The 57,197-nt window shown below is 67.2% G+C and carries 49 protein-coding genes, 5 tRNA genes and 2 pseudogenes (2 of these 56 cut by a window edge); 20 read left to right on the forward strand and 36 right to left on the reverse strand.

The genetic code is table 11. The features are described 5' to 3' along the window. Nucleotides 1-139 carry the 5' portion of a universal stress protein gene (locus tag IP93_RS07095; RefSeq protein ID WP_144813772.1) on the reverse strand. The gene continues 707 nt to the left of window position 1, outside the view, so only the first 139 of its 846 coding nucleotides appear in the window; its start codon is at nt 137-139; its stop codon lies beyond the left edge, outside the window. A gap of 140 nt (nt 140-279) precedes the next feature. Between IP93_RS07095 and IP93_RS07100 the strand changes: the two genes are divergently transcribed. After that, nucleotides 280-2,733, forward strand: a complete 2,454-nt coding sequence (locus IP93_RS07100; protein WP_144813775.1) for a DEAD/DEAH box helicase — start codon at nt 280-282, stop codon at nt 2,731-2,733. Nucleotides 2,734-3,140: 407 nt separating this feature from the next. Next, nucleotides 3,141-3,674: pseudogene (locus IP93_RS07105) on the forward strand (ribonuclease H-like domain-containing protein); the annotation flags it as partial. Between the two features lie 51 nt (nt 3,675-3,725). Here IP93_RS07105 and selD read toward each other — a convergent pair. From selD to fdnG, 8 genes are all read right to left on the reverse strand, one after another. After that, entirely contained in the window at nt 3,726-4,808 is a 1,083-nt protein-coding gene (gene selD, locus IP93_RS07110) for a selenide, water dikinase SelD (protein ID WP_144813778.1), read from the reverse strand. Between the two features lie 32 nt (nt 4,809-4,840). Continuing rightward, nucleotides 4,841-4,936, reverse strand: a tRNA-Sec gene (locus IP93_RS07115). 3 nt (nt 4,937-4,939) lie between these two features. After that, entirely contained in the window at nt 4,940-6,901 is a 1,962-nt protein-coding gene (gene selB, locus IP93_RS07120; protein WP_144813781.1) for a selenocysteine-specific translation elongation factor, read from the reverse strand. After that, nucleotides 6,898-8,253 carry an L-seryl-tRNA(Sec) selenium transferase gene (gene selA, locus IP93_RS07125; RefSeq protein WP_242006803.1) on the reverse strand — a complete coding sequence of 452 codons (1,356 nt, stop codon included), beginning with the start codon at nt 8,251-8,253 and terminating at the stop codon, nt 6,898-6,900. The genes selB and selA overlap by 4 nt, the downstream gene beginning before the upstream one ends. Nucleotides 8,254-8,330: 77 nt before the next feature. Continuing rightward, nucleotides 8,331-9,311: a formate dehydrogenase accessory protein FdhE gene (gene fdhE, locus IP93_RS07130; RefSeq protein WP_144813787.1), complete on the reverse strand. Its 981-nt coding sequence runs from the start codon at nt 9,309-9,311 to the stop codon at nt 8,331-8,333. 77 nt (nt 9,312-9,388) lie between these two features. Beyond that, entirely contained in the window at nt 9,389-10,036 is a 648-nt protein-coding gene (locus tag IP93_RS07135; protein ID WP_144813789.1) for a formate dehydrogenase subunit gamma, read from the reverse strand. Continuing rightward, nucleotides 10,033-10,950, reverse strand: coding sequence for a formate dehydrogenase subunit beta (fdxH, locus tag IP93_RS07140; RefSeq protein WP_144813792.1), 918 nt, complete (start codon nt 10,948-10,950; stop codon nt 10,033-10,035). The genes IP93_RS07135 and fdxH overlap by 4 nt, the downstream gene beginning before the upstream one ends. Nucleotides 10,951-10,960: 10 nt before the next feature. Beyond that, nucleotides 10,961-14,029: a formate dehydrogenase-N subunit alpha gene (gene fdnG / locus IP93_RS07145; protein ID WP_144813795.1), complete on the reverse strand. Its 3,069-nt coding sequence runs from the start codon at nt 14,027-14,029 to the stop codon at nt 10,961-10,963. Between the two features lie 185 nt (nt 14,030-14,214). On the opposite strand from fdnG, the pseudogene fdhD reads away from it, so the two are divergent. Beyond that, nucleotides 14,215-15,036 (forward strand): annotated as a pseudogene (gene fdhD, locus IP93_RS07150) (formate dehydrogenase accessory sulfurtransferase FdhD); the annotation flags it as partial. Here the strand turns inward: fdhD and IP93_RS16080 are convergent. Both IP93_RS16080 and IP93_RS07155 read right to left on the reverse strand, forming a co-directional pair. Further along, nucleotides 15,002-15,163 (reverse strand): YpsA SLOG family protein, encoded by a 162-nt coding sequence (locus IP93_RS16080; RefSeq protein WP_425480035.1) that lies wholly within the window; start codon nt 15,161-15,163, stop codon nt 15,002-15,004. The pseudogene fdhD and the gene IP93_RS16080 sit on opposite strands and share 35 nt — an antisense overlap. Nucleotides 15,164-15,225: 62 nt before the next feature. After that, on the reverse strand, nt 15,226-15,660 hold the full coding sequence (locus IP93_RS07155) for a hypothetical protein (RefSeq protein ID WP_144813800.1): 435 nt from the start codon (nt 15,658-15,660) through the stop codon (nt 15,226-15,228). Between the two features lie 391 nt (nt 15,661-16,051). Between IP93_RS07155 and IP93_RS07160 the strand changes: the two genes are divergently transcribed. Continuing rightward, the gene (locus tag IP93_RS07160; RefSeq protein ID WP_199747146.1) at nt 16,052-17,272 is read left to right on the forward strand and encodes a c-type cytochrome; all 1,221 of its coding nucleotides are present in this window, start codon (nt 16,052-16,054) and stop codon (nt 17,270-17,272) included. A gap of 7 nt (nt 17,273-17,279) precedes the next feature. Here the strand turns inward: IP93_RS07160 and IP93_RS07165 are convergent, their stop codons facing one another. From IP93_RS07165 to IP93_RS07190, 6 genes are all read right to left on the reverse strand, one after another. Further along, a complete protein-coding gene (locus IP93_RS07165) occupies nt 17,280-17,801 on the reverse strand; it encodes a DUF1993 domain-containing protein (protein ID WP_144813801.1) in 522 nt (173 codons plus the stop codon). Nucleotides 17,802-17,941: 140 nt separating this feature from the next. Continuing rightward, on the reverse strand, nt 17,942-18,133 hold the full coding sequence (locus IP93_RS07170) for a YegP family protein (RefSeq protein ID WP_144813804.1): 192 nt from the start codon (nt 18,131-18,133) through the stop codon (nt 17,942-17,944). Between the two features lie 74 nt (nt 18,134-18,207). Next, the gene (locus IP93_RS07175) at nt 18,208-18,780 is read right to left on the reverse strand and encodes an NADPH-dependent FMN reductase (protein ID WP_144813806.1); all 573 of its coding nucleotides are present in this window, start codon (nt 18,778-18,780) and stop codon (nt 18,208-18,210) included. A 106-nt stretch (nt 18,781-18,886) separates the two neighbouring features. Continuing rightward, nucleotides 18,887-19,447: a YceI family protein gene (locus IP93_RS07180; protein WP_144813808.1), complete on the reverse strand. Its 561-nt coding sequence runs from the start codon at nt 19,445-19,447 to the stop codon at nt 18,887-18,889. A 1-nt stretch (nt 19,448) separates the two neighbouring features. Continuing rightward, a complete protein-coding gene (locus tag IP93_RS07185) occupies nt 19,449-20,033 on the reverse strand; it encodes a cytochrome b (RefSeq protein ID WP_144813810.1) in 585 nt (194 codons plus the stop codon). A 13-nt stretch (nt 20,034-20,046) separates the two neighbouring features. Beyond that, complete coding sequence (locus tag IP93_RS07190; RefSeq protein WP_144813812.1) at nt 20,047-20,754, reverse strand: pirin family protein; 708 nt, start codon at nt 20,752-20,754, stop codon at nt 20,047-20,049. Nucleotides 20,755-20,901: 147 nt separating this feature from the next. Here IP93_RS07190 and IP93_RS07195 point away from each other — a divergent pair, with 147 nt between their 5' ends. Then, nucleotides 20,902-21,633 carry a glutathione S-transferase family protein gene (locus tag IP93_RS07195; RefSeq protein ID WP_242006791.1) on the forward strand — a complete coding sequence of 244 codons (732 nt, stop codon included), beginning with the start codon at nt 20,902-20,904 and terminating at the stop codon, nt 21,631-21,633. A 24-nt stretch (nt 21,634-21,657) separates the two neighbouring features. Here the strand turns inward: IP93_RS07195 and IP93_RS15615 are convergent, their stop codons facing one another. The 4 genes from IP93_RS15615 to IP93_RS07210 all read right to left on the reverse strand — a co-directional run bounded on the left by IP93_RS15615 (nt 21,658) and on the right by IP93_RS07210 (nt 24,451). Then, nucleotides 21,658-21,807, reverse strand: coding sequence for a hypothetical protein (locus IP93_RS15615; RefSeq protein WP_158636295.1), 150 nt, complete (start codon nt 21,805-21,807; stop codon nt 21,658-21,660). A 65-nt stretch (nt 21,808-21,872) separates the two neighbouring features. Further along, nucleotides 21,873-22,547, reverse strand: coding sequence for an alpha/beta hydrolase (locus IP93_RS07200; protein ID WP_242006792.1), 675 nt, complete (start codon nt 22,545-22,547; stop codon nt 21,873-21,875). 28 nt (nt 22,548-22,575) lie between these two features. Continuing rightward, on the reverse strand, nt 22,576-23,376 hold the full coding sequence (locus IP93_RS07205; protein ID WP_144813817.1) for a dioxygenase family protein: 801 nt from the start codon (nt 23,374-23,376) through the stop codon (nt 22,576-22,578). Nucleotides 23,377-23,509: 133 nt separating this feature from the next. Then, nucleotides 23,510-24,451: a TonB family protein gene (locus IP93_RS07210; protein ID WP_158636296.1), complete on the reverse strand. Its 942-nt coding sequence runs from the start codon at nt 24,449-24,451 to the stop codon at nt 23,510-23,512. Nucleotides 24,452-24,614: 163 nt separating this feature from the next. Here IP93_RS07210 and IP93_RS07215 point away from each other — a divergent pair, with 163 nt between their 5' ends. The 6 genes from IP93_RS07215 to IP93_RS07240 all read left to right on the forward strand — a co-directional run bounded on the left by IP93_RS07215 (nt 24,615) and on the right by IP93_RS07240 (nt 33,605). After that, nucleotides 24,615-25,640: a glycerophosphodiester phosphodiesterase gene (locus tag IP93_RS07215; RefSeq protein ID WP_144813822.1), complete on the forward strand. Its 1,026-nt coding sequence runs from the start codon at nt 24,615-24,617 to the stop codon at nt 25,638-25,640. A 191-nt stretch (nt 25,641-25,831) separates the two neighbouring features. Then, nucleotides 25,832-26,449: a transcriptional repressor LexA gene (gene lexA / locus IP93_RS07220; RefSeq protein WP_144813823.1), complete on the forward strand. Its 618-nt coding sequence runs from the start codon at nt 25,832-25,834 to the stop codon at nt 26,447-26,449. Between the two features lie 2 nt (nt 26,450-26,451). Beyond that, nucleotides 26,452-27,108, forward strand: a complete 657-nt coding sequence (imuA, locus tag IP93_RS07225) for a translesion DNA synthesis-associated protein ImuA (protein ID WP_144813826.1) — start codon at nt 26,452-26,454, stop codon at nt 27,106-27,108. 12 nt (nt 27,109-27,120) lie between these two features. Continuing rightward, on the forward strand, nt 27,121-28,626 hold the full coding sequence (locus IP93_RS07230) for a Y-family DNA polymerase (protein WP_144813827.1): 1,506 nt from the start codon (nt 27,121-27,123) through the stop codon (nt 28,624-28,626). A 59-nt stretch (nt 28,627-28,685) separates the two neighbouring features. Further along, nucleotides 28,686-30,221, forward strand: coding sequence for a class I SAM-dependent methyltransferase (locus IP93_RS07235; RefSeq protein ID WP_158636297.1), 1,536 nt, complete (start codon nt 28,686-28,688; stop codon nt 30,219-30,221). A gap of 51 nt (nt 30,222-30,272) precedes the next feature. Further along, entirely contained in the window at nt 30,273-33,605 is a 3,333-nt protein-coding gene (locus IP93_RS07240; protein ID WP_144813832.1) for an error-prone DNA polymerase, read from the forward strand. A 138-nt stretch (nt 33,606-33,743) separates the two neighbouring features. Here IP93_RS07240 and IP93_RS07245 read toward each other — a convergent pair whose 3' ends face one another. After that, nucleotides 33,744-34,184, reverse strand: coding sequence for an HU family DNA-binding protein (locus IP93_RS07245; protein WP_144813834.1), 441 nt, complete (start codon nt 34,182-34,184; stop codon nt 33,744-33,746). 194 nt (nt 34,185-34,378) lie between these two features. On the opposite strand from IP93_RS07245, the gene IP93_RS07250 reads away from it, so the two are divergent. The 6 genes from IP93_RS07250 to IP93_RS07275 all read left to right on the forward strand — a co-directional run bounded on the left by IP93_RS07250 (nt 34,379) and on the right by IP93_RS07275 (nt 42,525). Next, a complete protein-coding gene (locus tag IP93_RS07250; RefSeq protein ID WP_144813837.1) occupies nt 34,379-35,818 on the forward strand; it encodes a Wadjet anti-phage system protein JetA family protein in 1,440 nt (479 codons plus the stop codon). Then, nucleotides 35,815-36,561 (forward strand): DUF4194 domain-containing protein, encoded by a 747-nt coding sequence (locus IP93_RS07255; RefSeq protein ID WP_144813840.1) that lies wholly within the window; start codon nt 35,815-35,817, stop codon nt 36,559-36,561. Before IP93_RS07250 ends, IP93_RS07255 begins: the two co-directional genes overlap by 4 nt. Next, complete coding sequence (locus IP93_RS07260) at nt 36,548-39,976, forward strand: SbcC/MukB-like Walker B domain-containing protein (protein ID WP_144813841.1); 3,429 nt, start codon at nt 36,548-36,550, stop codon at nt 39,974-39,976. Before IP93_RS07255 ends, IP93_RS07260 begins: the two co-directional genes overlap by 14 nt. Further along, a complete protein-coding gene (locus IP93_RS07265; protein WP_144813844.1) occupies nt 39,973-41,187 on the forward strand; it encodes a Wadjet anti-phage system protein JetD domain-containing protein in 1,215 nt (404 codons plus the stop codon). Before IP93_RS07260 ends, IP93_RS07265 begins: the two co-directional genes overlap by 4 nt. Nucleotides 41,188-41,398: 211 nt before the next feature. After that, nucleotides 41,399-41,935: a porin family protein gene (locus IP93_RS07270; protein WP_144813847.1), complete on the forward strand. Its 537-nt coding sequence runs from the start codon at nt 41,399-41,401 to the stop codon at nt 41,933-41,935. A gap of 101 nt (nt 41,936-42,036) precedes the next feature. After that, nucleotides 42,037-42,525, forward strand: coding sequence for a porin family protein (locus IP93_RS07275; RefSeq protein ID WP_158636298.1), 489 nt, complete (start codon nt 42,037-42,039; stop codon nt 42,523-42,525). A 17-nt stretch (nt 42,526-42,542) separates the two neighbouring features. On the opposite strand, the gene IP93_RS07280 is transcribed toward IP93_RS07275, so the two are convergent. The 7 genes from IP93_RS07280 to ppsR form a co-directional block, all read right to left on the reverse strand. Then, complete coding sequence (locus IP93_RS07280; protein WP_242006793.1) at nt 42,543-42,818, reverse strand: hypothetical protein; 276 nt, start codon at nt 42,816-42,818, stop codon at nt 42,543-42,545. Between the two features lie 166 nt (nt 42,819-42,984). Next, nucleotides 42,985-43,060 (reverse strand) — tRNA-Glu (locus IP93_RS07285). 34 nt (nt 43,061-43,094) lie between these two features. Beyond that, nucleotides 43,095-43,170 (reverse strand) — tRNA-Ala (locus IP93_RS07290). Between the two features lie 126 nt (nt 43,171-43,296). Then, nucleotides 43,297-43,372: transfer RNA gene (locus tag IP93_RS07295), tRNA-Glu, on the reverse strand. A 45-nt stretch (nt 43,373-43,417) separates the two neighbouring features. Beyond that, nucleotides 43,418-43,493: transfer RNA gene (locus IP93_RS07300), tRNA-Ala, on the reverse strand. Nucleotides 43,494-43,539: 46 nt separating this feature from the next. Beyond that, complete coding sequence (locus tag IP93_RS07305) at nt 43,540-44,037, reverse strand: DUF1249 domain-containing protein (protein WP_144813851.1); 498 nt, start codon at nt 44,035-44,037, stop codon at nt 43,540-43,542. Nucleotides 44,038-44,146: 109 nt separating this feature from the next. After that, entirely contained in the window at nt 44,147-44,968 is an 822-nt protein-coding gene (ppsR, locus tag IP93_RS07310; protein ID WP_144813853.1) for a posphoenolpyruvate synthetase regulatory kinase/phosphorylase PpsR, read from the reverse strand. A 149-nt stretch (nt 44,969-45,117) separates the two neighbouring features. Between ppsR and ppsA the strand changes: the two genes are divergently transcribed. Beyond that, entirely contained in the window at nt 45,118-47,493 is a 2,376-nt protein-coding gene (gene ppsA, locus IP93_RS07315) for a phosphoenolpyruvate synthase (protein WP_144813856.1), read from the forward strand. A 4-nt stretch (nt 47,494-47,497) separates the two neighbouring features. Then, nucleotides 47,498-48,412, forward strand: coding sequence for a mechanosensitive ion channel family protein (locus IP93_RS07320; RefSeq protein ID WP_144813859.1), 915 nt, complete (start codon nt 47,498-47,500; stop codon nt 48,410-48,412). 140 nt (nt 48,413-48,552) lie between these two features. Here IP93_RS07320 and orn read toward each other — a convergent pair whose 3' ends face one another. Further along, nucleotides 48,553-49,119, reverse strand: coding sequence for an oligoribonuclease (gene orn / locus IP93_RS07325; RefSeq protein WP_277874015.1), 567 nt, complete (start codon nt 49,117-49,119; stop codon nt 48,553-48,555). Nucleotides 49,120-49,187: 68 nt separating this feature from the next. On the opposite strand from orn, the gene IP93_RS07330 reads away from it, so the two are divergent. Further along, a complete protein-coding gene (locus tag IP93_RS07330) occupies nt 49,188-49,643 on the forward strand; it encodes a DUF2721 domain-containing protein (RefSeq protein WP_242006794.1) in 456 nt (151 codons plus the stop codon). Here IP93_RS07330 and tadA read toward each other — a convergent pair. From tadA to moeB, 6 genes are all read right to left on the reverse strand, one after another. Beyond that, nucleotides 49,640-50,134 carry a tRNA adenosine(34) deaminase TadA gene (tadA, locus tag IP93_RS07335; protein ID WP_144813861.1) on the reverse strand — a complete coding sequence of 165 codons (495 nt, stop codon included), beginning with the start codon at nt 50,132-50,134 and terminating at the stop codon, nt 49,640-49,642. The two genes, IP93_RS07330 and tadA, sit on opposite strands and share 4 nt — an antisense overlap. A gap of 65 nt (nt 50,135-50,199) precedes the next feature. Continuing rightward, on the reverse strand, nt 50,200-51,765 hold the full coding sequence (locus IP93_RS07340) for a phospholipase D family protein (RefSeq protein WP_144813864.1): 1,566 nt from the start codon (nt 51,763-51,765) through the stop codon (nt 50,200-50,202). A 35-nt stretch (nt 51,766-51,800) separates the two neighbouring features. Continuing rightward, nucleotides 51,801-53,366, reverse strand: a complete 1,566-nt coding sequence (gene guaA / locus IP93_RS07345) for a glutamine-hydrolyzing GMP synthase (protein ID WP_144813866.1) — start codon at nt 53,364-53,366, stop codon at nt 51,801-51,803. A gap of 96 nt (nt 53,367-53,462) precedes the next feature. Further along, complete coding sequence (gene guaB / locus IP93_RS07350) at nt 53,463-54,920, reverse strand: IMP dehydrogenase (RefSeq protein WP_144813868.1); 1,458 nt, start codon at nt 54,918-54,920, stop codon at nt 53,463-53,465. A 410-nt stretch (nt 54,921-55,330) separates the two neighbouring features. After that, nucleotides 55,331-56,212, reverse strand: a complete 882-nt coding sequence (gene folD / locus IP93_RS07355; RefSeq protein ID WP_144813871.1) for a bifunctional methylenetetrahydrofolate dehydrogenase/methenyltetrahydrofolate cyclohydrolase FolD — start codon at nt 56,210-56,212, stop codon at nt 55,331-55,333. Between the two features lie 50 nt (nt 56,213-56,262). Then, a protein-coding gene (gene moeB / locus IP93_RS07360; protein ID WP_144813874.1) for a molybdopterin-synthase adenylyltransferase MoeB crosses the window boundary here: on the reverse strand, nt 56,263-57,197 show its 3' portion. Its footprint extends 193 nt past the window's final position; 935 of the gene's 1,128 nt are visible here — the last part of the coding sequence; its start codon lies beyond the right edge, outside the window — the gene reads right to left on this strand; it ends in the stop codon at nt 56,263-56,265.

Below are 57,197 nucleotides of genomic sequence, written 5' to 3' on the forward strand. Positions count from 1 at the left end.
CAGGCACGGGAACCGGCAGGTTGACCAGTTCCAGCAGCGCCAGGTGCGCGCCTTCGGCCGTCGCCAGTTCCAGCGCTGCGGCCACTGCATTGGCATCCCCTGCCGTTCCGGTCAGCGGGACTACGATGTCTTTGATCATGACGCGGGCTCCACGTGGGCGGATACTGCATTAGCGCGCCGCTGCGGGAACGGGGCGTTGATCCGGATCAATTCCCCCGCGATCTCATTGCGTGAGACGTGGCTGGCCTAAAAACGCGGCCAGTACATCGGACTATCCGCATGAATCGCACCGTTGCCCAGCCCGTATCCCCCGTCGCCGACGCATTCCCCACCGCGCCACGGCCGGAGGGTGCGCATGACGGCGGCCGCCTGGCCGCCCGGCTGGGCAGCAAATACGCCAGCCGTATTACCGGCACGCTGCGGGTGCCGGGCCGCGAGGGTGACTTCGCCCCGTTGCCCGCGGACCTGCCGCCCGCGCTGGCCGCCGCCCTGGCCAGCCGCGGGGTCGGCCGCCTGTACCGACACCAGGCGCAGGCGTGGGACGCCGTGCAGCGGGGACGGCACGTGGTCATCGCCACACCCACGGCCTCCGGCAAGAGCCTGTGCTACACGCTGCCCGTGGTCAGCGCGGCCATGCAGCGCCGGGCGAAGGCGCTGTACCTGTTCCCGACCAAGGCGCTGGCGCAGGACCAGGTGGCGGAGCTGATCGAGCTGTCGAACGCCGGTGACCTCGGGGTCAGGGCCGCCACGTTCGATGGCGACACGCCCGGCGACCAGCGCCAGGCCATCCGCCTGAGCGGCGACATCGTGGTCAGCAACCCGGACATGCTGCATCAAGGCATCCTGCCCCACCACACCAAGTGGGCGCAGTTCTTCGAGAACCTGCAGTACGTGGTGATCGACGAGATCCACAGCTACCGCGGCGTGTTCGGCTCGCACCTGGCCAACGTGCTGCGCCGGCTCAAGCGGGTGTGCGCGTTCTACGGGGTCAACCCGCAGTTCATCCTATGCTCGGCCACCATCGGCAACCCGCAGGCGCATGCCGAGGCACTGGTCGAAGAGGACGTCTTAGCCATCACCGAATCCGGCGCGCCCAGCGGCGACAAGCACGTGCTGCTGTGGAACCCGCCGGTGGTCAATCCCGACCTCGGCCTGCGCGCGTCCGCCCGCTCGCAGAGCAATCGCATCGCACGCATGGCCATCAAGGCGCGGTTGAAGACGCTGGTGTTTGCCCAGTCGCGCACCATGGTCGAGGTGCTGACCAAATACCTCAAGGATGTGTTCGACCACGACCCGCGCAAGCCGGCGCGCATCCGCGCCTACCGTGGCGGCTACCTGCCCACCGAACGCCGCGAGGCCGAGCGCGCCATGCGCGACGGCCGCGTGGACGGCATCGTGTCCACCTCCGCGCTGGAACTGGGGGTGGACATCGGCAGCCTGGATGTCGTGGTGCTCAACGGCTATCCCGGCAGCATCGCCGCCACGTGGCAGCGGTTCGGCCGCGCCGGCCGCCGCCAGCAGCCCTCGCTGGGGGTGCTGGTCGCCAGCTCCGATCCGCTGGACCAGTACATCGTGCGCAACCCCGACTTCTTCGGCGCGCACCCGCCCGAGCAGGCGCGCATCGCCGCGGACCAGCCGGTGATCCTGCTTGACCACATCCGTTGCGCCGCATTCGAACTGCCGTTCCTCAAGGGCGAACGCTTTGGCGGCCGCGATGGCGCCGTGGACCCGCAGGTCTACCTCGAACTGCTGGCCGAGGACGGCGTGATCCACGGCGAAGGCGACCGCTGGGAATGGATCGCCGACAGCTACCCGGCCAATGCGGTGAGCCTGCGCTCGGTGGCCGACGGCAATTTCGTGGTGGTGGACCGCACCGATGGACGCCAGACCATCATCGCCGAGGTGGATTACAGCTCCACGCCGCTGATGCTGTACGAAGGCGCCATCCACATGGTCCAGTCCACGCCCTACCAGGTGGAGCGGCTGGACTGGGACGGCCGCAAGGCCTATGTCACGCGCACCCACGTGGACTACTACACCGATGCCATCGACTACACCCGGTTGAAGGTGCTGGAGCGCTTTGAAGGCGGCAAGGCCGGCGAAGGCGGCAGCCACCACGGCGAAGTGCACGTGGTGCGGCGCGTGGCCGGCTACAAGAAGATCCGCTACTACACCCATGAGAACATCGGCTACGGACCGGTCAACCTGCCCGACCAGGAGATGCACACCACCGCGGTGTGGTGGCAGTTGCCGCAGGCCGTGCTGGAGTCCCGCTTCGCCACACGGCAGGACGCGCTGGACGGGTTCCTGGGGGCGGCGTACGCGCTGCACGTGGTGGCCAAGGTGGCGGTGATGGCCGACGGCGCCGACCTGCAGAAGGCGGTGGGCAGCGGTGATGGCGCATGGTTCGCCCATGGTGATGGCCGCGGCCGTGGCCAGTTGCGTGGGCAGGACGGCAGTCTCACCTCGCCTGATACGCACGACGCTTTCACCCCTACCGTGTACCTGTACGACAACTACCCTGGTGGCGTGGGCCTGAGCGAACCGCTGTGGCGACGACAGCGCGAACTGGTGCAGAAGGCCCGCGCGCTGGTGGCCGGCTGCGAATGCCGCGCCGGCTGTCCCGCCTGCGTCGGCCCGGTTCTGAATGCTGATGGCGGTCCCGCCACCACGCCCAAGCGGCTGGCCCTGGATGTGCTGCAGGCGCTGGATGCCGGCGTGGTGCCCGCATGAGCCTGAGCCTGGCCAAGCTGCAGCAACTGAAGCGTCAGACTGGCCAGCGGGACACGACTGCCGTCCGAATGGCGAACGTGCCAGCGTTGGCCGCGCACATGCATCCATCCACTGGAGCCATGCCCGCACCTTGCACGGGCACGCATGGAGCCACCGGGCCGATGTCCGCTCGCGACAACGGGATGCCAGGTGCCACCAGCCCCGATCCGCAAGCTTCGCTCGACCGATTGCGCCAGCTCCTGCGCGTGCGCACGCCTCGTCCGGTTCGTCCCCAGGCGCACTTGGACCGCGAGGTTCCCGGCACCGAAATCGCCCCGGGCGTGCGACTTGTCGAACGCATCCAGCGCTGCGGACAGACCCCCGACTGGCTGGATGGCACCTTCGACCGCAAGGACCTGCTGCGCAGTCGCGACCTGCTGTTCTTCGATACCGAGACCACGGGTCTTGCGGGCGGCACCGGTACCCGCGCCTTCATGATCGGCGCAGCCGACTGGGTCGACGATGGTCTGCGCGTGCGCCAGCTCTACCTGACCGCCATGGCGGGCGAAGCGGCGATGCTGGATGCCTTTGCCGGCTGGCTGAATCCCGCGACGATCCTGGTCAGCTACAACGGTAAGTGCTATGACGCGCCGCTGCTGGCGACCCGCTACAGGCTGGCACGCCGCACCAATCCGCTGGCCGCGCTGGCGCACGTGGACCTGCTGTTTCCCAGCCGCCGACGCTGGCGTGGCATATGGGAAAACTGCCGCCTTGCCACCATCGAACGCGAAGTACTGCGCGTGGTGCGTGAAGACGACCTGCCCGGTGCCGAAGCCCCCGCCGCCTGGCTGGAGTACCTGCGAGGTGGCAGTGCCAACAACCTGCGGCGCGTGGCCGCGCACAATCACCAGGACGTGGTGTCGTTGTCGCGACTGGTAGGGGTGCTGGCGCAAGCGGCTTGATCGGGCATCGCCGCAACCGGCTTGAACGAGCGCTGCCGCCGGGTTTGCAACTCAGCCCGCCAACACCTGGACATGTGGCGTCCCCGCAACCATGCGACCGATGGCGGTTGCGTCGGTGAACCCGCCTTCGCTGAACGCCAGCAGCACGTCCGGGGCCGCATCCGGCGAACACGCGACCAGCAGCCCGCCGCTGGTCTGGGGGTCGGTCAGCAGCGCGCGCCAATCCGCCGGCACGTCATCCGCCAACCCGACGTCCGCGCCATAGGAGTTCCAGTTGCGATTCGATGCCCCGGTCACGCAGCCGGCCTCGAACAGCGACCTTGCCTGCCGCAACAGCGGCACGCTATCGACGGAGACCTCCGCGGCATGGCCACTGGCCCGGCACAATTCCAGCAGATGGCCCAACAGGCCGAAACCGGTGACGTCGGTCATTGCGTGAACGGCCGGCAACTTGCCCAGGCGCTCGCCTACCCGGTTGAGCTGGGTGGTGGTTGCCAGCATTTCACGATAGCCGTCCGCGTCCAGCAGGCCCTTCTTCAGCGCGGAGGAATACACACCCACGCCGAGCGGCTTGCCCAGCACCAGCACGTCGCCTTCGCGCGCGCCGCCATTGCGCTTGAGGTGGGCCGGATCCAGCACGCCGATGGCCGCCAACCCATAGATGGGCTCCACCGAATCGATGCTGTGCCCGCCAGCCACCACGATGCCCGCGTCCGCGCAGGCCTGCTCCCCGCCGCGCAGGATCTCGCGGATGGTCTCCGTGGACAGCGTGTTGATCGGCATGCCAACCACCGCCAGCGCGAACAACGGCGCGGCGCCCATCGCGTAGAGATCGGACAGGGCGTTGGTCGCGGCGATGCGGCCGAAGTCGAACGGATCATCGACGATGGGCATGAAGAAGTCGGTCGTCGCCACCACCGCTTGCCGCTGATTGAGGCGATAGACCGCGGCATCGTCGCTGGTCTCGCGCCCCACCAGCAACTCGGCCGGCGCCGGCAGGCCGGAAATGCCGTGCAGCAACCCGGACAGCACGCCCGGCGCAATCTTGCAGCCACAACCGCCACCATGGGCGAGGGACGTGAGCCGGGGCTCGATGGCGCCGGTTTCGTCCGGCAACTTCGTCGTTGCATCCACGCGCGATGCCCTCCGTGAAACCCATGTTGAACTGGCGGAAGGCAGCAGGAGTCGAACCTACCAGGGAGCGATCGACGCCCCCTACTGGGTTTGAAGCCCAGCCGCATGCCCGGATGCGCATGCCTTCCACGTCACGACGATGCGGCGGTTACCGCGGACTCGTGTGCCGGCCCCGCGTTCCACCGCACGCCATCGCGGGGAAGGTGCGCTTCGCCAACGCGTCGAGTGTAGCCAACGCGATCGAAGAACTCCAAGATCTGGATGCTGCGTTTGCGCCCCAGTCCGATGGCGTCACGGAAGGCCGCGGCTTCGACGCCGCCGTTGCACCTGGCGAGCGTGTCGACAATGCCCGCGAGTTCCCCGATGCAATCGGGGTGGTAGTACAGATCGGGCACCACCTGGTAGACCTCGCCGCGTGCGGCGGCACGCTTGAGCACGGCGCGCATGCGATCCTCCGGCTCCCCTGCCTGCGCGGCGACCGTGCGCACCCATGGCGGGTCGAACCGTCCGTCCAGCAGCAGTGGCAGTACCTGCCGCAGCGTTTCGACCTGCCGCTCGGACAGCGCCTGGTCATGCCCGGGAAGTCGCCACCAGGTGCCATTGCGCTGAAGCCGCCCCTCGCCATGCAGCGATTGCAGCAGCGCCTGCCACGCCCCGGTGGCGATTTGGGGACACGTGAGCCGCCGCAGCCGTCCACTGTCGATCCCCGGTTCGTCGGGGTGGCGCTCGTGCCAGTCGTGGACGGCTTGCAGCGCCTGGTGCGCCAGTGACGCCCAATGGGCGATGAGGATCACGTGCCCGCCGTCGCGGCCCTCGACGTGCATCGCATCCGCGGGGAGCACGATCCGCTCCGACGGGAGCCGGCAATAACGTACCAGCGTGGACATCGCCAGGCCGAAGGGGGCCTGTTGCAGCAGGTTGCCCATGCCCTCGCCCGCTGCCAGCCGCTCCAGCGCGGCAAGCCACGCGAGCCGCGCGGGCGTGCGTCGCCGCCGGTGCGGTGCCTCGGGGTCCAGCACGATGCCGCCCCCCAGGGTAGCCGTCGCGGCCGCATTGCGCACGATGAAACGATCCCCGGTGGAGGCGCAGACCGGCGCATCGAACACCAGTTGTACCAAGATGCCCCGCCCATCATCGCGGGCGTCCAGCACGATGGCGTGCGCCAGCCTGTGCATCGTCCCCCAATGCACGTGCAGTGGCGTCCAGTCGCGCAGCGACGTGCCCGGCGCCAGCAGGCGAAGGCGCACATCCACGCGCAGGGTCGCAACAAAGGCCCTCGGGTCGGCGATCCAGTCACCGCGGGAGATCAGCTCGCACTCGATCCCGGACAGGTTGAGCGCGCAACGCTGGCCCGAGCCGGCGAGATCGGCCGCACGGTTCTGCGCATGGATGCTGCGTATCCGCACCGGCATGCCCCGCGGCATCAGTACCGGCCGATCACCGGCATCGGCACGGCCGCCGTAGACTGGACCGGTCACCGTGGTGCCGTGGCCCTGCAGGCTGAACACACGATCCACCGGCATGCGGAACAACTCGGCACGGGCGGGATGTCCTGCACCGCTTGCCAGCGTTGCCGCCGTCGCCCTCAGATGGGCCAGCAGCGCGGCAATGCCGGGATCGTCCGCCCGGGTGCTGTTGCAGATGAAAAGCGGCGCATCCCGCAGCACCGATTCGCCAAGCACCGCGCCGATCTGGCCACGCACGTCTTCCAACCGCGCGGCATCCACCCGATCGGCCTTGGTCACCGCGATCGCACCACGACCCACACCCAGCAGGTCGAGGATGGCCAGGTGCTCGCGCGTCTGCGGCATCACGCCGTCGTCCGCGGCAATGACCAGCAATGCGAAGTCGATGCCAGTCGCGCCGGCCACCATGGTGTGCACGAAGCGCTCATGCCCGGGCACGTCGACGAAACCCAGCATCCCTTCGGCGGTGTTGCCGTCGGTCGTGTCCCGCGCCACATAGGCATAACCCAACTCGATGGAGATGCCGCGCGCCTTCTCCTCCTTCAGCCGGTCGGTGTCCACACCGGTGAGCGCACGCACCAGGCGGGTCTTGCCATGGTCGATATGTCCCGCGGTACCGATGATCATGCCGACAGACCGGGCAACTGGGCCAGGAAAGCCGCTTCGTCCTCCGGATCAAGGCAGCGCAGGTCGAGCCACAACGCATCATCGGCCACGCAACCCACTACGGGCCTGGGCAGTTGACGCAAGCGTTTGGCCAAGCGATTCAGGCCACTGCGTTTCGCCATCGCCGACTGGATCCGGAACCCCGCGCTGGGCAATCGCGCCTCGGATTGCGCCCCGCTGCCCACCTGGCTGTCCAGGCGTGCCACGTCGACACGGTATTCGGGCGCGAAGGCCTGCTGCATCGGCTCCTGCAGGCGCTCCGCCTGCTCCCAGATCGTGTCGACGCCACGCGACAATACCCGCGCGGTGGGCAGTCGCTGGGTCAACAGTTCCGGTTCCCGATACAGCGCCAGCACGGCCTCCAAGGCAGCCAGCCCCATCTTGTCCATCCGCAGGGCACGCTTGAGCGGGTTGCGATTGATCCGCGCGATCAGGTCGGCGCGTCCCACCAGGATGCCGGCTTGCGGCCCGCCCAGCAGTTTGTCCCCACTGAAGGCGACCAGGTCCGCGCCCGCCGCCAATGCCTCCTGCACGGTCGGCTCATGCGGCAGTCCCCACGCACGCAGGTCGCAGAGGCTGCCGCTGCCAAGGTCCACGGCCAGCGGCACGTTCCGCTCGTGCGCCAACGCCGCCAGCGCCGCAGTCCCCACCTTCGCGGTGAAACCGGTGATGGTGTAGTTGCTTGGATGCACCTGCATCAGCAGTGCGGTACGCGGACCCATGGCATTGGTGTAATCCGCGGGATGGGTGCGATTGGTGGTGCCGACCTCCACCAGTTTCGCGCCTGCGTTGCGCATGACATCGGGAATGCGGAAGCTGCCGCCGATCTCGACCAGCTCACCGCGCGACACCACCACCTCGCGCCGGTTGGCCAGTGTGTTGAGTAGCAGCAATACCGCGGCTGCGTTGTTGTTGACCACCGTGGCCGATTCCGCGCCGGTCAACTCGCACACCAGCGACCGCACCCGCGCGTCGCGATCGCCGCGCCGCCCGCTGGCAACGTCGAACTCGAGATCGACGGGCGACGACATGGCCTGCACCACGGCATTGACCGCGACCTCCGGCAGCACCGCACGCCCCAGGTTGGTATGCAGCACGGTGCCCGTCAGGTTGAAGACGCGGCTGAGCCGCCTGCCCTCCTCCGCCTGCATCGCCTGCTCCACCGCAACTACCAGCGCGTCGCCCTGCACGGCCTGCGCCAGTGCCTCACGCGACAACGGGCTGACCTGGATCTGCTCGCGCAGCGCCTGCAGGTGCCCGCGCAGCAGCCGGGTTACCCGGCTGCGCCCATGCTGTTCCATCAACGCCGCCATGTGCGGCGTGCGCAGCAACTGGTCCAGCGAGGGCAGATCGCTGGCGGATACGAGTCCGGTTTCACGCAGCACCGGCTTCACTCCTGTTCCGGATGCCACAGCAGGGGGTTCTGGCTCGCACGCTCGTACCCCTGCTCGCCCAGCAGGATGTCCAGCGCCAATGTTCCCAGGTCATCGGCCAGCGGTTCCACCTCGGGGCCGAACTCCTCGTAGAGGATCTTCCGGTAGCCGTGGCAGTGCTCGCAGGTTTCGGCGCGCACTGGAGCCGCCTTGATCGCGTCAGCGGACGCGTCCAGCGCGGTCAGCGACTGGTAGGCGATGTCCTTGCCCGCCGTCCCGCAGCGGCTGCATTGCACCCGCACGTAGTGCCATTGGCATGCACACAGCCCGCAGGCCAGGTACCGGTAGGCGGCATGCGGCGCCTTGGCATGGACCATGCTCGACACGGGCTGGAAGCCGCACAGGGGACACAAGCCGGGCGCATCCGCCATGGGTGCAAGCGCCTCGATGCGGAAGGCAAGCCCCAGGGCCAGCCAATAGACCTGCAGCGCAGCCATGACCAGCGGCGCCGCCGCGACGTCCACCGGCGGCGCGCCGGGAACCTCGAGCAGCGCGTCCGCCTGCCCCTCCAGCCAGTCGTCCGGAGCCTCGATGACGCGGGCCAGCGTGGCGCCGACGGCGTCCGGAAATCCGGCGTGTCCCGCACAGCGCCTGCACAGCGAACGCAGCAGTACGCGCCAGTGCGCATCGCGCCGCACGCTGGCGGCGTGCAGCGGCGGCATTCCCGCGTCAGCGGCGGCCGCCGGCTGTTGCGCCAGCGCCGACTGCTGCAGCGCCTGCAGCTGCACTGCGGTCAATCCGTCCAGTTCAGCCTGCTGCGCGTCCACCACCAAGGCCAGCATGGCCAGGTAGCCGCCAATCGGATTGCCTTCGACCAGTGCGCGAAGTCGCTCGGCACGCGCCGGGAACAGCGTTCCCCGCTCGGGGAGAATGATGCGCGGAATGTCACGCTGCGCGAGCGTTTCGATCTCGCCAGGTTCTAGGGTGCGTTGCGCCATGGGGTCACGGACCGGGGGAACGAGCCCCTATCCTGACCCGTTGCCGTCCACGCCGTCCAGCGCGGCGGCGGCCCGACTCAATCCGGCGCGCGACGCCCGCTGATCACGTCGCGGAACCACTGGCGGTGGTGGCGATATGCCCAGCCGTAGGTCACCTTGCCTTCGGTCATCGCCCCGAGCGAGCCCTTGACCCAGAACGCCGCGTAGACATGCACGATGATGGCGCACGCCAGCAGCAGGCCGAACAGCGCATGCACCACCGAGGACAGGCGCAGCACGCCAATCGGGAAGAACGCGCTGAAGTATGCGCGCCAGATCACCAGACCGGACAACAGCAGCGCGAGCAGGAAGACGATCAGCGCCCAGAACAGCACCTTCTGCCCCGCATTGAAGCGCCCGGCCGGCGGCAGGTCCTCGTCGTCGTTGTCGAGCACTTTGCGGACGTTGCGCATCCACACCCGGTCATTGGCGACGAACAGGTTGTCGCGCCACATCCGCAATGCCAGCAACACGAACGCCACCACCATCAGCAGACCGATGAACGGGTGCAGGATGCGCGTCCAGGGGCCGCCCCCGAAGATGGCCGACAGCGGGAACAGCGCCGGGTGGAACAGGCTCATGCCGGACAGGACGGCCAGCACGAAACTGATCGCCACGATCCAGTGGTTGATGCGGGTCGACACGCGATAGCGCTCGATGGTGTGGGGGTGTTTGCCAGCACTCATGACCGTTTCTCCTCTGCGGTGCGGGCGGCCTCCTGCTCGGCCCGCGCTTCGTCATCCTCATCGGCCACGTTGCGGCCGCTGCGGATGTAGTGGAGGAAACCGATGAAGGCCGCGGCCAGCATCGCGCCCACGCCCAGCGGTTTGGCCACGCCTTTCCACAGCTTGACCGCCGGACTGATCACCGGGTCCTTCGGCAGCCCGCTGTACAGACCGGGGTTGTCCGCGTGGTGCAGCACGTACATCACATGCGTGCCGCCCACGCCCGCCGGGTCGTACAGGCCAGCGTTCTCGAAACCGCGGGACTTCAGGTCGGCGATGCGCAGATCGGCATGCTCGATCATGTCCTCCTTGCTGCCGAACTCGATCGCCCCGGTCGGACAGGTCTTCACGCACGCCGGCTGCTGGCCCACCGCAACGCGGTCCGAGCACAGCGTGCACTTGTAGGCCTTCTTGTCCTTCTTGGAGATCCTGGGGACGTTGAACGGGCAGCCGGTGATGCAGTAGCCGCAACCGATGCAGTTCTCCTCCTGGAAATCCACGATGCCGTTGGCGTACTGGATGATCGCGCCCGGGGACGGACACGCCTTCAGGCAGCCCGGGTCTTCGCAATGCATGCAGCCGTCCTTGCGGATCAGCCATTCCAGGTTGCCCTGCTCGTCCTCGTGCTCGCTGAAGCGCATCAGCGTCCACGACTGGTCGGTCAGGTCCGCCGGGTTGTCGTACACGCCGGTGCAGCTGCCGACCTCGTCGCGCAGGTCGTTCCACTCCATGCACGCGACCTGGCACGCCTTGCAGCCGATGCACTTGCTGACGTCGATCAGCTTGGCCACCTGGCCCGCATGTGCGCCACGCGCCTGTGGCGGCGGCGTGGTCGTCGCCGAGCGACGGATGATGTCCAGCGATTGCAGTGCCATCGTCCGCCTCCTATGCCTTCTCGACCTTGACCAGGAACGACTTGAATTCCGGCGTGTTGGTGTTGCCGTCGCCCACCGACGGCGTGAGCGTGTTGGCCAGGTAACCGGCCTTGGTCGCGCCGATGAAGCCCCAGTGGATCGGCACGCCGACCTGGTGCACGGTCTTGCCGTCGATGGTGAGCGCCTTGATGCGCTTGGTCACCACCGCCACCGCTTCGATATGGCCGCGCTTGGAACTCACGCGCACGCGGCCGCCGTTGGCCAGGCCCAGTTCCTCGGCCAGGGCCACGCCGATCTCCACGAACTGCTGCGGCTGGGTGACCGCGTTGATACGCGAATGCTTGGTCCAGTAGTGGAAGTGCTCGGTCAACCGATACGTGGTGGCCACGTGCGGGAACTCATCGGACTTGCCGAACTGCGCCCGGTCGTTCTTGAACACGCGCGCGGCCGGGTTGCTCAACGTGCCCGCCTGGTTGGGGCTGAGCGGGTTGCTGGCCAGCGGCGTCTCGAACGGCTCGTAATGCTCGGGGAACGGGCCTTCGGCCATACCCCCGCGGGCGAAGAAGCGTGCCACGCCTTCGGGGTTCATGATGAACGGCCCCATGCCGTCGGCCGGGTTCTCGTCGGCCTTGTAGTCGGGCACGTCCGCCCCACCCCAGGCCTTGCCGTTCCATCCGATCAGCTTGCGCTTGGGATCGAAGGGCTTGCCATCGGGGGCGCACGAGGCGCGGTTGTAGAGCACGCGACGGTTGGCCGGCCACGCCCAGGCCCAGTTGGGCGTGGTGCCGATGCCCGTCGGGTTGGCATTGTCGCGGCGCGCCATCAGGTTGCCGGTCGGCCCCCAGGCGCCGCAGAAGATCCAGCAGCCACTGGTGGTGCTGCCGTCGTCGCGCAGCTCACCGAAACCGGCCAACTGCTCGCCGGCCTTGCGCAGCACACGCGTGGGATCCTTCGGGTCGGGGAGGTCCGCCAGCGCCTTGCCGTTGTACTCCTTGGCCAGTTCCTCGGCCGTGGGTTCGTGCGGCCGGGCGTAGTCCCAGGCCAGGTTGACGATCGGGTCCGGATACACGCCGCCTTCGGCCTCGTACAGCGCCTTCATGCGCGCAAACAGCTCGGCCATGATCTCGATATCCGCGCGCGCCTCGCCCGGCGGGCTGGCACCCTTCCAGTGCCATTGCAGCCAACGCGAGGAGTTGACCAGTGCGCCCTCGTCCTCGGCGAAGCAGATCGTGGGCAGGCGGAACACCTCGGTCTGGATGCTGGCGCTGTCCACGTCGTGGTACGGGCCGTGGTTCTTCCAGAACTCGCTGGTCTCGGTGGCGAGCGGGTCCATGGTCACCATGAACTTGAGCTTGGAGAACGAACGGGTGACCTTACCCTTGTTGGGCGCCGCCGCCAGCGGATTGAAGCCCTGGCAGACGTAGCCGGTCATCTGCCCCTGGTCCATCAGCTCGTAGGCCTGGATCATGTCGTAGGGCTTGTCCAGCTTGGGCAGGTAGTCGTAGGCCCAGTTGTTCTCCGCCGTGGCCGCGTTGCCCCACCAGGCCTTCATCAGGCTGACGAAGAACTTGGGATAGTTCTGCCAGTAGCTGAGCTGGTTGGGCCGCAACGGTTGCTGCGTGCGCTTGGTGAGGTAGGCCTGCAGGTCCTGTTCGGTTTCGTTGGGCAGGGTCAGGTAGCCCGGCAGCAGGTCGGACATCAGGCCCAGGTCGGTCAGGCCCTGGATGTTGGAATGCCCGCGCAGCGCGTTCATGCCACCGCCGGCGATGCCGATGTTGCCCAGCAGCAGCTGCACCATCGCGCCGGTTCGGATCATCTGCGAACCGACCGAGTGCTGCGTCCAGCCCAGCGCGTACAGGATCGTCATCGCCCGGTCCGTGGTGGCCGTGGAGGCGATCAGGTCCCAGATCTGGCGGACCTTGTCCTTCGGCGTGCCGCACACGCGCTCGACCATGTCGATGGTGTAGCGCGCGTAGTGCTGCTTGAGCAGGTTGTAGACGCAACGCGGGTGCTGCAGCGTCGGGTCGGTCTGCACGTAGCCGTCGGCGCCACGCGCGTAGTCCCAGCTGGAGCGGTCGTACTTGCGCGCGTCCGCGTCATAGCCGGAATACAGCCCGTCCTTGAACGCGAACTCGTCCTTCACGATGAAGGACATGTCGGTGTAGTTGCGCACGTACTCGTGCTGGATCCGGTCGGACGTCAGCAGGTCGTTGATCAGGCCACCGAGGAACACGATGTCGGTGCCGGTGCGGATCGGCGCATACACGTCCGCCACGGACGCAGTGCGGTTGAAGCGCGGATCGACCACGATCAGCCGCGCCTTGTTGTGCGCCTTGGCCTCGGTTACCCACTTGAAGCCGCACGGATGCGCCTCAGCCGGGTTACCGCCCATCACCAGTACCAGGTCGGCATTCTTGATGTCGACCCAGTGATTCGTCATCGCACCTCGGCCAAACGTCGGGGCAAGACCTGCCACCGTCGGGCCGTGTCAGACACGCGCCTGGTTATCGAAGACGAGTAATCCGAAGGAGCGCATCACCTTGTGGGTGAGGTACGCCGTTTCATTGCTGGTTGCGGACGCCGCCAGCATGCCGGTGGTCAACCAGCGGTTGACGGTCTGCCCGGCGTTGTTCTTTGCGACGAAGTTGGCGTCGCGGTCGGCCTTCATCAGCTTGGCGATGCGCGTCATCGCATCGTCCCAGGTGATGCGCTGCCATTTGTCCGAGCCCGGCGCGCGGTACTCGGGGTACTTGAGCCGCGACTCGCTGTGGATCATGTCCACCAGGCCGGCGCCCTTGGGGCACAGGGTGCCGCGGTTGACCGGATGGTCCGGATCGCCTTCGATGTGGAAGATGTTCGGCTCGGCGTTCTTGGAACCATCGCCCATCGCGTACATCAGGATGCCGCAGGCCACCGAACAGTAGGTGCAGGTCTGCCGCACCTCGGTGGACCGGGCCAGCTTGTATTGCCGGACCTGTGCCAGCGCCTCGCCGGGAGCGAAGCCCATGACCGCCACGCTGGATCCCACCAGGCTGGCGCCGCTGACTTTCAGGAACTGGCGTCGACTCAACGTGGTCATGCCGCTCTCCTTGGAGATCGCCACGCAGCAAACCCGCCTGCATGGCATCGGGTACACGGTTGCAAGGGAGTCCGTCCACTGCGTGTCGGACGGTCACGCCAATGCCCGCAATTGGCCCGATATATACCACAACCACACGTAGGGAAAAGGGGTGGTTCCCCGCCCTGCTTCGCTATGATGCAGGCATGAGTCCGTCCCCGCCTGAAGAGTCCCCCGGATACGTCCGTCGCCGGCTCACCCGCTGGCGTGAAGGCGTGGTCGAGGTGTCCGACGACCACGTCGCCGACGAGCGACCGGTGGAACTGGTCTACAACGGCCAGTCCTTCGCGGTGATGATGGCGACCCCGCAGGACCTGGACGATTTCGCCCTGGGCTTTTCCCTCAGCGAAGGCCTGATCGTCGCCCCCTCCCAGCTGTTGGACGTGGAGATCCGCCCCCTGTTGGAGGGCATCCAGCTGGCGCTGCGCGTGCATGAAGACGCGCCTGGGGCCAAACTGGATGGCGCTGCCCAGCGCATCCTGCCGGGACGCAGTGGTTGTGGCCTGTGCGGTAGCCGGCAACTTGAGGACGTGGTGCGCCAGCCCGCCCCCGTGGAAGGCGATATCAGCGTGACGCCCTCTGACCTGGAGCGCGCGCTGCTGGCCTTGCAGCAGCGCCAGCCGATCAATGCGGTCACCGGCGCGGTGCACGCGGCGGCTTGGGGCCGGGCCGGCTGCGACGTGGTGCTGGTGCGTGAGGACGTGGGGCGCCACAACGCCCTGGACAAGCTGATCGGTGCCCTGCACCACGCCGGGATCGACCCCGCATCCGGCTTTGCGCTGATCACCAGCCGGGCCAGCTACGAGATGACGATCAAAGCGGCCAGCGCCGGGATCACGGTGCTGGCCGCAATCTCCGCGCCCACCGCGCTGGCGATCGAGCTGGCACGCAGCGCCGGCTTGACCCTGATCGGGTTTACCCGTGCGGGGAGCTTCAATGTCTATTGTTGCCCGGAACGGCTGAATGCCACCGCGTTCCCACTAGACGGCCCTCAGGGCACCAGCCACCGCACTCAAATCCCGCAGCCAACGCAGCATCAAGGGCTGCGCGGTCTGCTCCGGTTTGTCCGCCGCTAACTATCCGGAGAAGCCTCATAAGTGTCTAAAAGTTGCTGGATTAAGACCGCGCCGCGAAGCCGCACTGGCTTGGACGAATTGTTAGCCATCAAGCGGCGATACATTGCCATCCCGATCTACAAATAGCGGCACGACCTCGAGATACTTCCCCTCGCCGCGCGAGGGATCAAACGTCTCCACGAAGACGACGGTCGTATCGCCTTCGCAGCTGGCCTGCACCTGCTCAATATTACGCGCTTGAAGTGCCCGGGCTACTTGGGGAAGTTCATGAATGTACTTTCCATTCACCCAGATATGTAAGCGGGAGCTCGGTTCAGAAACAAAGTCTTTCGTGTACGTGATGTGCCCGCTAGTTCCCGATGGGCATGTAAAAGAATAGGTCAACTGAGAGTGAGCAGGCTGCCGATAGCCTGAAGCACCTGCAACCATTGGCAGCACGAGTACGGCTGCCAGAAGCGCGGCAGTAATGGTATCGAGCAGCCTTCCATCAATCCTGGAGCCGTGTACGGTCGCCATGGTTCCCCTCTTGCGCGCTGGCACGACATCATCGCCCTGCCCCACTCCAGCGTGGCGCATATCGGACTTGCTTAGCAACAACGGTCCGGATCGCCTCACTGAGACTTTTCCCCACCCAGTGGACAAGATTTGTCCGACGCCGGGCGAATGCGGCCGCTGCTGCCCTCAAATCCGGCGCAGCTGCTCTGGAGGTCGCTACAGCCGTTCCCAAATTCGTCGCTTGATCAATGCTCACTGCAGGCACCCCGCAACATTGCTGCAGCCATGTGACCGGCGGCGCTGGGAAAAAATCGCCCCCTGCCCCCGTCGGCCGGACTTTACACAGAAGGATGTTGCTCCAGCTTGCGCGGGGGGCCAGCGTGGGCCTACCCCACACACTCAGGAGTCCGCCATGAACCGGCACCACCGTGCACGCTGGCCTGCCATGCAGCGACCGGGCCTGTGGACCTCGTTGGGCCTTGCCGTGGCGGCGCTGGCCTATGTGGGCCTGCAAGCCGGCGGCGACGCCTTGGCCGCCGAATCGCACCATGCGAACAGTGCCGTGCCCACGCCGGCACAGTTGGCCGAGGGACAGCGGATCTTCCGCTTTGACACCTTTGGCGACGAGCAGAAGTGGACCGACCAGTTGCGCCTGCACCAGGTGGTGGAGGCGGCGGTGGATCCGCTCACCGCGCTGGCGGTGGGACTGAAGGTGGACGCCGATGCGCTGCCGCCGGGCATCCTCGGGTCGGTGGATCTCAGTGACCCGGCCACCACGGTGGCGCTGCTGCGCTTGAATGCGGTGGTCGGCCTGCAGGCCACGGTGGACGCGAACAACCACATCACCCGGCTGGGGGTGACCTGCGCGCTCTGTCACTCCACGGTGGACGACTCGGTCGCGCCCGGCATCGGCCGGCGGCTGGACGGCTGGGCCAACCGCGACCTGGACGTGGGCACCATCATTGCCCTCTCGCCAGAATTGACCGACGCGCAGCGGGCGGTGTTCCGCAGCTGGGGACCGGGCAAATACGATCCGCGCTACAACATCGACGGATTGAATACGCCACTGGCGCTGCCGCCGATCTACGGACTGGCCCACGTGACCAACGAGACCTACACCGCCGACGGCCCGATCTCCTACTGGAACGCCTACGTGGCAGTGACGCAGATGGGCGGCCAGGGCAACTTCGTCGACCCGCGCCTGGGCATCGCCGTCCACCACGATCCGGATCTGGTCACGCCCAAGCTGGCGCCATTGCTGGTGTACCAGAAGAGCCTGCAGGCGCCCAAGCCAGCGCCTGGCAGTTATGACGCAATGGCCGCCAACCGCGGCAGGACCGTGTTCGCGCGCAACTGCATGGGCTGCCACATGGGCGTAAGCGGCACCGACAACGACCGGGGCGTGCTGCATGCCCCGGGCGAGACCGGCATGGACGGCGCCTATGCGGCGCGCACCGTCACCGGTGCGTACCGCACCACCCCGCTACGCGGCCTGCAATACCATGCGCCGTACTTCCACGACGGCAGTGCCGCGACGCTGGCGGACGTGGTGCGCCATTACGACAGCGTGCGCGGGCTGGGGCTGGACGCGCGCCAGCAGGCCGACCTGACGGAGTTCCTGAAAACGCTGTGAGCGCGGCTCAGTGGCCGCCTTCCACCTGGATGTGGGGGGCGAGGAATGTCATGAAGTCGGCCTTGCCCACCGGCACGCCCAGCATGCGCAGGATCGCGTAGGTGGTGGTGAGGTGGAAGTACAGGTTGGGCAGCAGGTAGTCGCTGACGTACTGGCGTGCGGGCAGTTCGGCATGGCGGCCGGGGCCCAGGCCCACGCGTTTGACCTCGTCCAGCTTGCGGTCGTCGGCGCCGATGGCGGCGACCCGCTCGCGCGTCTGCTGGATGGCCGCGCGCGCCTGCGCCAGCGAGGCGATGTCGGGCTTGAGGTTGTCGATGGGCTCGCCGGCGCACCACAGCGCGAAACCACGCGGCTGGTTGCAGGCAAACGCCACCTGCCCGCCCAACGGGAACATGTCGGGGGCCAGCCGCTCCTGCAGCATGGCATCGGCATCGGGCAGGTGTTTCTGGCCGAGGGTCAGCAGGTGGTCCAACACGTCCAGTCGGGTCTGGAACACGCGCTGCAGTTCGGCAATTTCATGGTGGCTCATGGGCATCCTGGCGGGGGCGCTTCTGCGCGATACGGGCAGCTTAGCGGACAAAACAGAAACGCCGGCGGGTCGCCGGCGTTTCGTTGGTGCCGCGGTGGCCAAAGCCGGCCGCGGCAGGTGCGCGGCGTTGCCGCTCGGTTTCAGGCCTTGGCCGTGGTCTGGTCGTCGGTACTGGCTTCCGGCGCGTGGTTCTTCACCGAGGCGATGCCGTTCTCCGCGGAGGCGCGGGTCTTGTACATCTCGCTCTTGAGGATCGTCTGGCCATTGCTGGCCTGCAGCCGGAAATAGAACTCGCCGTTGGTCGCGGTCTTGAGCACGAACTTGCCTGCCATGGACAACTCCTGTGGTGGTTGTGGATCGAAGGTAATACGCGTGCGTGATGCAATCCGGGATGAGTGCCCTGCCCTTATCCCTTGCGCGGCAGCACGGTCAGCACGCGGCGCACGAACTGATGGAATTCCGCCATGTAGTTGCGCAGGAATTCCTCGGTGCCGGCATCGGTGATTTCACCATCGGGCGTGATCAGGCCGGGCTTGAACTGGATATAGGCCTCGGGGGCGTTCATCTGCGGCGAGTTGCAGAAGCTCAGCACGCTGCGCAGCTGCTGCTGGGCGACGGCGGTGCCAATGGCCCCGGGCGAGGTACCGATCACGCCAGAGGGTTTGTGCGCGAACGAGTTGGTGCCCCACGGGCGGCTGGCCCAGTCGATGGCGTTCTTCAGTCCGCCTGGAATGGAGCGGTTGTACTCGGGCGTCACGAACAGAACGGCGTCGGAGTCTTCGATGGCCTTCTTGAACGCCTTGCCTTCCGGCGGGTAGTCGGCGTCGTAGTCGTAGCTGTAGAGCGGCAGATCCTTGAAGGAGATCTCGTGGAACTCGAACTCCTTGGGCGACACGCGAATCAGCGCGTTTGCCAGTTGGCGGTTGATCGAGCCCTTGGCGAGGCTGCCGATGAGGTATCCAACCTTGTACTGCGACATGCGTGGCTCCTGGCGGGGTGGGAGCCAAAGTGTGTGCCGCCATGGGGTTATGCCCCCGTGAACAGGGGGCATGCTCATCCTGCCGCTTTTCGATCAGCGAGCCCGATCAGGGCTTGGGCGCAAACGTCACCCGGGTGGAGACCGCCACCTCGTTGGGGATCAGCTCGGTGTCGGCCCAGTCGCCGCCGCCCACGCCAAAGTCCAGGCGCTTGACGGTGGCCTTGCCGGCCAGGACAGGTTTGGCGCCCGGCGTCCAGGTGAAGGTCAGCGTGACCGGGCGGCTGACGCCGCGCAGGGTGAGTGTGCCATCGGCGGCGTACTTGTTGCCGCCCAGGCTGCGGAAGCCGTTGGCCGTGTAGCGCGCCTGGGCGAACTTGGCCACGCTGAAGAAGTCGCTGCTCTGCAGGGTGGTGTCGCGGTCGCTGTTCTTGGTGGTGGTGCCGGCCAGCGGGATCAGCACATCGAGCTTGGCGGCCTTGGGTGTCGCCGGGTCGAAGCTCAGCGTGCTGCGGAAGCCCGGGAACTGCCCCGTGAACACTTCACCCTGGTACTGGCTGGCAAAGCTCAGCGCGCCCGAGGCCTGCACATAGTCGGCGGCGTTGGCGGGTGCAGCGACCAGCAGCGCGGCGGCGATCGGCAGGGACAACAGGATCGGCTTGAAGGTCATCTCAGTACTCCGGTTCGGTCTGGGCAAGGGTGGCGCGGCTCGGCACGGCGGGCAACATCCGCTTCAGGGTGTCGTCGCGCTGCGCGACGTGGTGGAAGATCGCGGCACCGGCGTGCAGGGCGACCAGCGCGACCAGCAGCCAGAAGCCGTACACGTGGATGGCCGCCGCAAGGTCCGCGAGGCCGGCATCGCGCCCGGCCAGCGCTGGTACGTTGAACTGCTCGAACCACTGCAGCGGGTAGCCCGATGCCGAGTTGAACAGCCAGCCACTGAACGGCAATGCAAACATCAACGCGTACAGTGCGACGTGGGTCAGCGAGGCGATGCGGGCCTGCCAGGTGGGCGTGCCCGCCACCGGCGCAGGGACACCGGCGTATACGCGCCACGCCAGGCGCAGCGTGACCAGCGCCAGCAGGGTCAGTCCCAACGATTTGTGCAGGGCGTAGGTGCTGATCTTGGCCGGGGTGTTGGGCATGTCGCCCATGCCCAGGCCCAGCCATGCAATCCACACCAGCAACAGCAGGATGGTCCAGTGCAGCAGCTGGCTGACGGCGCCCCAGCGGGTGGCGGTGTTTTTCAGGTTCATGCGTGGACCTCCGTCACTGCAGGCGCGGCAGGTCGAACACCAGCAGTTCCGCACCGGTGCCCTGCTCCACGTCCACGTGGGTCTCGTCCGCATACAGCAGTGCATCCCCGGCGGACAACGCGTGGCCGTTGACCACGGCCTTGCCGCGGGCCACGTGGACATAGGCCAGGCGGCCCGGCGCCAATGCCAGCTTGGCGCTTTCGCCCGCGTCGAACAGGCCGGCATACATGCGCGCGTCCTGGTGGATGGTCACGGAGCCATCGGTGCCGTCGGGGCTGGCCACCAGGCGCAGGCGGCCGCGCTTCTCGGCGTCGGGGTAGGCCTTCTGCTCGTAGCTGGGCGTGACGCCACGCACCGAGGGGATGATCCAGATCTGCAGGAAGTGGGTGGTGCCCTGCTGGTCGTGGTTGTACTCCGAATGGGTGATGCCGGTGCCCGCGCTCATGCGCTGCACTTCGCCCGGCACGATGGCGGCACCGTTGCCCATGGAGTCGCGGTGGGCCAGCGCGCCTTCCAGCACGTAGCTGATGATCTCCATGTCCTGGTGCGGGTGGGTGCCGAAGCCCTGTCCGGCCTGCACGCGATCTTCGTTGATCACGCGCAGTGGTCCCCAGTGCATGTGGCGCGGGTCGTGGTAACCGGCAAACGAGAAGCTGTGCCACGAGTCCAGCCAGCCATGGTTGGCGTGGCCGCGTTCGTTGGTGGCGCGCAGGGTGATCATCGGGAACCTCCTGGATCGTGGGTGGCGATGCGCCTGCATCGCCCGTCGTGAAAAGTGTCGATGAAGATTCTGGCGGGATAAATCAGGCGTGGCGACACCTATCGTTCCGTTTGTGCATTCAATAAGGTGGCCTATCGGCGCCGCCGGATGACCCGCATACTGACCGCCCCCATCGTGGATGCCTGCATGTACCACCTGCATATTGGCAACAAGAACTACTCGTCGTGGTCGCTGCGCCCCTGGGTACTGATGCAGGTGCTGGGCATTCCCTTCGAAGAATCCGTCACGCCGTTTGCGCCGGCGGGCGCCCCCAATCCGTTCCGGTCGTTCTCGCCCAGTGGGCAGGTGCCCTGCCTGATCCACGGTGGGCGTGCGGTGTGGGATTCGCTGGCCATCATCGAGTACCTGGCCGAACGCCACCCCACGGTGTGGCCGGCCGATGACGTCGCACGTGCGTGGGCGCGCTGCGCTACCGCTGAGATGCACGCGGGCTTCCGCGACCTGCGCACGCAGTGCGGCATGAACTGTGGCGTGCGCGTGGCGCTGGAGGGCGGTGTGTCGCCGGGTACCCAGGCGGATCTGGCGCGCATCGATGCGTTGTGGAACGAAGGCCTGACGCGTTTTGGCGGGCCGTTCCTGAGCGGCAGCGAGTTCACTGCGGTGGATGCGTTCTATGCGCCGGTGGCGTTCCGCATCCAGACCTACACGTTGCCGCTGTCACAGCCGGCGCTGGATTACGCGTCGCGGTTGTTGGCGCTGCCGGCGATGAAGGCGTGGCACGAGGCCGGGCTGGCCGAGACATGGCGCCATGACGCGCACGAGCAGGACCTGCGCGAGGCCGGCCGCGTCGTGCAGGATCTGCGCGCCGTCGAAGGCTGACGGCTCCAGGACCGGCGCGGAACCTCAGGGCAGGAGCGCGCCGGCCGCGCCTGACGGGTGGGCCGGTCCGCCGTTCATCCACGCCCACGCCACGGCCGCCATCAGCGCCAGCCCCAACAGGCCGCGCAATACGCGTTCCACCCGGTCGCTTCGGCGACCTTTCGGCGTGCTCATGGTGTTGCCCCCCTGTCCCCTGCGTCGATGTAACGCCTGCCTGCGCGGGGTGTCTGCGATTGCGGTCACACCTTGCCCAACAGGGAGTGGTACCACGCCTCGAAATCGGCCTGCATGGCCGGGCTGATGGTGTGGTCGATGGGGTAAAGGCGCGTGGCGTGCTCCACGCCCAGTTGCGTGAGCCACGCATCGGCGCGCTCGGCCCAGGCCACCGGGAGCTTGCCGTCATGCATGCCGTGGCCGATGAAGCCGCGCACGTTGCGCAGGCTTTCGGCAGGGGCCAGCAGGGTTTCCAGTTCTGGCAGGATGCGTCCCGACAGCACACCGAAGCCGGCCACCCGCTCCGGCGCCGTCAAACCCACGCTGGCGCTCATGATGCCGCCCTGGCTGAAGCCGGCGATCACGGTGCGCGCCGGTGCAATGCCGTGCTCGCGCTGCAGGCGTTCCACCCAGCGGATGAGTGCGGTGCGGCTGGCCTCGGCTTCCTCGGGTTGGATCTGCGGGCCGTTAGGCGTGAACGCCACGCGGAACCAGCCAAACTGCCCCGGTCCAAACGCAAGTCGCCCTTGCGGCAGCACCACCAGCACGTCCTTGCCAGCGGTGGCGGCCAGGTGGGCGAGTTGTGTTTCGTTGCCGCCCACGCCGTGCAACAGCACCAGCAAGGCGGTGGGCGTGGTGGGCGCGGGTTGGACCACACGCCACGCCAGGCCCGTATCGGTATCGCGGATCAGTTCACTCATCGTCGGCATGGTCATCATTACACCGGTCTCAGTGGGGCGCGTTGGCGGACGCCACGTCGCCCCACAGGTACGAATCCATCGACAGCACGCCGTAGGTCATGCCGCCTTCGATGAAGTGCCGCGCATCGTCGGCCTGGCTGGCGCCCAGCGCCACCAGCAGCGGCAGGAAATGCTCTTCGCTGGGGTGGGCACGCTCGGCATTCGGCGCGCGGCGGCGGTAATCGACCAGGCCGTGGACGTCGTGACGAGCCACGGCGTCGCGCACCCAGTCGGCGAACTGCTGCGCGTACTCGGGGTCATGGATGTGTCGACGGAACTCGTACAGGTTGTGGGTCATGCTGCCCGAACCGACGATCAGCACGCCCTGCTCGCGCAGCGGCGCCAGCGCGGCGCCCAGGCGCAGTGCGCCGGCGGCATCGATGTCATGCGGCAACGACACCTGGAACACCGGCAGGTCGCCCTGCGGACGCAGGTGGCGCAGCGGCACCCACGCGCCGTGATCCAGCCCGCGCTGCTCATCGATGGCGACGTTGAAACCGGCATCGGCCAGCAGCGACGCGGCCTGCGCAGCAACGTCCGGCGCACCCGCCACGTCATAGCGCAGCGTGTACAGCACCGGCGGGAAGCCGCCGAAGTCGTGGATGGTCTCCGGGCGGGTCGCGGTGGTCACGCGGACGCCGCGCGTCTGCCAGTGCGGTGACACCACGAGGATCGCGCGGATGCCATGCAGCGATTCGCCCAGCGCCTGGAGGCGTGGGCCCAGTTGTCCAGGCTCCACCGCGAACATCGGTGAGCCGTGGGATACGAAGAGGGACGGTGCAATCTGCATGACGGGACTCCGGGGAATGCGCAGGCGGGGCCTGCGCCCGATGTGCCCAGTCTAGGAGTGCCTTCTGGCGGAACAAATAGCGTGAAGGATCACGTTGTGTTCCATGGATGACATCAACGTGTCGGTGCCGACGTCATTCCGGAAGCCGGAACTGCACCGTCCTCACCAGTTGGACATTGCCCTGGCCTGACGAGAACCGCCAGCGCCGGGCAGCCGCCAGTGCCGCCTCGTCGAAGATGCCCGATGGCGTGGCGGAGGCGACACGAGGGTCGGCGACGCTGCCATCGGGCAGGACGGTGAACGCGACGTTGACGTGCCCCTGGATACGCCGATTGGCTGCTGCACCTGGATAACGTGGGGGCACGTCCTGCAGCAGCGTGCGTGAGGGGTTGGACACCGCCGCGGCAGCAGGCGGCTGCCTGGCTGCAACCTCGGCCGGTCGCGGTGGTGACGCCGCCTGTGCCGGGGCAGCGATCGGGGCGGGAGGCTGGGATGCGACGGGCCGGGAGGCAACCACCGCGGACGCAGTGGAGGAAGGCGCATCGGCTGTCGCTTTGGCCGGCATCGAAGCCGGGGCCACGGCTTCACCCACGGCCGGGACTTGCGCGGCACGGCGGGCGGCTTCGCGATCCGCCTGCAATAACGCATCGCGCAGTCGCGGCAATGCAGGCGCCTCGGGGTTCATCCTGTCCAGTAACGCCACCAACCGCTTGCCCTCGACGGGATCGCCACGATCCAACGTCTTCTCGATGGCAATCAGCAGGTAGGGTTGCAGTTCCTCCAGGGCGGCACGCATCGCGCCGTCATCCGCGCCTTCCCGCCGAAGCGCCTCGCGCTGGGACAGGTACAACTCGATCGCACCGCCGGGGGTATGGATCCGCTGCTCACGCAGCGCCTTCTGGACACGACGCTGGAATGTCGCGTCATTGTCACTGGAGTCAATCGCCGCGATCCCGTCAGCGGCAAGGCTGGCGTCTCCCGTCCCGCCGCCAGTGCCAGGTTCCGACCCGCACCCCGATGCCATCACGAGGGCGATGAGCGCCGCCGCGCCGCGGATTCGCGTGCCCCATGCCATGGTGTTCCCCCCTGATGTACGTGGCTGCGCAGGGTAGGAGTCGAATATGACCGGGTGACGGCATGCGGCCAACGCTCGAGGCATGACAGGTTGCGTATGCTTTTTCCTCCATACTGCCGGACCTGTTGACGTGATCTCCCCTGTCGCCACGGCGGATCCTCCCATGGCATCACTGGCAAGCCCCGTGGTGGTCATTGCCCACCGTGGCGCCAGTGCCTTGCGCCCCGAACACACGCTGGCCGCCTATGCGCAGGCCATCGCCGATGGCGCGGACTTCATCGAGCCGGACCTGGTCGCCACACGCGACGGCGTCCTGGTGGCGCGCCATGAGAACGAGATCGGCAGCACCACTGACGTGGCCATGTTCCCCGGGTTCGCCGATCGCCGTCGTCGGCAGGTCATCGATGGCGAGGCGGTCGAGGGATGGTTTACCGAAGACTTCACCCTGGCGGAACTGAAGATATTGCGCGCCCGCGAGCGCCTGCCCCAGCTTCGTTCCACGCGGCACGACGGCCGGTTCCCGATCGCAACGCTGGACGAAGTCATCGAACTGGTCGCCGCCGAGTCCGCGCGATTGGGCCGGATGGTCGGCCTGATCCCGGAGATCAAACACCCCACCCATTTCCAACGCCTCGGGTTGCCCATGGAGGACCGCTTGCTGGAGCGACTGCATGCGCACGCTTACACGCGCCGGGCACCGGTGGTGATCCAGTCGCTCGAGGTCGGCAACCTGCGCTACCTGAGCGAGCGCCTGGTTGGGCGCCCGAATATCCGGCTGCTGCAATTGCTCGGAGCGCCGGACGAATGCCCTGCCGACCCGGTCGATGGCGATGGGGGTCGGCTGCGCTACGGCCAGATGATGACGCCCGCGGGCCTGCGTGCGATCACGACATACGCGCAGGTGATCGGCCCGCCGTCGCGCGCGGTCGTGCCCGTGACGGCACAGGGGGCGCTGGGCATGCCGACGTCCCTGGTGCGCGACGCCCATGCCGCCGGCCTGCAGGTGCAGCCGTACACCTTCCGCCCGGAGAACCACTTCCTGCCGCGCGTGCTGTGGCAGGGCGAGGATCCGCGCACGGTCAATCCCGAAGGCTCGATCGCCGAGATCCGCGCCTGCCTGGTGGCCGGCATCGATGGTTTTTTCACCGATCACCCGGCCATCGGTCGCAAGGCGGTGGACGGGCGCTGAGCCGGTCGTGGCGGTGACGGCCGTCAACGCCTGTCACGTGTGGAAAAGTGCGCGCACCCCGCAATGGCAATGCGCGGTGTGGGCAGCGTCCAACCGTTTGCGTCGCGGTCCGTGAGACCGTCGGTCGGCAGGCTGGCCCGGTGCCCTCCCTGTTCACCCCATCGCGCCCGGTTATGACTAATATTAGTCACATGAGCCTGACCGACACCCAACGCGCCATCCTCGACTTCATCCGCCAGCGGGTGGAGACCGACGGCGTGCCGCCCAGCCAGCTGGAGATCGCCGCAGCCTTTGGTTTCCGCCAGAACAAGTCGGCGGGCTACCACCTCAGGGCGCTGGAGGACGCGGGCGCCATCGAGCGCGTGCCGGGCCAGGCGCGCGGTATCCGGCTGGTGGAGCGGCGACCGCGGCGACGTGCCCGCCCCGAGCAATTGCGCCTGCCGGTGCTGGGCCAGGTGGCGGCCGGCCCACCCATCGCTGCCGATATCGGCAGCGATGCGGAGATCCTCATTGACCGGGTGCTGTTCTCCCCCACCCCCGACTACCTGCTGCGGGTAAAGGGTGACTCGATGCGCGAGGACGGCATCTTCGACGGCGATCTGGTGGCCGTGCACCGTACCAGTGAGGCGCGCAACGGCCAGGTGGTGGTGGCGCGGATCGACGGTGAGATCACCATCAAGCGGCTGGAGTTGCGCACGGGGCACCTGCGCCTGTTGCCGCGCAACCCGGACTTCGCGCCCATCGAGGTGCCGGCCGGCGCCGACTTCGCCATTGAAGGCATCTACTGCGGCCTGGTGCGGCAGGGGTGAGCATGGGTGCGGTGATGCCACTGGAAGCCCTGCTGGATGCGCGCCGGGTATGGCGCGGGCAGTCGCATGCGATGCCGTTGTCCACCTGTCCAACCGGCCATGGCGCGCTGGATGCGGCCCTGCCCACCGGCGGCTGGCCGGAGGCAGCGCTGACCGAGTTGCTGTTGCCCGCACCGGGTATGGGCGAGTTGCAACTGCTGTGGCCCACGCTGGCGCGGTTGTCGGCGCCTCAGGCGTCGCTGCAGACAGCAGACGGGCGCGTCATCGCCGTGGTGGCACCGCCGTGGTTGCCGTATGCCCCGGCATGGCAGGCCGCGGGCGTGCACCTGCCCAACCTGCAGGTGGTCCGCTGCGAAGGCCGCGACGCACTGTGGGCCGCCGAGCAGTGCCTGCGCTCGGCCGCGTGCGCGGCGGTGCTGTGCTGGCCGGAAAAAGCCAACGATCGCGCCCTGCGCCGTCTGCAGGTAGCGGCGGAAACCGGACAGTGCCTGGGCTTTGCCTTCCGTGATCCGCAAGCGGCGCGCAATCCCTCCCCGGCCGCGCTGCGCCTGCTACTGGAAGGCCGTTCGCGGGAAGGTGAACCGGCCCGCGTGCGCGTGCTCAAGTGTCGCGGCGGTGCCGTCCCGGCGCACCCGCTTCCGCTGCGCGTCGCGCATTGATGCGGAGCGCACATGCACTGGGCTTGTCTGCTGCTGCCGCAACTGGCGCTGGATGGCGTCCTCCGCCGCCACCCTTCACCGCACGAACCGTTGGCGCTGCTCACCGGGCCAGCGCAACGGCGCGTGCTGCATGCGGTGAATCCGGCTGCCAAGACCCTCGGCTTGCGCGCGGGCATGGGCTGGGCCGCGGCGCAGGCGTTGTGCAGCGGCTTCACCACCGTCGAACATGACCCCGAGGCCACCGAACGTCTCCGCCGGTTGTTGGCAGCATGGGCCTACGGGTTCAGCTCGCAGGTCAGCACCGACCTGCCACACGCCGTCGTGCTGGAGGTGGGTGGCAGCCTGAAGCTGTTCGGTCCATGGCCGCGCTTCGAGGCCCGCTTGCGCGAGGAGTTGCAGGCGCTGGGCATTCGCCATCGCATCACCTTGGCGCCCAACCCGCAGGCCGCGCGCCTGCTGGGCAACGTGGGCGATGGGCTGGCGTTGGACGACGACGACCTGGTGACCGGGCTGGGCCGCATTCCGGTGGATCGCGCGGGGCTGCCTTCGGAGGTGGCCACCGCGCTTTCGCGCATGGGCCTGCGCCGGTTGCAGCAGGTATTCGCCCTGCCTCGTGACGGGCTGGCGCGACGCTTCCCCAGGGACCTGCTGTCCTGGCTGGACACCGTGCGTGGCCTGCAGGAGGCACCCCTGCGCCATTACCGGCCACCCGACCGTTTCGATTCGCGCATCGAACTGGAACACGAAGTCGAATCCAGCCAAGCCCTGCTGTTCCCGCTACGTCGGCTGACCGCCGACCTGGCGGCGTTCCTCGCCGGGCGCGACGGTGGCGTGCAACGGTTCGTGCTGCGGCTGGAGCATGACCGTCGCACCGATACCGAAGTGGTGGTCGGCCTACTGGCCCCCGAGCGCGAGGCCAGCGTGTTGTTTGAACTGGCTCGCGGCCGGCTGGAACAGGCACGCGTACCCGCACCGGTACGGGGCCTGCGCCTGCTGGCACGCGAACTGCCATCGTTCGTTCCCGCGCGCCGCGATCTGTTCGACCTGCGCCCGCAGCAGGCCGTGCCATGGCTGCAGTTGCGCGAACGCCTGCGCGCCCGTCTGGGCGATGACGCGGTGCATGGTTTGGCCGTGCAGGCGGACCATCGCCCCGAACACGCATGGCGACGTCTGGATCGTGACGATGCGCTGACGATAAAGCCACCTGTATCCAGACGAGTCCGCACATCAGCTGTATCGTCCAGTGTCGAGGTCATCACCCCATTGCCGGGAGAACTCGACAACGGCATCCCCATTCCACGGCTTCGCCCGGGTTGGCTGCTATCCGAGCCCCACCCCCTGCCCGACCACGGTCTGCGCCTGCTCGCGGGCCCCGAACGCATCGAATCGGGTTGGTGGGATGACGGGGACGCACGCCGTGACTATTACCTGATAGAGACCGGCACGGGACAGCGCGGCTGGGCGTGGTGCCCCGCGGGTACGCACGGGCCGTGGACCCTGCATGGGTGGTTCGCATGAGATGCGAATCACCTCCGCCTTGCATAATAGGCCACACGTTATCTCCACTTGTCTTGAAAATGGCCACGACAATCGAACAGGTCCGCGCGTACTACAACCAGTTTCCATACTCGTCCCACGCTTATCCCCACAGCGCGCCGGAACAACTGCAGGCGATTGCCCACATTTTCGGACACTCGGCGCCATCCGTGGGCACGGCCCGGGTATTGGAGCTGGGGGCGGCGGCTGGTGGCAACCTGATTCCCGCGGCAATTCGCAACCCGGGAATGCGCGCCGTGGGCGTGGATCTGTCGGACGTACAGGTTGAGATGGCACGAGCCCGCGCGCGCGAGGTAGGGCTGGACAACATTGAGTTCATCCAGGCGGATCTGGCCCAGCTGGAAAGTGAAGCCCTCGGGGAGTTCGACTACATCATCTGCCATGGACTGTACAGCTGGGTTCCACCACAGGTGCAAGAGGCCATGTTGCGAATCTTCGGCCAAAACCTTGCATCCGGAGGGCTGGCCTTCGTCAGCTACAACACCTATCCGGGGTGGAAAGGCAAGGAAATGATCCGCGACGCGATGCTGCTGCATGCGAGCCAATGCACATCGGCAGTGGAACGGATCGCCCATGCAAAGGCCATGGTGGGATTCCTGCAACAGGCAGTAGCACCGGGAAGCGTCATGTCGGCTGCACTGACGGAAAGTGCAGCCCTGATCAAGGGGGCGGGAGACCAGTATCTTGCGCATGAGTACCTGGAGCCCTACAACCTGCCGTGTTATTTCCAGGATTTCGTGGCGCGCGCTGCCGAATATGGGTTGGCTTACCTTGCCGAGGCCGAGCCCTCGATGATGGTTCCAGCCAATTACGGTGCGAACATGGCAAACGCTTTGAGTCGAACCTTTGGCCACGACCAGGTAAGGATGGAGCAATACCTGGATTTCGCGGTCAACCGTGCGTTCCGCCAGACCATATTGGCGAAGGTGACGGCTGGCGCTTCCAAGGCGTTCCGAATGGAGCGGACTCGGCTCCACTCGCTCCACTACTCCGCCAACCTGCCCTGCCGGAGTGGCTCAAGCACCTTTGATGGCACCCCCCAAGGCTATGGTGCGGGCAGGACGCCCTCCCTGGAACTCACGCATGGCGCATTGAAGCACGCGGTGGATACGCTCACCGATGCCTGGCCCGGCTCGGTCACGCGCGATGAACTGGTTGAGCGGGCAAGCACGCTTTCCACCGGATTGGCTGGCATGGACCTCAGCCAGATTCCCCACGCTGTCGATGAACTGCTCGAATACCTCGTCATGCGAGGCCTGGCCAGGATCCGCATGGAGGCGGTACCGCTCGCCGGTGCTGTGCCCTCCCGCCCGACCTTGGAGCCCTCGGCGCGAAGAATGCTGCAGACGTTGGAGAAAGGTCATTCGCCCGACATCGCCAACCTCTGGCATGAAAGTGTGGATTTGACCCCGGCCGAGCACCAGGTGCTTTCGTTGCTGGATGGAACACATGACGTCGAGGCGTTGGCTCGACTTGTCTCCGACCATGGCGACGCCACGCCCCCCGTATCCGAAACGCTTGAGGCCCTGCGGCGGAAAAGCCTGATTTCAAGATGAAGTCGTGCAATCCGGCGATGGCCATCGGGGCATTGTCACGGCACCTGACACATGACACCGCACCTGCCATCGCCCCGCATCTTCACCGCCGACCCCACCTTGCGGGCCATCGAAGCCCAGGCCTGGCCCGATTACGCCGAGTTGCACTGCCTGTCCGCCTTCAGCTTCCAGCGGGGTGCGTCGGTAGCGAAGGAGTTGTTCGAACGCGCGCATGCACTGGGCTATCGCGCACTGGCCATCACCGACGAATGCAGCCTGGCCGGCATCGTGCGCGCCTTCGAAGCCTCGCAGGAAACCGGCCTGCCCCTGATCGTGGGCAGCGAGGTGCGCGTGGAGGACGGGCCGAAGCTGGTGCTGCTGGTGGCCACGCAGGCTGGTTACACCGCATTGTGCGGGCTGATCACCGATGCGCGGCGACGTGCGCCCAAGGGTGAGTACCGGTTGCTGCGCGAGGACTTCGATCGCCCGGGGCTGGATGGATTGCTGGCCCTTTGGGTGCCCGGCGAGCATGAGCTGCCAGAGATCAACATTGCGCCACCGGTCGACGCATCCGCATTGACCCGCCCTTCGGTGAAAGACTGTGTGCACGCCGAAAGGGGCAAGGGGGCCGGGCCCATGGCGCCACAAGCTGGTCTCCCCCCCGCGGCAAAATGGCTGCACCACCACTTCCCAGGCCGCGCATGGCTGGCAGTGGAATTGCACCACGGTCCCGATGACGCCACGCGCCTGCAACGCCTGCTGGACCTCGCCCGCTGCTGCAACCTGCCCGCCGTGGCCACCGGCGACGCGCACATGCACGTGCGCCGCCGTCGCGCCCTGCAGGACACCCTCACCGCCATCCGCCATCGCTGCACGCTGGCCGAGGCCGGCGCCCACCTGTTCCCCAACGGCGAGCGCCACCTGCGCACGCGCAATGCACTGGCCGCCATCCACCCCGCTGAACTGCTGCGCGAAACCCTGCGCATCGCCGAGCGCTGTACCTTCACGATGGACCAGCTGCGCTACGAATATCCGCGTGAACTGGTGCCCGAAGGCGAAACGCCCACTTCCTGGTTGCGCCAACTGGTCACCGATGGCATCCCCGGCCGCTGGCCCGAAGGCCCCGACCAGGAAACCCGCGACAAGATCGAATACGAACTGGCACTCATCGCCAAACTCGACTACGAGTCGTATTTCCTCACCGTGCACGACATCGTCCGCTTCGCCCGCAGCCGCGGCATCCTGTGCCAGGGGCGCGGCTCGGCGGCCAACTCGGTGGTCTGCTACGCGCTGGGCGTGACCGCCATCGACCCGGTGCGCGGCAGCATGTTGATCGAGCGCTTCATCTCGGTGGAGCGCAACGAACCGCCCGACATCGACATCGACTTCGAGCACGAGCGCCGCGAGGAAGTGCTGCAGTACGTGTTCGAGCGCTACGGCCGCGGGCGCGCCGCTCTGACCGCCGTGGCCATCAGCTACCGCGGCCGCAGCGCCATCCGCGACGTGGCCAAGGTGCTGGGCCTGCCGCCCGACCAGGTCAACGAACTGGCCGCCACCATGGACCGCTGGGGTGGCCGTGCGCCCATCCCCGAGTACCTTCGCGAACGCGGCTTCGACCCCGATTCACCGCTGATGCAGCGGGTCATCGCCCTGACCGCCGAACTGATCGATTTCCCCCGCCACCTCTCACAACACCCCGGCGGCTTCGTCATCTCCGAGCACCCGTTGAGCACGCTGGTGCCCGTGGAAAACGCCGCCATGGACAACCGCACCGTGATCCAGTGGGACAAGAACGACCTGGACACGATGGGGCTGATGAAAGTCGACTGCCTCGCGCTGGGCATGCTTACCGCAATCCGCAAGACGCTGGACCTGCTGCGCAGGCACGACCGTGGCGACTACACCCTCGCCACCATTCCCACCGAGGACAAAACCACCTACGAGATGATCTCGCGGGCCGACACCGTGGGCGTATTCCAGATCGAGTCGCGCGCGCAGATGGCGATGCTGCCGCGGCTGCGGCCCAGGAGTTTCTACGACCTGGTGATCCAGGTGGCGATCGTGCGTCCCGGCCCGATCCAGGGCGACATGGTCCACCCCTACCTGCGCCGTCGTAACGGAGAGGAACCCATCGACTACCCGCCGAAGCTGGAGAAGGTGTTCGCACGCACGCTTGGCGTGCCACTGTTCCAGGAGCAGGTGATGCAGCTGGCCATCGTCGGCGCCGACTACACCGGCGGTGAAGCCGACAAACTGCGTCGCGACATGGCCGCCTGGCAGCGCCGCGGCGGCCTGGAGCCGCATCGAGAGAAGCTCACTGCCGGTCTGCTGCGCAACGGCTTTTCGCTGGAGTATGCCGAACGCATCTTCAGCCAGATCAAGGGATTCGGCGAGTACGGCTTCCCCGAGTCGCACGCCGCCAGTTTCGCCCTGCTCAGCTATGCCAGCAGCTGGCTCAAATGCCACGAAGGCGCGGCCTTCACCTGCAGCCTGATCAACAGCCTGCCGATGGGCTTCTACAGTGCCGACCAGTTGCTGCAGGATGCGCGCCGCCACCGCATCCGCGTGCTGCCGGTGGACGTGCGCTACAGCGAGTGGGACTGCACGCTGGAATTTTCCGCTCACACACCCTCGTCATCGGTAACGCGCTCCCCGGGCATCGCCACGATGCAGGCGGCCTCACACGATCCATCACCCGCCATTCGTCTTGGCCTGCGCATGGTGCAGGGGTTTTCCGAGAACGCGGCGTTGCAGTTGCACACCGCCCGCCAGCACCGTGCTTTTACCGACGTGGACGACCTGTGCCGCCGCGCCGCATTGGACGAACAGCATCGCAGCCTGCTGGCCGATGCCGGTGCGTTGAAGGCACTTAGCGGTCATCGTCATCGCGCCCGCTGGGCCATTGCCGGGGTGGAGCCACAGCTGCCGCTCTTCGCCGATGCGCCCCCCACGTCCGAGCACGCCATCGCGCTGCCCATGCCCACCGCCGGCGAGGACCTGACCCTGGATTACGCCACTACCGGCACTACTTTGGGCCGCCATCCGTTGGCGATGATCCGCAAAGCCCTCGTCGCGCGACGCTGCAAACGCTCCTCCGAACTGGAAGCCCTGCCGCACGGCCGCCGCGTGCGCACCGCGGGCCTGGTCACGCTGCGGCAACGTCCAGCCACCGCCAGCGGAGTCACTTTCATGTCGCTGGAAGACGAGGACGGCACCACCAACGTGGTCGTCTGGCGGCACCTGGCCGAGCGCCAGCGCCGGGTGTTCCTGGAGTCACGCCTGCTGGTGGTCGAAGGCCGGCTGGAACGCCAGGACGGCGTGCAACACCTGATTGCCGAACGGCTGCAGGATGCCAGTGAACTGCTGGGCACGCTGGCTACGGGCGGCTCACGCGACTTCCACTGAATCACCGTTCCGCCTCAACCATCAACGGGGTCCGGGATCAGAGGACGCTGCATGTCACCCAAACAAAACGGCCACCCCTCGCGGAGCAGCCGTTTCGTGGAGCGGAGCGGACCGGATCCCGGCCCGCCCCTGCGGTCATCAGGCCGCGGCGTCCTTCAGCTTCTTCAGCGGACGTACCTTCACCTTGACGGTGGCCGGCTTGGCCGCGAACCACTGCTCTTCCTTCGTGAAGGGGTTGACGCCCTTGCGCTTCGGCTTGGCCGGCACCTTGACCACGGTGATCTTCAGCAGGCCCGGCAGGGTGAACGCACCCGCGCCCTTCTTGTTCACCGACGCAGCCACGACCTCTTCGAGCGAGCTCAGGATCTGGCGCACGTCCTTGGCGAGCACGCCGGACGCCTCGGACAGGTGCGCGACCAGCTGCGACTTGCTCAGCACGTCCTTGATCGACTTCGGCGCGGCCTTAGGTGCAGCCTTGGCGGCAGCCTTCGGTGCAGCCTTCTTGACAGCGGCCTTCTTGGCGGCCGGCTTCTTGGCAGCAGCCTTCTTCGGAGCAGCAGCTTTCTTCTTCGTTGCCATCTTGTTCCCCATGGGAATCGGAAAAAAACAGGTTGTTTGGTGCCAGTAACCCCTTGGCAATGCGAATGTAGGGCAGCAAACGCACGCTGCCAAGCGGTTTGTGCAGGTTTTTTTGCGATTTTTTCCTCGAAGGCCGGGCGCGGAGCCCTGCTGGCATATGATTCGGGCTCCACGATGCACCGAGGAAGGCCGGATTGAGCGGCTCAGACCCAACGCCCGCACTGTTCGCCCACCTGCCCGACGGCCTGTTCGGCCCATTGGCCTCGCCCAACCGCCTGCATTACTGGAGCATCCTCGGCCGCCTGTACGCCGAGTATTTCGGCCCCGACGCACCGTTGCCACCCAGCGACGGCTACCCGCGCCGCGAACTTACCGGCGCCATCGAACGCTGGCTGATCAGCGACGACCCATGGGAAGACGACGAGGGCGAATCACCCGACACACCGCTGACCCTGCGCGCCAATGCCATCTACGACCGCCTGCGCGCTGCTGGCTGGTTGCGCCAGGAGCGCGTAGGCGTGCGCGAGATGGCCACCATGACCCAGGCCGTGGGATTGCTGCTGGGCACGCTGTGGGACTTCGCCGAACGCGGCCCCGCGTTCCTGGGCGCCAAGATCCGCTCGGTGGAACTGCTGCTGCGCCAGGTGGTGGAGCACGATGCCGGCGGCGATGCGCTGGACGAAGCGGCCGACCAGACCCGCGGCCTGCTGTCGCACGTCGCTACCATCAGTGTGCGGGTACGCGACCTGATGCCGGAGCTGATCAAGGCCGGCAGCACCGCGCAGTTCGCCCGCCAGCTGTTCGAGCGCTACGTCACCGAACTGTTCATCGGCGACTACGCGCAACTGCACAACGCCGACCACCCGCTGGCGCGCCGCACCGCGGTGCTGGGCCTGGTGCGCGATATCGAGCACTCCGACCATCGCACGCGCCTGCTGCACTGGTACCAGGAACGCACCCCCGGCCACGACGCCGAGCGCGCCGCGTGGCGCCTGGAGCGCAGCCTGCGCCGCCTGCGCGAACTGGACCGCATCGCCGAATACCTGGAGCGGCTGGACGAGGACATCCGCCAGGCCAACCGCCGCGCCCTCGCCTTCCTCGACTACCGCCTGCGCGCGCCCGACCGCTTCGACGTGCTGCTGCAGCGCGCCTGCCGCGGCGCCCTCGCCGCGCCCGAAAGCGCCCTGCGCCTGCCCGTCGCGCCCGGCCCGCTGCTGGACGAAAGCCGCCTGCGTGCCCCGCGCACCCGCTCGCGCCCCATTCCGCGCACCGCCAACGTCACCACCCCGCCCACGCCGGAACAGCTGGCCCGCATGCACCTGCTGCGGCAGATGAAACGCGTGCGCCAGGTGCTGCCGGAAGACCTCGCGCGCTACGTCGATCGTCACCTCGGCGGCCGCGAGCGCGTCGCCTCCGACGAACTGGCCATCGACAGCATCGCCGACCTGCGCGCCTACCAGGTGCTCACCACGCTGGCGCTGCGCAGCCATCGCAACGGCGGCCTGCGACGCGACGACCCGCTGCGACGCATGCTGCGCGGCTTCGACGTCGAACTCGACCACCGCGCCCGCACCGCCAACCACCACCTCGACACGCCGCGCTTCACCCTGCGCCGCACGAGACACGCCGCATGAAACGATCCTGGGCCCACCTCAGCCAGCAGTCCGGCGGCACCTACACGCCGCAGGACTTCGAGCGCGCCGCTTACCGCCTGGTCACCGAACAGGTGCTGTACGCCAGCGACCGCCGTTCCCGCAACGCCTACCACCTGGTCGAAACCTGGCTGGGTGACTTCGCCGCCGCGCTGGAACCGCTGGGCATCCGTCTGGAGCGCAACGCGCACTTCCGCTACATCGTCGCCCTGCCCGCGCATGCCGAAGGCGTCGCGGTTTCGCTCAACGAGACGCTGCTCGCCCTCGTCCTGCGCCAGCGCTACGACCAGGCCATGCGCCGCGGCGAGGTGGAGGAACACGGCGAGGTGACCGTCGAACTGCCGGACCTGCAGGAGGCATGGCTCGCCCTGACCAGCCGCCCGATGCCGGAGCTTGGCGCGCTGCGCGACCTGTTGCGCACCGCACGCCGCTGGGCACTGTGCCGCGAGGAGGAAAGCGAGCCTGGCGACCTGCAGCCGTTCCGCATCGTGGTGCGTCCCGCCATTGTCGAGATCATCGGCCCGCAGTGGTTGCAGCGGCTGGACCAGCACAACCTGGACGACGATATGGAGGACGACGGCGGGGGCCATGAGGACGACGTCGGCGAGGACCGTGAGTCGAACGACCAATCCGCAAATCCGGTTCACTCCGACGTTGATGGGGCGGATGCTGTCGCCTCGACCCCGGCCATGACTGAAGGAGGCAGCTCTCATGTTCCTGCTTGAGCGCGTGCACCTCGTCCAGTTCTTCCTGTTCCAGGCGCAGACCCTGGAACTGGACCGCACCACCGCCGTCATCGCCCCCAACGGCGCCGGCAAGAGCGCCCTGCTCGATGCCCTGCAGATCGTGCTGCTGGGCGGCGACCGCAACCAGATCCGCTTCAACGCCCAGGCCGGCGGCAGCCACCGCGCGCGCACCATCCGCGACTACTGCCTGGGCGTATACCGCACTGGCGACGACGGCCGCGCCCGTCGCACCGCCACTACCTACATCAGCCTGGTGTTCCGCGACGAGGCCACCGGCGAGCCGCTGACCGCCGGCATCGCACTGGGCGCCTCCGCCGATGAGCCCGACCACCGCATCCATGGCCTCTACCTGCTGCCGCACGTCGACCTCGCACTGGACGACCACCTGGAGCGCATCGACGGCCACGAACTCCCGTTGGAGTGGGCCAGGTTCCGCGAGTTGATCTCGCGCCGCTGCAAGGACCGCGGCACCGCGGCCGAGCTGCATGCCAGCAGCGACCGCTTCGTCAAGGACCTCCTGCACCGCCTGCGGCCCTCACCCAACGCGCACCTGGACGCCGGCGCCTGGCGCAAGGCCTTCCGCAACGCGCTCAACCTGCAGCGCGTGGACGACATCGACCTGTTCGTGCGCACCCTCGTGGCCGAGGAGCGCCCCACCGACATCGCCCGCTTCCGCGCGCTGCTCGACGGGTTCCGCCAGATCAAGGAACGCATCGAACAGGTCGCCCGCCGCATCGACGAGGCCGAAGTGGTGGACGCGCAGTACCGCAAGGTGGCCGCGCTTGCCACCCGCAGCGCCAGCTACCGCGCCCTCGCCGCCGAGTACCGTCGCGACGCCCACGGCGAAGCGGTGGATGCCGCCGAACAGGCCGTGCAGGACGCCAACGACCGCGCCGCGCAGGCCCAGCGCGCGCTGGAAGGCGCGCGCAGCGGCCTGCGCGTGGCAGAGTCCGAACTGGAAGAGGCCCAGTCGCGCCTGCATGGCACGCAGGGCTACAACGAACAGTCCAGTTTCGACGGTCTCGCCGCCCGCGACCGCGAGGAACTGACGCGCCTGAAGAAGTCGCTGCTGCGCGACACCATGCTGGTGCGCGACCTGCTCCAGACCGCGGGCCGCCTGCAGCTGCCCACCCTCGATGGCAATCTCCTGCAGCGCGCCATCGCACCCTGGCAGTCTCTGTACGAAAGCCTGGCCGCGCTCCCTGGCGATGCCGCCATCGCCGCCGATCCCGAAGCCCTGCACGGCCGCCTGCACGAAGCCCTGCGCCTGGCCGAGCCGGTGGTACGCGCCGTCGCCGCGCACGACCGCGAACAGCACAACGCCATCGATGCCGCCCACGACCGGGTCAAATCGCTGCGCGCCAACCTGGAGCGCCTCGGCGCAGGCAAGGCCGAACTGCGTTCCGACGTGCTGCGCCTGCTCACCTACCTGCAGGAAGAAGGCATCCCCGCGCGTCCGGTCTGCGATCTCGTGCGGGTCACCGACCGCGAGTGGCAACCCGCCATCGAGGCTTACCTGCGCACGCATGCCGAAGCGCTGCTGGTGCCGCCCGAGCACGAGGAGCACGCCGTGCGCCTGGTACGCGGCCTGCAGGGCAATCGTGCCGTCTATGGCGCAAAACTGGCGCTGGCCAGCCATGCCCGCCGCCATGCGGCCAACACGCCAGCCGACGAACTCGTCGCGTCCCTGATCGGCGGCGACGATCCGGACGCCATCGCCTACCTGCGCCGCCAGCTGGGCGACGTGCGCCGCGTCGACACCGATGCCGAAGTGGTGCAGAGCCGCCACGGCCTCTCGCGCGACGGCCTGCTCGCCAAGGGCGGCGGCGTCGAGCGCCTGCGCCTGCCCGCGGCGGGCGAACTGCGCATCGGCGCCGCCAACGACCGCGAGCGCCAGCGCCTGCTGCGCGGCGACCTGGAATCCGCCATCATCGAACACGAGCGCCTGCAGCGCGAAGCCCGCCCTGCGGCCGAATGTGCCGCCGCGTTGGCCCGCCTCGGCGGTGCGGACGAAATGGCCGGTTCCGTGCACGCACGCCTGCTCCAGCATCGCGAGGCTTTCGACCGCCTCGACCGGCTGCGCGACAGCCAGGCCGCGTTCGCCAACCCGGACCTGCTGCGCCTGGCCGAGCATGTGGAAACCGGACGCACGCGCGTGGGCGCACTGCGCCAGCAGGTGGAAGACCAGTTGCGCGAAGCCACCCGCACCGAGGAGGCGACCAAACTGGCGGTGTCCGCGTTGGACGCGCTCAACGCCCAGACCGACGCCATCGCCCGTGCCGCCATCGCCGCCTTCGCCGACCCCGACGTGGACCCCAACCTGGTCGAACGCCACCGCGACGAACTGGACGAAAAGCAGCCGGACCTTGGCGAACGCCTGGCCCTGTGCGCCAAGCGTGCCCAGGGCGCCGACCACGAACTGGCCAACCTGCTGCCCGAGGCCTGGCGCGGCCTGAGCCAGTACGGCCACGACCACGGCCTTACCATCGACCTGGAACCGCAGGACTGGCGCGCCGCCGGCACGCTGCTGCGCAAGGACATCGCGCACCTGCGCGACACCGAACTGGTGGAGCACCAGGCCGCCGCGGAAGAGGCCTACAGCACCGCGGTCAGCACCTTCCGCGCCAACGTGGCCTCGGCGCTGTTCGACAACTTCACCCGCCTGCGCCACCAGGTGGACACGCTCAACCGCACCCTGTCGCGCAGCCCGGCGTTCTCCAACAACGAGCGCTATCGCTTCCGTTTCGAAGTGGTGCCCGAGCTGCGCGAGCTGCATGCTTTCATCAAGCGCGCCGCCGAAGTGGGTGAAAGCGACAACCTGTTCGGCACCGCCGGCAAGGTGCCGGCTGCCTTCCGCGAGCTGATCGAAGACCAGACCGGCCCCGCGCGCCCCTCGCCGCTGGATGACTACCGCCGCTTCTTCCACTTCGAAGTCGACATCCGCCAGGAAGACCGCGTCATCGGCACCCTCAGCGAACGCATGCGCTCCGGCTCCGGTGGCGAACACCGCGCCCCGCTGTATGTCATCGCCGGCGCCGCATTGGCCGCCGCCTACGGCAAGGCCGAAGGCCAGCAGGGCGGCATCGGCGTGATCATGCTCGACGAGTTCGGCGACAAGATCGACGCGCAGAACGCCCGCGCCACCACCCACTACCTGCGCTCGCTCGGCCTGCAGCTGGTGCTGGCGGCACCCGACACCGCGCAGGGCACGCTCACCGGCGTACTGGACAGCTATGTCGAGCTGTTCCGCGACGGCGCCATGCTGCAGGTGGAACAGGTGCTCGTGCGCGATGCCGGCCGAGAACTGCTGGAAAGCGACCAGTTCGCGCTCCACCCCGAACTGCTGGAGCGCGAAACCGAACGCGTCCGCGCCGAGCTGGCGTCCGGCACATGAGCAGCGTCACGGGCCCCGCGGACACGACACCCGCGCGCACCGTGCTGCTGAAGCTGCTTGCCAAGGGCGAGCGCGCCCGCACGGCACGCCGCGACGAATCCGTGCCCCTGACCCTGGATGGACGCGACGGACGCGATTACGGCGCATTGCCCGGCTATGCCGATCGCGAAGTTTTCCACGCCGAAATCGCCCTGGCCGAACGCGCCGGTGCCATAACCATCCGCCGCGAGCGGCCCGGCGGGCCCGAAGCACGCCTGCTGCAACTGCGCCTGCGCGACCTCGACCGGCTGGCCCAGCACCTCGGTATCGTGCTGCTGGGCCAGCGCGTGGACACGGCCAACCGTCTGTTGACAGCGCATGCGGCGCAATTCCCGTGCATCGGGGAAGTCCTGGCCAGCTGGACGCTCGGTCGCAGCGTCCGCGGTGCCGGCCCCGATGCCGCGCCCGACCTTGCCGACGCGGCCCACGCCGTGCTCGATCTGCGCGCCGGTTCCGGCCAGGATCGCCTGCTGCGCAAGGAGAGCCGGCGCCTGTTCGGCGACAGCAAGCGGCTTCAACAGCTGACCCGCTGGCTGGAGCTGCTGCACTTCGGTGAACTCACCGCCACCGGTCTGGACGATCGCGACATCTGGTCCGCGTTGGGCCTGCGGCCGATGCCGCAGCCCCTGCTCATGGCCGGACGTGCACGCATCGCCATCGAGGACGCCTGGCTGTCGCCGTGTCGCCCCTGGCTGGGCCTGCCGCCCGGCATGGCCAGCGCGGTGGCCAGCGATGCCCGTTGGCTGCTGACCATCGAGAACCTCACCAGCTTCCACGAAGCGGCCTTGCGACTTGACGACCACCCCGGGCTGCTGCTGTGGACCGCAGGCATGCCGTCGCCGGCCCTTCGCCACCTGTATGCCCTGGCCTTGGCCGGCTTGCCGGCCGAAGCCGCCGTGTACCACTGGGGCGACATCGACGTGGGCGGCTTCCGCATCGCCGCATTGCTGGCCGAAAGCGCGCGCACGGCCGGTCGCACGCTGCAGCCATGGTGCATGTCGCCCAGCGATGTGATCGAAGCCGCCATGCCATCCGCCCCACCTTCGACCAGCACCCTGCACGCCATGCAGCACCACGCGCGCCGCGCCGGCTGGGAACACATCGCCGATGCGCTCGCCTTGCGGCCATTGGCGCTGGAACAGGAAGCGCTGCCGCCACGCTTGCCTGTCTGAACGCGCTCACCCCAAGGACACCGCCGCCCGTTTCAAGGCCATCAACATTCCTTTAATGGAACAATCAGTGCCACGATTAATGATTTAAAAACATTCCAGCAACGGCGATCCTATCTCCACGGCGGCAGCAGCCCAGGTACCCCACCCGGACCTGCCGCGCGACCCGGCTCCCCCCCTCTTTTGCCGGGTCGTATTCAGGAGAGATGGAAAGATGAACAAGAACAAGGCCCTGACCCGTACCCTGATCGCCCTGCTGGCCGGTGCCAGCGCGTTCGGCGCCAATGCCGCCGAAGACAAGGGCTTCTACGCCGGTGCCGGCGTCGGCCAGTCGTTCGTCGACGAGCGCGGCTACGACGACGAGGACACCGCGTTCTCGGTGTTTGGCGGCTACCAGTTCAACCGCTATTTCGCCGTGGAAGGCGCCTACACCGACTTCGGCAAGATCGAGCCCGAAGGGCTGGGCCGCAATCTGGAAGCCGATGCGCTGTCGGTCTCCGCAGTCGGCATCGTGCCGTTCACCGACAAGTTCTCGGGCTACGCCAAGGCCGGCTTCAGCCGCTGGAACCTCGACACCGAGCTCCCGGCCGTGACCGGCACCAGCGATGACAGCGGCACCGACCCGACCTACGGCCTGGGCGTGCAGTACCGCTTCAACGATCGAGTGGCACTGCGTGGCGAGTACAACCGCTTCGAGGTCGAGGACATCGACGTGGACGTTGCCCAACTGCAGGTGCGTTACAGCTTCTGAGTACCAGAACGGGCTGGCCGTTGCCTCCGGGCGCGGCCAGCCATTTCGCACCCACAGGCGACGGTCTGGCCTGCCAACCCACTCAGCGCACCCTTTCAATGATGAAAGCGACTTCCTTCCTTGCAGCGGCCCTGCTCACCTGCCTGGCCCTGCCGGCCGCGGCCGAAACCCGTGTCCACCTTGGCCCCAGTTGGAGTGGCCAATCCGAACTGAGCGCCGCCCCGGCCGTGTTCGTGCAGTTCCCCGGAAAGTCCACCAACACCTTCCTCGACAAGATCGAGTTCCAGCACTTCGCCAACCTCGGCGTCATCGAGGGCCGTTCGCGCGAAGGCGATCAACAGGATGTCTGGCTGGCCGGTGCCGGCGTGCGCGCAACGCGACCCGGTCACGGCCCACGTTACTGGTTCCTGGAGTCGCAGGTGTTCATGAACGCGGGCGAGACCACCTCACTGTCCGGCCACTTCCAGTTCGGCAATGGCATCGGTTATGCCCATGGCCCATGGGAAGTGATGGTCAAACACATTTCCAACGCACGCATCCGGCCACCCAACCACGGCGAGACCATGGTGCTGGTCGGTTACAACTTCTAGCAGCCGGTCCTGACAGGTCAGTCGAACTTCAGGCGCAACGCCTCGATGTCCGCCTGCGCGGCATAGAACAGGTCCTGGAATTCCTCTTCGGTCAGCAGGTCATCCGCGTACACCGCCACGGGATCGCGATGGGCGTCCGCGCCGACAGGCATTCTCGGTCCCGCGCGGCGGGACAACAGCGCGCCGTGGTATTCGACCAGATCCGGTGCGTCGTCCCACGACTCCACGGCGTGGCGACCTTTCCCAAGCAGCAGCACGACTTCAATCACGGCGAGTCCTCGGCGCAGTGGCATGCATACGGGCCTCCGGCAGCAGCGCTTGGCAGGCACCCCGGTGTCCGTGGCGCATCGCAGGCTGGTCGAGGCCAATGAAACCACACGCACTCGCCACCAGCAAAATGCCGTCCACGCCAAACAACGAGGGGTCCGGTTTCCCGGACCCCTCGTGCATGCTTGACGTTGGCGTCCCCACGGGGATTCGAACCCCGGTCGCTACCGTGAAAGGGTAATGTCCTAGGCCTCTAGACGATGGGGACGTCGTGGAAACCGAGCGCATCGATTTCCGAAGAGTGGTGGAGCCAGGCGGGATCGAACCGCCGACCTCCTGCATGCCATGCAGGCGCTCTCCCAGCTGAGCTATGGCCCCACGAGGCTGGAAAGGCGCGCATCATATCGAGCCATTTCCACTTCGTCAAAGAAAATCTTCACGAAGTTTTGCGGGTGTTTCATAAAAAAGCAGGGCCGCCTTCCGGCAGCCCTGCTCGATGAAAAGTGGCGTCCCCACGGGGATTCGAACCCCGGTCGCTACCGTGAAAGGGTAATGTCCTAGGCCTCTAGACGATGGGGACGCGGGTTACAAACTTGGCCTGTTTACAGCTACTTCCAGCAACCAGTGGTGGAGCCAGGCGGGATCGAACCGCCGACCTCCTGCATGCCATGCAGGCGCTCTCCCAGCTGAGCTATGGCCCCACGGGGCTGGAAAGACGACTATCTTACGGGGCGTTTCCGAGGATCGTCAAGCGGATTCTGGAAGCCCGCTCACCAACGGGTGCAACTCGCGCACCGCCGCCATGCCGTGGCCCTGCAGCGCGAGATAGTCCAGCCACTTGCCCAGGAATGTATTGATCCGGAACCGGTAACCGAACACCGCATCCGGCGGCGGGTTCATCCCGATCACATCCTGCCAGCGCCGCCCGACGTAGCAATGGGTCACCTCCACCTGCCGCGCATCGTGGTAGACCCGCAGATGGGCGGACGGATCCGGTTCGCCCGTCACCGGGTCCAGCATCGCGTAGGACAACCGCAGCTCGGTGGTGTAGCGGTGCTGCTCCATCACCTCGACATGCAGCTCCAGGCCGTCGCCGGCCATGGACACGTAATGCCCGCACGCCAACACCCGCACGTCGAACAGGTTGGCCAATTTGGTGTGGTTTTCACCATACAACCCCATCAACCAGCCAAGGCGGCTCAGCCGGGGAAAGCGCGCATGGCGGCGGGACAGCACTGCGTTCATGGCGTCGATGCTACACGGCGATTCGCCCACGCGGCAGCGTTGACGCGAACGCCCGTCAAGCCTACGTTGGGGAAGTCTCCCGATCGCCTTCCACCGCCTTGCCCCGCGATCAGAACATCACGCGCGAGATGCCCAGCGTGGTCATGACCTTGCTGGCGATTTCCTCGATCGACGCATTGGTGGTGCTCAGCGTGGGAATACGCTCGGCCCGGAACATCTTTTCCGCCGCCGCCACCTCCCGCCGGCAGGTTTCCAGCTGTGCGTAACGCGAGTTGGGCCGGCGTTCCTGGCGGATCTGCTGCAGGCGCATCGGATCGATGCTCAGCCCGAACAGCTTGCTGCGGAATGGCCGCAACCGCGCCGGCAACCGGTCCTGCTCCAGGTCTTCCTCCGTCAGCGGGTAATTGGCGGCCCGCACCCCGTATTGCAACGCCAAGTACACACAGGTCGGCGTCTTGCCCGCGCGCGACACCGCCACCAGGATAACGTCCGCCCCGTCGTAGTCCACCGACATGCCATCGTCGTGGGTCAGCGCGAAGTTCATCGCGTTGATGCGCCGATGGTACTGGTCGAAGTCGACAATGGCGTGGGCCTGGCCGATCCGGTGCTCGCGGGTCTCGCCCAGCTCCCGCTCCAGCGGGCCGATGAACGGTTCGAACACGTCCAGCATCAGCGCCCCGCTTTCGGCCAGGGCCGCGCTCACGTTCGTGTCCATGCAGGAATTGATCACGATCGGGCGTACGCCATGGGTGAGCGCCGCGGCCCGGATGCGCGCCGCGGCCATTTCGGCCCGCTCCACGCTGTCCACGTAGGAAATCCGGGTGCTTTCGAACCGGGTGTTGGTGAACTGGGTCAACAGGCTGTGGCCGATGGTCTCCGCCGTGATGCCCGTGCCATCGGAAATGTAGAAAACCGGCCGCGTGCCTGGCATCCGCTACTCCAACCAAAGTCGGCCCCGAAGGCCGTGTCAATACGAAAAGCCCGCCGGATCAACCTTGTACGGGTCCGGCGCCCCTGCGATCATATTAGCTTCTGTGCGCCCGGCCACCCCGGGCACCCCGCCCCACGGAGATCGCCCGTTTGAACGAGAACATCCTCTGGCTGCACGAGCTGCGCCTGTCCGACCTTGCCCGCGTCGGCGGCAAGAACTCCTCGCTCGGCGAGATGATCGGCAACCTGGCCAACCTCGGCGTCTCGGTCCCGGGCGGTTTCGCGACCACGGCGGAGGCGTTCAAGGCCTTCATCGACCACAACAACCTGCACCAGCGCATCTACGACAAGCTGGCCACGCTGGATGTCGAAGACGTCCCCGCGCTGACCGCGGCCGGTGCCGAGATCCGCGGCTGGGTGATCGACGCCCCGCTGCAGCCGGAGCTGGATGCCGACATCCGCAAGGCCTACGCGCAGCTGTGCGCGGAGAACGGCGGTGGTGATGTCGCCGTCGCAGTGCGCTCCTCCGCCACCGCCGAGGACCTGCCCGACGCCTCCTTCGCCGGCCAGCAGGAGACCTTCCTCAACGTGACCGGCGCCGACGACGTCGTGCACAAGGTCAAGGAAGTCTTCGCCAGCCTGTACAACGACCGCGCCATCGCCTACCGCGTGCACCACGGCTTCAAGCACGAGGACGTGTTCCTGTCCGCCGGCGTGCAGCTGATGGTCCGCTCCAACGTCGGTTCCTCGGGCGTGCTGTTCACCCTGGACACCGAGTCCGGCTTCCGCGACGTGGTGTTCGTCACCTCCAGCTACGGCCTGGGCGAGATGGTCGTGCAGGGCGCAGTCAATCCTGACGAGTTCTACGTCTACAAGCCCACGCTGAAGCAGGGCAAGCACGCCATCCTGCGTCGCTCCATCGGCGCCAAGCAGCTGCGCATGGTCTATTCGGACAAGCCCGGCGAGCGCGTGCGCATCGAGGACACCCCGGCCGAACTGCGCAACACCTTCTCCATCTCCGACGAGGACGTGCAGGAGCTGGCCAAGCAGGCGCTGGTCATCGAGCAGCACTACGGCCGCCCGATGGACGTGGAGTGGGCCAAGGACGGTGTCAGCGGCAAGCTGTTCATCGTGCAGGCCCGCCCGGAGACCGTGAAGTCGCGCGCCCACGCCACGCAGATCGAGCGCTACCAGCTCGGCCAGCGCGGTGAGGTGGTGTGCGAAGGCCGCGCCATCGGTCACAAGATCGGCACCGGCGTGGCGCGCGTGGTGCGCTCACTGGCCGACATGAACCGCGTGCAGCCGGGCGACGTACTGGTCGCCGACATGACCGACCCCGACTGGGAACCGGTGATGAAGCGCTCCGCCGCCATCGTCACCAACCGCGGCGGCCGCACCTGCCACGCCGCCATTATCGCCCGCGAGCTGGGCGTCCCAGCCGTGGTCGGCACCGGCAATGCGCTGGACACCATTGTCGATGGCCAGCCGATCACCGTGAGCTGCGCCGAGGGCGACACCGGCTTCATCTACGCCGGCACCCTGCCCTTCGAACGCTTCGTCACCGACCTGGAGAGCATGCCGGAAGCGCCGCTCAAGGTGATGATGAACGTCGGCAACCCCGAGCGCGCCTTCGACTTCGCCATGCTGCCCAACGCGGGCGTGGGCCTGGCGCGCCTGGAAATGATCATCGCCAGCCACATCGGCCTGCACCCCAAGGCCCTGCTCGAGTTCGACCAGCAGGACGCCGAGACCAAGGCACAGATCAACGAGCGCATCGCCGGTTACGGCAATCCGGTCGACTTCTACGTGGACCGCCTGGCCGAAGGCATCGCCACCATCACCGCCTCGTTCGCACCCAACCCGGTGATCGTGCGCCTGTCTGACTTCAAGTCCAACGAGTACGCCAACCTCATCGGCGGCAGCCGCTACGAGCCGCACGAAGAGAACCCGATGATCGGCTTCCGCGGCGCCAGCCGTTACGTCGACCCCTCGTTCGCCGACTGTTTCGCGCTGGAATGCCGCGCGGTGAAGAAGGTGCGCGAGCAGATGGGCCTGACCAACTGCTGGGTCATGATCCCGTTCGTGCGCACGTTGGACGAAGGCCGCAAGGTCATCGAGGTGCTGGAGGCCAACGGCCTGAAGAAGGGCGAAGGTGGCCTGAAGGTCATCATGATGTGCGAGGTGCCGTCCAACGCGCTGCTGGCCGACGAGTTCCTCGACATCTTCGACGGCTTCTCCATCGGCTCCAACGACCTGACCCAGCTGACCCTGGGCCTGGACCGCGACTCGGGCATCGTCGCCAAGCTGTTCGACGAGCGCGACCCGGCGGTGAAGAAGATGCTGTCGATGGCCATTGCCGCGGCCAAGGCCAAGGGCAAGTACGTGGGCATCTGCGGCCAGGGACCCAGCGACCACCCGGACCTGGCCGTGTGGCTGATGGAACAGGGCATCGATTCGGTGTCGCTGAATCCGGACACCGTCGTCGATACCTGGCTGCGCCTGGCCAAGGCCAGGAACGGCGGCTGAGCGGATGGCGTTGGAGGCTGAGGTACAGAAGTCGCTGCAGAAGCTGGAAGGCATCAACTTCCTGGCCGAGGCGGAGCGCTGGGGCCTGAAGCTGCTCGGTGCCGTGCTGATCCTGCTGTTCGGGGTCTGGCTGGTGCGCCACTTGACCAAGGTGCTGGATCGCGCTTTCGAGCGCGCCCACATGGAGGCCACCCTGCGTGGCTTCCTGCGCAACATCGCCTACGCGACGATGCTGGTGATCGTGGTGGTGGCGGCGCTGCAGTCGCTGGGCGTGCCCACCACGTCGGTGATGGCGGCACTGGGCGCGGCGGGCCTGGCCATTGGCCTGGCCCTGAAGGATTCGCTTTCGAACATCGCCTCGGGCGTGATGCTGATCGTGCAGCGCCCGTTCCACGTGGGCGACACGGTGCAGGCTGCGGGCATCGAGGGCACTGTCGAGCTTGTCCGCGTGTTCCAGACCCGGATGCGCACGGCCGACAACCGTAGCGTCATCATCCCCAACAGCCTGATCACCACCGCGCCGATCATCAACTTCACGGCCAACAGCAAGCGCCGCGTCGACATCAAGGTGGGAGTGGGCTACCAGGACGACCTGCGCGTGGCCCGCGAGATCCTGCTGGCGCTGGCCGACGAGCATCCCAAGGTGCTCCGCGAGCCCAAGGCCGAGGTGCTGGTATTGAACCTGTCGGAAAGCAGCGTGGACCTCGAACTGCGCGCATGGGTAGCCACCGACGACCTGGTCCGTGTACGCAGCGAACTGACCGAAGGCGTGCGCGATCGCCTCATTGGCAGGGGGCTGAACATCCCCTATCCGCAACGTGACCTGCACGTGTACCACCGCGATGCCGATGGACGCCCGCTGGCCGAGCTCCTGGCCCGCTCCGTGGTCGACGACGGCGACCTGCGCAACAAGCGCTGACCGGTCGTAATGCGGTCCATGGAGGCAATCGCCGCCCACGTGCCGTCCTTCCTTGACCAGGCTTCCCCACGCTCAGTTTCGACTGCAGCAAGCACGTCCAGTGTTTGCCGGTCAGACGTTGAACCCCAAATCCCGGGGATTCAATCCGCCTGTCCACCCAGCCGACCCATTGCCGCACGATAGTGGCGCAACTCCGCGATCGAGTCGTGGATGTCCGCCAGCGCGGTATGCTTGCCGGCCTTCTGCACCCCGTCCAGCACCGCCGGCGCCCAGCGACGCGCCAGCTCCTTGACCGTGCTGACGTCCAGATTGCGGTAATGGAAATACCGTTCCAGCCGCGGCATGCAGCGGTACAGGAAGCGCCGGTCCTGGCAGATGGAGTTGCCGCAGATGGGCGAGGCCTTGGCCGGCACCCACTGAGACAGGAAGGCCAGCGTTTGCGACTCCGCTTCCTCCATCGGAACCCCTTGCTCCACCACCCGCTGCCAGAGTCCCGACCTGGTGTGCTGGTTGCGGTTCCAGTCGTCCATGGCCTGTAGACGTTCGACCGGATGTGCGATGGCGAATTCCGGTCCTTCGGCCAACACGTCGAGGTTGCCGTCGGTCACCACCGTCGCGATCTCGATGATCGAATCGCGGTCGGTGTCCAGCCCCGTCATCTCCAGGTCGATCCAGATCAGGCGGTGTTCGTTGGGTGAAGTGGCCACGTGCACTCGCGATACGTGATGGGACGGCGCATGATATCGCACTGTCCTCCACAGCCACGGAACGCTCCTTGGACCTGTCTCTCCTGGGCGAGCACGCCATCCTGACCGCCATGCTGGCACCGGCCCTGCTGATGGCCGCGACCGGCTCGCTGTTGATCTCGGCCAATACCCGCCTGGCGCGTGTGGTGGACCGGCTGCGCGCGTTGATCAAGGAATGGAATGACGACGCCCCCGATCGCGATCAGCGTGACCGACAGATCCGTCGACACCGTGTTCGTGCGCATCTGGTCCTGCGCACGTGCCAGATGCTGTACCTGGCGCTGGGCTCGTTCGTGGGCACCAGCCTGGGGCTGGCGGCAGATACGTTGTTCAACTTCAACCTGGGCGTCGTACCCACCGCGCTGGCCGTCGTGGGCGTCCTGTGCCTGATGGTCGCCAGCATCATGATGTGGCGTGAGGTCAGCCTGGCGGTTTCAAGCTTCGACGACGAACTGGACCAGGAAATGGCCCGCCGCCGCAACTAAAGCAAGGGCCGCCCGCGTTTGGCCCTGAAGTAGTTGGTCAGGCGGCTGCCGGCTTCATCGGCCAGCACGCCACCGGTCACCGCCACGCGGTGGTTATGGCGCGGATCGGACAGCAGGTCGAACACGCTCCCCGCCGCTCCGGTCTTGGGATCGGCCGCGCCGTAGACCACGCGTGCGATGCGGGCGTGCACCATCGCCATCGCGCACATCGCGCAGGGCTCCAGGGTGATATACAGCGTCGCCCCGAGCAGGCGATGGTTGCCCAGCCGCTGTCCCGCCTGGCGCATCGCCACGATCTCGGCATGCGCCGTCGGGTCGTGCTCGGTGATGTTGCGGTTCCAGCCTTCGCCCAGCACTTCGCCATCGGCCGAGACCAGGACCGCACCGACGGGAATCTCGTCGTTCTCCTGCACCGCGCGCTCGGCCAACACGAGGGCGTGGCGCATCCAGTGTTCGTCCTGGCGCATGTCGGGGGCCATCTGAGGTGTCATGCGCGCAAGGTTACAGGGTGCGTGGCGAGTTGTCGGTCACGGCTCGACCGCCCGCGGCCGCAGGCCTACAGTTGCGACTCGATCGGCAGCCAGCCGATGACGCGGACCAGGGAACGCAACATCCAGCCTGTGTCGGGCTCGTTCTCCAGCACACTCGCTGGCACCGCCGACCGGTCCAGCCAGCGCAGACGTCCTTCGCCATCCAGGAACACCCAGTAGCTGAGCTCGGGACTCGTCAGCCGCAGGTACTCGTTGCGCAGGTCGATCGCCAGCGCTTCGTCCTCGAACAGCACCCCCATCTCCGTATTGAGGTCCACCGAGCGTGGGTCGAGGTTGAACGATCCGACGAATCCACGCTTGTCGTCCACCACGAACGCCTTGGTATGCAGGCTGGCCCCGCTGCTGCCGAACACGCCCGCCGACTGGGTGTGGCCACGCGCTTTCATTTCATGCAGGTGCACGCCGGAGCGCAGAAGGCGCTCGCGGTAGCGCGCGTAGCCGCTGTGCACCGCCGGGACGTCATTCGCGGCGAGCGAGTTGGTGGCGATCGATACCAGCGCGCCCCGGCCCACCAGTTGTCCGAATCCCTCGCTGGCCGTGTCGCCGGGGACGAAGTAAGGCGAGATCAGCAGCGCCTTCTCCCGGGCGGTACCGAGCATCGCGGTCAGGCGCCCGACCAGCCAGTCACTGCGGTCGTCGCTGCGCCACTTCAATGGCGGGTCCGAGACGATCTCCACGCGTTTGATCCAGTGCGGCGTGAGCCCGCGTGCATGGTAGGCACGCACCGTCTGGGACCGCTCCACGCGGTCAAGGTAAGGCTGCGCGGCAGCGGCGGTCGCATCGGTGTTGGCGGCTGCGACCATCGCATCCAGCTCCGACGACGACATCTGGTGCAATGCATCGAACGGCACCACGGCATCGCTGTTCCAGTAGTCGTCGAAGATCGTGCTGGCCTGGGCGACGGCAGGACCGAACAGCAACAGATCCAGGTCGCGAAAGTTCACTTCCGGGTCGGCGCTGAAGTATTCCTCCCCGATGTTGCGGCCACCCACGATGGCCACCCGGCCATCCGCGATCCATGCCTTGTTGTGCATGCGATGGTTGACGCTGAACACGCGTTGCACCATCTCGAGCAGGCGACCGATGCCCTCCCGGTTGCGGAACGGGTTGTACAGGCGCAATTCGATGTTCGGATGCGCATCCAGCGCCATCAGCGATGGATCGAGTCCCTCGGCATTCATGTCGTCCAGCAACATGCGCACGCGGACGCCACGTTCCGCCGCACGATAGGCCTCCCGCGCGAGAAGGCGGCCGGTCAGGTCGTCGTGCCAGATGTAGTACTGCAGGTCCAGGCTGCGCCCCGCCCTGCGCGCGGCGATCGCTCGTGCGGCGAAGGCGTCGAGCCCCTCTGCCAGCATCAAGACCCCGGTCTCACCCGGATGTGCGGCCAGCGTCGGCGCGAGCTCGCGATCGATCTCCGTCTGGCCTGCCTGCGGTTCGAGCGCACGGCTCGGCGCACCGGTTGCGCGCGGCGTGAGATGGTCGGCCAGCAGGACCCCACTGGCCACCAGCACCAACGCCAGCAACAGGCCGATCCAGAGCCAACGCGCCAACCGTCCCAGCACCATCATGTTCCGCTCCGTTGCGGCGCGCTAAGGCGGCCGGCCTACTCCCACTCGATCGTCGCCGGCGGCTTGCCGCTGATGTCGTAGACCACGCGCGACACGCCGCGCAGCTCGTTGATGATGCGGTTGGACACCGTACCCAGGAACTCGTACGGCAGGTGCGCCCAGTGCGCGGTCATGAAGTCGATGGTCTCCACCGCACGCAGCGCGATCACCCACTCATAGGCGCGCGCGTCACCCACCACGCCCACCGACTTGACCGGCAGGAACACCGCGAACGCCTGGCTGGTCTTGTCGTACAGGTCGGCCTTGCGCAGCTCGTCGATGAAGATGTGGTCGGCCTTGGCCAGCAGCTCGGCATACTCGCGCTTGACCTCGCCGAGGATGCGCACGCCCAGGCCCGGGCCCGGGAACGGGTGGCGATAGACCATCTCGCGCGGCAGGCCAAGCTCGACGCCCAGGCGCCGCACCTCGTCCTTGAACAGTTCGCGCAGCGGCTCCACCAGCTTGAGCTTCATGTCTTCCGGCAGGCCGCCCACGTTGTGGTGGCTCTTGATCACGTGCGCCTTGCCGGTCTTGCTGCCGGCCGACTCGATCACGTCCGGGTAGATCGTGCCCTGCGCGAGCCACTTGGCGTTGCTCAGCTTGGCCGACTCTTCGTCGAAGATCTCGATGAACAGGTTGCCGATGATCTTGCGCTTGGCTTCCGGGTCGCTGACGCCTTCCAGCGCCTTGAAATAGCGATCGGCGGCGTTGACGCGCACAACCTTGACGCCCATATGCTCGGCGAACATCGCCATCACCTGGTCGCCCTCGTTCCAGCGCAGCAGGCCGGTATCGACGAACACGCAGGTCAACTGCGTGCCGATGGCCTTGTGCAGCAGCGCCGCGACCACCGACGAGTCCACGCCACCCGACAGGCCGAGGATCACCTCGTCGCTGCCGACCTGCTCGCGCACGCGGGCGATCTGGTCCTCAATGATATTGGCGGCGGTCCACAGCGTCTTGCAGCCGCAGATGTCGGCCACGAAACGGCGCAGCAGCGCGCCGCCCTGCTTGGTGTGGGTCACTTCCGGGTGGAACTGCACGCCGTACCAGCGCTTGTCCTCGTTCGCCATCGCCGCGACCGGGATACGGTCGGTGGTGGCGGTGATCGCCCAGCCCGGCGGCGCCTTCGACACGTGATCGCCGTGACTCATCCACACGTCGATGCGCGGCTCGCCGTCGTGGTCGCTCAGGCCGCCCAGCAGTGCGTCTTGCGCCACCAGCTGCACCTCGGCGTGGCCGAACTCTCGCTGGTCGGCAGCCTCGGTGGCGCCACCCAGCTGCGCGGCCAGGGTCTGCATGCCGTAACAGATGCCCAGGATCGGAAGGCCGCTGTCGAACACCTGCTGTGGCGCCGTCGGCGCGCCCGGCAGCGTGGTCGATTCCGGACCGCCCGACAGGATGATGCCCTTGGCGCCGAACTTCGCGATGTCCTCGGGGTCGTGGTCCCACGCCCAGATCTCGCAGTACACGCCGATCTCGCGGATGCGGCGGGCGATCAGCTGGGTGTACTGCGCGCCGAAGTCGAGAATGAGGATCTTGTCGCTGTGGATATCGGTCATGGGGCCGTGTCTTTCGGAAGCGGGCGGCGCGAGCCGCAAATTCGGATTGCCTGAAACGAAGAAGGGAAACGCTGGCGTCTCCCTTCTTCGGCTGCCTCAGCTGGAGCGGTAATTCGGCGGCTCTTTGGTGATCTGCACGTCGTGGACGTGGCTCTCGCGCGAACCGGCGTTGGTCACCCGCACGAAGTTCGGCTTCTTGCGCATGTCCTCGATGGTCGGGCAGCCCACGTAGCCCATCGTGGCCCGTAGGCCACCGGCTAGCTGGTGCACCACGCCACCCAGCGAACCGCGGTACGGCACGCGGCCTTCGATGCCTTCCGGCACCAGCTTGTCGGCGTCTGAGGCATCCTGGAAGTAGCGGTCCTTGGAGCCCATCTCCATCGCGCCCAGCGAGCCCATGCCGCGGTAGCTCTTGTAGCTGCGGCCCTGGAACAGTTCGATTTCGCCCGGGCTCTCCTCGGTGCCGGCGAACAGGCCGCCGATCATCACGGTCGAGGCACCGGCGACGATCGCCTTGCCGATATCGCCCGAGTAGCGGATGCCGCCATCGGCGATCAGCGGGATGCGGTCCTGCAGCGCTTCGGCCACCATCGAGATCGCGGTGATCTGCGGCACGCCCACGCCAGCGACGATGCGCGTGGTGCAGATCGAGCCGGGACCCACGCCCACCTTCACCGCGTCCGCGCCGTGCTCCATCAGGGCAAGCGCGGCATCGCCGGTGACGATGTTGCCGCCGATGACCTGCAACTGCGGGAAATGCTTCTTGACCCACTTCACGCGGTCCAGCACGCCCTGGCTGTGGCCGTGCGCGGTGTCGACCACCACCACGTCCACGCCAGCGGCGGCCAGCGCCTCGATGCGCGCTTCGGTGTCACCACCCACTCCAACCGCGGCGCCGACCAGCAGGCGTTCGCTGCTGTCGTAGGCGGCATTGGGGTTGTCCTGCTTCTTCTGGATGTCCTTGACGGTGATCAGGCCCTTGAGCTCGAAGCCGTCGTTGACCACCAGCACCTTCTCGATGCGGTGCTTGTGCAGCAGGTCCAGCACCTCCTCGTCCGACGCGCCTTCGCGCACCGTCACCAGGCGGTCCTTCTTGGTCATGATGTGGCGGACCGGATCGTCCAGCTTCTTCTCGAAGCGCATGTCGCGGCTGGTGACGATGCCGACCAGCTGGCCGCCGTCCACCACCGGAACGCCGGAGATGTTGCGGGCGCGGGTGAGCTTCAGCACCTCGGCGATGGTGGTCTCGGGGCCGACGGTGAACGGCTCCTTGATCACGCCGGCCTCGAACTTCTTGACCGATGCCACCTGCGCGGCCTGCGCCTGCAGGCTCATGTTCTTGTGCAGGATGCTGATGCCGCCCAGCTGGGCCATGGCGATGGCCAGGCGTGCCTCGGAGACGGTGTCCATGGCCGCCGAGACGATCGGCAGGCGGATGGTCAGGTCGCGGGTAAGGCGGGTGGCGAGGGAAACGTCCTTGGGCAGGACGGTCGAATGCGCCGGGACGAGGGAGACGTCGTCGAAGGTGAGCGCTTCAGCCTGGATACGCAGCATGGCGGGGTCCGGGGAGGATGAAGCGCGTCATTGTAACTTTTTTTGGTTGGTTGTGGGGCGGGTTGCGGGGTAGTCCGGGCAGTCGCTCCACGTGATTCGCTTGGTGCCCGGACTACCCCGCAACCCGTTCCAAACCTTGATGGGGCTTGGGGGAGAAGCAGGAGCAGCACGGCGATCAAGGCAACTGGTGCATTGATGGAATGCTGTGTTGTCCGTCATTCGGGCCTCTCAACCGGGGAGGGCCGACATGCCCGCGGCCCGCCCGTGCACTACTGGCACGCGTCCGCTGCTCTTGCACCCCCAGTTCTGGAGCCTCAGCACGCTTTACGTCTCAACCGATGAGCGCTTCGCCGATCTGCTAGCGACAAGGCCGCAATACCTACGCAAGGCCGCAGTTGGGCACTTGCGGGTTACTGTGCCGGGTCGAGGGCCTCGGCGGCTTCCAGGGTGTTCTGCATCAGGGTGGCCACGGTCATCGGGCCCACACCGCCGGGAACCGGGGTGATCCAGCTGGCGCGCTGTGCGGCGGCATCGAAGCCGACGTCACCCACCAGGCGGCCGTCGTCGAGGCGGTTGATGCCCACGTCAATGACCACGGCGCCGGGTTTCACCCACTCGCCCGGGATCAGGCCGGGACGGCCGACGGCCACCACGAGGATGTCGGCACCACGTACGGCGGCTTCCAGCACTTCGGGTGGGGTGAACTTGTGGCAGCTGGTGGTGGTGCAGCCGGCGATCAGCAGTTCCAGCGCCATCGGACGGCCCACGTGGTTGGATACGCCGACGATGGTGGCGCTCTGCCCGCGCACGGGCTTGTCGGTGTAGGCCAGCAGCGTGGTGATGCCGCGCGGGGTGCACGGACGCAGGCCGAACTGGCGCAGCGCCAGGTGGCCGACGTTTTCCGGGTGGAAGCCGTCCACGTCCTTGCGCGGGTCGATGCGGTGGATCAGCTGGGTCGCGTCGCGGCGGTCGGGCAGCGGTAACTGCACCAGAATGCCGTGCACCTCGGGGTTGGCGTTGAGACGGTCGATCAGCGCCAGCAGTTCCTCGTCGCTGGTATCGGCCGGCAGGTCGAAGTCGATGGCGCGGATGCCCACCTTCTCGGCGGCTCGGCGCTTGTTGCGCACGTATACCGCTGACGCAGGATCGTTGCCCACCAGCACCACCGCCAGGCCCGGCCGTGCCTTGCCGGCGGCCACGCGCGCATCCACCCTCGCCTTGAGGTTCTCCAGCAGGTCGTCGGCGATGCGCTTGCCGTCAATGATGCGGGCGGGGGCTTGGGAAGCCGTCATGCGTAGGTCCAGGAACAGGTGCGGCCGCGCATTATCGCATCCCGCCCCGGTCAGTGCGCCGAGCAGAAGGCCTGGTAATCGATATACCCCGGGAATGGCAGGCCGGGGCGGCAGACCGGGCAATCCGGATCCGGGGTCAGGCGCGTCTCGCGAAAGCGCATCGCCAGCGCGTCGAAATGCAGCAGCCTTCCTGCCAATGGTTCGCCAATGCCGAGCAGCAGCTTCAACACCTCGGTGGCCTGCAGCATGCCGATCACGCCCGGCAGCACACCCAATACGCCGGCTTCGGCGCAGTTGGGCGCGGCTTCCGGCGGCGGCGGCTCGGGGAACAGGCAGCGGTAGCACGGTGCCACGCCACGCTGGCGGCCTGCATCGAACACGCTCACCTGCCCTTCGAAACGGTGCACGGCGCCGTAAACCAGCGGCTTGCCGAGTTTGATGCAGGCGTCGTTGAGCAGGTAGCGCACCGGGAAGTTGTCGCCGCCATCGAGCACCACGTCGGCGTCGGCGATGAGCGCCTCCACGTTGCCGCTGGTGATGCGCTCGGGCAACACCTCAACGGAAATGCTCGGGTTCAGTGCCGTCAGCGCCACCCGCGCGGATTCGACCTTGGGCACCCCTACCCGCGCCTCGGTATGCAGGATCTGTCGCTGCAGGTTGCTGCGGTCGACCACGTCGTCATCGGCGAGCCTCAGGTGGCCGACACCCGCGGCGGCAAGGTAGAACGCCGCGGGCGAGCCAAGGCCGCCTGCCCCGACTACCGCCACCCGTGCGGCCTGCAGTTTGCGTTGCCCGGCCTCGCCCACCTCCGGCAGCCGCAGGTGGCGTGAGTAACGATCGTAGAAGTCGAGGTCGCCCTCGGGCACGGTGACCGGCAGTCCCTCCGCCATCCAGCGCGCAGTGCCACCTTCGACCGACGCCACGCGGCGATAGCCCGCGGCCACCAGCACTTCGGCACAGCGCATGGATCGACTGCCCGCCTGGC

The organism is Aerolutibacter ruishenii (genome assembly GCF_007830115.1).
Lineage (GTDB): Bacteria > Pseudomonadota > Gammaproteobacteria > Xanthomonadales > Xanthomonadaceae > Aerolutibacter > Aerolutibacter ruishenii.

Excerpts from the sequence above, each read along its gene's own strand:
- IP93_RS07100 (WP_144813775.1), top strand. The coding sequence starts at position 280 with ATGAATCGCACCGTTGCCCAGCCCGTATCCCCCGTCGCCGACGCATTC.
- selB (WP_144813781.1), bottom strand. The coding sequence starts at position 6,901 with ATGATCATCGGTACCGCGGGACATATCGACCATGGCAAGACCCGCCTG.
- selA (WP_242006803.1), bottom strand. The coding sequence starts at position 8,253 with ATGGCGGCGTTGATGGAACAGCATGGGCGCAGCCGGGTAACCCGGCTG.
- fdhE (WP_144813787.1), bottom strand. The coding sequence starts at position 9,311 with ATGGCGCAACGCACCCTAGAACCTGGCGAGATCGAAACGCTCGCGCAG.
- IP93_RS07135 (WP_144813789.1), bottom strand. The coding sequence starts at position 10,036 with ATGAGTGCTGGCAAACACCCCCACACCATCGAGCGCTATCGCGTGTCG.
- fdxH (WP_144813792.1), bottom strand. The coding sequence starts at position 10,950 with ATGGCACTGCAATCGCTGGACATCATCCGTCGCTCGGCGACGACCACG.
- IP93_RS16080 (WP_425480035.1), bottom strand. The coding sequence starts at position 15,163 with ATGAGGCTTCTCCGGATAGTTAGCGGCGGACAAACCGGAGCAGACCGC.
- IP93_RS07155 (WP_144813800.1), bottom strand. The coding sequence starts at position 15,660 with ATGGCGACCGTACACGGCTCCAGGATTGATGGAAGGCTGCTCGATACC.
- IP93_RS07160 (WP_199747146.1), top strand. The coding sequence starts at position 16,052 with ATGAACCGGCACCACCGTGCACGCTGGCCTGCCATGCAGCGACCGGGC.
- IP93_RS07165 (WP_144813801.1), bottom strand. The coding sequence starts at position 17,801 with ATGAGCCACCATGAAATTGCCGAACTGCAGCGCGTGTTCCAGACCCGA.
- IP93_RS07170 (WP_144813804.1), bottom strand. The coding sequence starts at position 18,133 with ATGGCAGGCAAGTTCGTGCTCAAGACCGCGACCAACGGCGAGTTCTAT.
- IP93_RS07175 (WP_144813806.1), bottom strand. The coding sequence starts at position 18,780 with ATGTCGCAGTACAAGGTTGGATACCTCATCGGCAGCCTCGCCAAGGGC.
- IP93_RS07180 (WP_144813808.1), bottom strand. The coding sequence starts at position 19,447 with ATGACCTTCAAGCCGATCCTGTTGTCCCTGCCGATCGCCGCCGCGCTG.
- IP93_RS07185 (WP_144813810.1), bottom strand. The coding sequence starts at position 20,033 with ATGAACCTGAAAAACACCGCCACCCGCTGGGGCGCCGTCAGCCAGCTG.
- IP93_RS07190 (WP_144813812.1), bottom strand. The coding sequence starts at position 20,754 with ATGATCACCCTGCGCGCCACCAACGAACGCGGCCACGCCAACCATGGC.
- IP93_RS07195 (WP_242006791.1), top strand. The coding sequence starts at position 20,902 with ATGACCCGCATACTGACCGCCCCCATCGTGGATGCCTGCATGTACCAC.
- IP93_RS15615 (WP_158636295.1), bottom strand. The coding sequence starts at position 21,807 with ATGAGCACGCCGAAAGGTCGCCGAAGCGACCGGGTGGAACGCGTATTG.
- IP93_RS07200 (WP_242006792.1), bottom strand. The coding sequence starts at position 22,547 with ATGAGTGAACTGATCCGCGATACCGATACGGGCCTGGCGTGGCGTGTG.
- IP93_RS07205 (WP_144813817.1), bottom strand. The coding sequence starts at position 23,376 with ATGCAGATTGCACCGTCCCTCTTCGTATCCCACGGCTCACCGATGTTC.
- IP93_RS07210 (WP_158636296.1), bottom strand. The coding sequence starts at position 24,451 with ATGGCATGGGGCACGCGAATCCGCGGCGCGGCGGCGCTCATCGCCCTC.
- IP93_RS07215 (WP_144813822.1), top strand. The coding sequence starts at position 24,615 with ATGGCATCACTGGCAAGCCCCGTGGTGGTCATTGCCCACCGTGGCGCC.
- lexA (WP_144813823.1), top strand. The coding sequence starts at position 25,832 with ATGAGCCTGACCGACACCCAACGCGCCATCCTCGACTTCATCCGCCAG.
- imuA (WP_144813826.1), top strand. The coding sequence starts at position 26,452 with ATGGGTGCGGTGATGCCACTGGAAGCCCTGCTGGATGCGCGCCGGGTA.
- IP93_RS07230 (WP_144813827.1), top strand. The coding sequence starts at position 27,121 with ATGCACTGGGCTTGTCTGCTGCTGCCGCAACTGGCGCTGGATGGCGTC.
- IP93_RS07235 (WP_158636297.1), top strand. The coding sequence starts at position 28,686 with ATGGCCACGACAATCGAACAGGTCCGCGCGTACTACAACCAGTTTCCA.
- IP93_RS07240 (WP_144813832.1), top strand. The coding sequence starts at position 30,273 with ATGACACCGCACCTGCCATCGCCCCGCATCTTCACCGCCGACCCCACC.
- IP93_RS07245 (WP_144813834.1), bottom strand. The coding sequence starts at position 34,184 with ATGGCAACGAAGAAGAAAGCTGCTGCTCCGAAGAAGGCTGCTGCCAAG.
- IP93_RS07255 (WP_144813840.1), top strand. The coding sequence starts at position 35,815 with ATGAAACGATCCTGGGCCCACCTCAGCCAGCAGTCCGGCGGCACCTAC.
- IP93_RS07260 (WP_144813841.1), top strand. The coding sequence starts at position 36,548 with ATGTTCCTGCTTGAGCGCGTGCACCTCGTCCAGTTCTTCCTGTTCCAG.
- IP93_RS07265 (WP_144813844.1), top strand. The coding sequence starts at position 39,973 with ATGAGCAGCGTCACGGGCCCCGCGGACACGACACCCGCGCGCACCGTG.
- IP93_RS07270 (WP_144813847.1), top strand. The coding sequence starts at position 41,399 with ATGAACAAGAACAAGGCCCTGACCCGTACCCTGATCGCCCTGCTGGCC.
- IP93_RS07275 (WP_158636298.1), top strand. The coding sequence starts at position 42,037 with ATGAAAGCGACTTCCTTCCTTGCAGCGGCCCTGCTCACCTGCCTGGCC.
- IP93_RS07280 (WP_242006793.1), bottom strand. The coding sequence starts at position 42,818 with ATGCCACTGCGCCGAGGACTCGCCGTGATTGAAGTCGTGCTGCTGCTT.
- IP93_RS07305 (WP_144813851.1), bottom strand. The coding sequence starts at position 44,037 with ATGAACGCAGTGCTGTCCCGCCGCCATGCGCGCTTTCCCCGGCTGAGC.
- ppsR (WP_144813853.1), bottom strand. The coding sequence starts at position 44,968 with ATGCCAGGCACGCGGCCGGTTTTCTACATTTCCGATGGCACGGGCATC.
- IP93_RS07320 (WP_144813859.1), top strand. The coding sequence starts at position 47,498 with ATGGCGTTGGAGGCTGAGGTACAGAAGTCGCTGCAGAAGCTGGAAGGC.
- tadA (WP_144813861.1), bottom strand. The coding sequence starts at position 50,134 with ATGACACCTCAGATGGCCCCCGACATGCGCCAGGACGAACACTGGATG.
- IP93_RS07340 (WP_144813864.1), bottom strand. The coding sequence starts at position 51,765 with ATGATGGTGCTGGGACGGTTGGCGCGTTGGCTCTGGATCGGCCTGTTG.
- guaA (WP_144813866.1), bottom strand. The coding sequence starts at position 53,366 with ATGACCGATATCCACAGCGACAAGATCCTCATTCTCGACTTCGGCGCG.
- guaB (WP_144813868.1), bottom strand. The coding sequence starts at position 54,920 with ATGCTGCGTATCCAGGCTGAAGCGCTCACCTTCGACGACGTCTCCCTC.
- folD (WP_144813871.1), bottom strand. The coding sequence starts at position 56,212 with ATGACGGCTTCCCAAGCCCCCGCCCGCATCATTGACGGCAAGCGCATC.